Annotated in this window: 55 protein-coding genes, 1 tRNA gene, 1 other RNA gene and 1 pseudogene (1 of these 58 running past the window's edge); 28 read left to right on the top strand and 30 right to left on the bottom strand. The window is 67.2% G+C overall.

All coding sequences use genetic code 11. The features are described from left to right. Positions 1-82, top strand: the final stretch of a protein-coding gene (locus CKY51_RS07870; RefSeq protein ID WP_022971837.1) for a hypothetical protein. The gene continues 713 nt to the left of window position 1, outside the view; only the last 82 of its 795 coding nucleotides appear in the window; its start codon lies off the left edge, out of view; it ends in the stop codon at positions 80-82. A gap of 224 nt (positions 83-306) precedes the next feature. On the opposite strand, the gene CKY51_RS07865 is transcribed toward CKY51_RS07870, so the two are convergent. From CKY51_RS07865 to CKY51_RS22400, 3 genes are all read right to left on the bottom strand, one after another. After that, positions 307-1,176, bottom strand: a complete 870-nt coding sequence (locus tag CKY51_RS07865; protein WP_152249072.1) for an alpha/beta hydrolase family protein — start codon at positions 1,174-1,176, stop codon at positions 307-309. Then, positions 1,176-2,270, bottom strand: a complete 1,095-nt coding sequence (locus CKY51_RS07860) for a DUF3182 family protein (RefSeq protein WP_022971835.1) — start codon at positions 2,268-2,270, stop codon at positions 1,176-1,178. Before CKY51_RS07860 ends, CKY51_RS07865 begins: the two co-directional genes overlap by 1 nt. Positions 2,271-2,338: 68 nt before the next feature. Next, on the bottom strand, positions 2,339-2,503 hold the full coding sequence (locus CKY51_RS22400) for a hypothetical protein (RefSeq protein WP_170292302.1): 165 nt from the start codon (positions 2,501-2,503) through the stop codon (positions 2,339-2,341). A 296-nt stretch (positions 2,504-2,799) separates the two neighbouring features. Here CKY51_RS22400 and CKY51_RS07855 point away from each other — a divergent pair, with 296 nt between their 5' ends. The 4 genes from CKY51_RS07855 to CKY51_RS07840 all read left to right on the top strand — a co-directional run bounded on the left by CKY51_RS07855 (position 2,800) and on the right by CKY51_RS07840 (position 5,150). Beyond that, complete coding sequence (locus CKY51_RS07855) at positions 2,800-3,081, top strand: hypothetical protein (RefSeq protein WP_152249071.1); 282 nt, start codon at positions 2,800-2,802, stop codon at positions 3,079-3,081. A gap of 37 nt (positions 3,082-3,118) precedes the next feature. Continuing rightward, positions 3,119-3,400 carry a hypothetical protein gene (locus CKY51_RS07850; protein WP_022971833.1) on the top strand — a complete coding sequence of 94 codons (282 nt, stop codon included), beginning with the start codon at positions 3,119-3,121 and terminating at the stop codon, positions 3,398-3,400. Between the two features lie 87 nt (positions 3,401-3,487). Then, positions 3,488-4,081, top strand: a complete 594-nt coding sequence (locus CKY51_RS07845; RefSeq protein ID WP_022971832.1) for a DUF4142 domain-containing protein — start codon at positions 3,488-3,490, stop codon at positions 4,079-4,081. A 178-nt stretch (positions 4,082-4,259) separates the two neighbouring features. Then, positions 4,260-5,150, top strand: coding sequence for a TIGR01777 family oxidoreductase (locus CKY51_RS07840; protein ID WP_031339365.1), 891 nt, complete (start codon positions 4,260-4,262; stop codon positions 5,148-5,150). Between the two features lie 120 nt (positions 5,151-5,270). Here CKY51_RS07840 and CKY51_RS07835 read toward each other — a convergent pair whose 3' ends face one another. Next, entirely contained in the window at positions 5,271-6,017 is a 747-nt protein-coding gene (locus CKY51_RS07835) for a hypothetical protein (RefSeq protein WP_022971830.1), read from the bottom strand. A 248-nt stretch (positions 6,018-6,265) separates the two neighbouring features. On the opposite strand from CKY51_RS07835, the gene CKY51_RS07830 reads away from it, so the two are divergent. From CKY51_RS07830 to CKY51_RS07800, 7 genes and pseudogenes are all read left to right on the top strand, one after another. Further along, a complete protein-coding gene (locus tag CKY51_RS07830) occupies positions 6,266-7,711 on the top strand; it encodes a Do family serine endopeptidase (protein WP_022971829.1) in 1,446 nt (481 codons plus the stop codon). 115 nt (positions 7,712-7,826) lie between these two features. Further along, positions 7,827-8,189: a hypothetical protein gene (locus tag CKY51_RS07825; RefSeq protein WP_022971828.1), complete on the top strand. Its 363-nt coding sequence runs from the start codon at positions 7,827-7,829 to the stop codon at positions 8,187-8,189. 3 nt (positions 8,190-8,192) lie between these two features. Continuing rightward, a complete protein-coding gene (locus CKY51_RS07820; RefSeq protein WP_022971827.1) occupies positions 8,193-8,675 on the top strand; it encodes a phage holin family protein in 483 nt (160 codons plus the stop codon). Continuing rightward, a pseudogene (locus CKY51_RS07815) lies at positions 8,672-9,049 on the top strand (hypothetical protein); the annotation flags it as partial. The gene CKY51_RS07820 and the pseudogene CKY51_RS07815, both read left to right, overlap by 4 nt. A gap of 159 nt (positions 9,050-9,208) precedes the next feature. After that, positions 9,209-10,312, top strand: coding sequence for an AI-2E family transporter (locus CKY51_RS07810; protein ID WP_022971825.1), 1,104 nt, complete (start codon positions 9,209-9,211; stop codon positions 10,310-10,312). A gap of 125 nt (positions 10,313-10,437) precedes the next feature. Further along, a complete protein-coding gene (locus CKY51_RS07805) occupies positions 10,438-11,175 on the top strand; it encodes an HAD family hydrolase (RefSeq protein WP_022971824.1) in 738 nt (245 codons plus the stop codon). A gap of 46 nt (positions 11,176-11,221) precedes the next feature. After that, positions 11,222-12,592, top strand: a complete 1,371-nt coding sequence (locus tag CKY51_RS07800) for a leucyl aminopeptidase family protein (protein WP_152249070.1) — start codon at positions 11,222-11,224, stop codon at positions 12,590-12,592. Positions 12,593-12,648: 56 nt separating this feature from the next. On the opposite strand, the gene CKY51_RS07795 is transcribed toward CKY51_RS07800, so the two are convergent. Continuing rightward, a complete protein-coding gene (locus CKY51_RS07795) occupies positions 12,649-13,404 on the bottom strand; it encodes an anti-sigma factor family protein (protein ID WP_022971822.1) in 756 nt (251 codons plus the stop codon). After that, a complete protein-coding gene (locus CKY51_RS07790; protein WP_022971821.1) occupies positions 13,401-13,931 on the bottom strand; it encodes an RNA polymerase sigma factor in 531 nt (176 codons plus the stop codon). Before CKY51_RS07790 ends, CKY51_RS07795 begins: the two co-directional genes overlap by 4 nt. A 152-nt stretch (positions 13,932-14,083) precedes the next feature. Between CKY51_RS07790 and CKY51_RS07785 the strand changes: the two genes are divergently transcribed. Next, positions 14,084-15,175: a catalase family peroxidase gene (locus tag CKY51_RS07785; protein WP_031339359.1), complete on the top strand. Its 1,092-nt coding sequence runs from the start codon at positions 14,084-14,086 to the stop codon at positions 15,173-15,175. Further along, positions 15,172-15,717: a cytochrome b gene (locus CKY51_RS07780; RefSeq protein ID WP_022971819.1), complete on the top strand. Its 546-nt coding sequence runs from the start codon at positions 15,172-15,174 to the stop codon at positions 15,715-15,717. Before CKY51_RS07785 ends, CKY51_RS07780 begins: the two co-directional genes overlap by 4 nt. A gap of 150 nt (positions 15,718-15,867) precedes the next feature. On the opposite strand, the gene CKY51_RS07775 is transcribed toward CKY51_RS07780, so the two are convergent. Continuing rightward, the gene (locus tag CKY51_RS07775) at positions 15,868-16,647 is read right to left on the bottom strand and encodes a ThuA domain-containing protein (RefSeq protein ID WP_152249069.1); all 780 of its coding nucleotides are present in this window, start codon (positions 16,645-16,647) and stop codon (positions 15,868-15,870) included. A gap of 168 nt (positions 16,648-16,815) precedes the next feature. Here CKY51_RS07775 and CKY51_RS07770 point away from each other — a divergent pair. Then, positions 16,816-16,891, top strand: a non-coding RNA gene (locus CKY51_RS07770) — sX9 sRNA. A 57-nt stretch (positions 16,892-16,948) separates the two neighbouring features. Here CKY51_RS07770 and CKY51_RS07765 read toward each other — a convergent pair. The 4 genes from CKY51_RS07765 to CKY51_RS07750 all read right to left on the bottom strand — a co-directional run bounded on the left by CKY51_RS07765 (position 16,949) and on the right by CKY51_RS07750 (position 20,597). Further along, entirely contained in the window at positions 16,949-17,551 is a 603-nt protein-coding gene (locus CKY51_RS07765) for a response regulator transcription factor (protein WP_022971817.1), read from the bottom strand. Between the two features lie 43 nt (positions 17,552-17,594). After that, entirely contained in the window at positions 17,595-18,770 is a 1,176-nt protein-coding gene (locus tag CKY51_RS07760) for a sensor histidine kinase (RefSeq protein ID WP_022971816.1), read from the bottom strand. 97 nt (positions 18,771-18,867) lie between these two features. Further along, positions 18,868-19,650: an ABC transporter permease gene (locus tag CKY51_RS07755; protein ID WP_022971815.1), complete on the bottom strand. Its 783-nt coding sequence runs from the start codon at positions 19,648-19,650 to the stop codon at positions 18,868-18,870. A 44-nt stretch (positions 19,651-19,694) separates the two neighbouring features. Continuing rightward, positions 19,695-20,597: an ABC transporter ATP-binding protein gene (locus tag CKY51_RS07750; protein WP_022971814.1), complete on the bottom strand. Its 903-nt coding sequence runs from the start codon at positions 20,595-20,597 to the stop codon at positions 19,695-19,697. Between the two features lie 242 nt (positions 20,598-20,839). Between CKY51_RS07750 and CKY51_RS07745 the strand changes: the two genes are divergently transcribed. The 5 genes from CKY51_RS07745 (at position 20,840) to CKY51_RS07725 (ending at position 26,817) form a co-directional block, all read left to right on the top strand. Then, positions 20,840-22,081 (top strand): efflux RND transporter periplasmic adaptor subunit, encoded by a 1,242-nt coding sequence (locus CKY51_RS07745; protein WP_022971813.1) that lies wholly within the window; start codon positions 20,840-20,842, stop codon positions 22,079-22,081. A 243-nt stretch (positions 22,082-22,324) separates the two neighbouring features. Continuing rightward, entirely contained in the window at positions 22,325-23,014 is a 690-nt protein-coding gene (locus CKY51_RS07740; protein WP_022971812.1) for an ABC transporter ATP-binding protein, read from the top strand. Between the two features lie 13 nt (positions 23,015-23,027). Next, the gene (locus CKY51_RS07735; RefSeq protein ID WP_022971811.1) at positions 23,028-24,185 is read left to right on the top strand and encodes an ABC transporter permease; all 1,158 of its coding nucleotides are present in this window, start codon (positions 23,028-23,030) and stop codon (positions 24,183-24,185) included. Positions 24,186-24,246: 61 nt separating this feature from the next. Then, positions 24,247-25,557 (top strand): ABC transporter permease, encoded by a 1,311-nt coding sequence (locus tag CKY51_RS07730; protein WP_022971810.1) that lies wholly within the window; start codon positions 24,247-24,249, stop codon positions 25,555-25,557. A 144-nt stretch (positions 25,558-25,701) separates the two neighbouring features. Beyond that, positions 25,702-26,817, top strand: coding sequence for an alpha/beta hydrolase family protein (locus CKY51_RS07725; RefSeq protein ID WP_022971809.1), 1,116 nt, complete (start codon positions 25,702-25,704; stop codon positions 26,815-26,817). A 39-nt stretch (positions 26,818-26,856) separates the two neighbouring features. On the opposite strand, the gene rarD is transcribed toward CKY51_RS07725, so the two are convergent. Next, positions 26,857-27,768, bottom strand: coding sequence for an EamA family transporter RarD (gene rarD / locus CKY51_RS07720; RefSeq protein ID WP_022971808.1), 912 nt, complete (start codon positions 27,766-27,768; stop codon positions 26,857-26,859). Then, positions 27,765-28,661: a drug/metabolite exporter YedA gene (yedA, locus tag CKY51_RS07715; protein ID WP_031339353.1), complete on the bottom strand. Its 897-nt coding sequence runs from the start codon at positions 28,659-28,661 to the stop codon at positions 27,765-27,767. Before yedA ends, rarD begins: the two co-directional genes overlap by 4 nt. 122 nt (positions 28,662-28,783) lie before the next feature. On the opposite strand from yedA, the gene CKY51_RS07710 reads away from it, so the two are divergent. Then, positions 28,784-29,194, top strand: a complete 411-nt coding sequence (locus CKY51_RS07710) for a Rap1a/Tai family immunity protein (RefSeq protein ID WP_022971806.1) — start codon at positions 28,784-28,786, stop codon at positions 29,192-29,194. A 118-nt stretch (positions 29,195-29,312) separates the two neighbouring features. On the opposite strand, the gene CKY51_RS07705 is transcribed toward CKY51_RS07710, so the two are convergent. From CKY51_RS07705 to rocF, 7 genes are all read right to left on the bottom strand, one after another. Beyond that, a complete protein-coding gene (locus CKY51_RS07705; protein ID WP_022971805.1) occupies positions 29,313-30,965 on the bottom strand; it encodes a M28 family metallopeptidase in 1,653 nt (550 codons plus the stop codon). Positions 30,966-31,192: 227 nt separating this feature from the next. Further along, positions 31,193-32,146 (bottom strand): MBL fold metallo-hydrolase, encoded by a 954-nt coding sequence (locus tag CKY51_RS07700; protein ID WP_022971804.1) that lies wholly within the window; start codon positions 32,144-32,146, stop codon positions 31,193-31,195. A 105-nt stretch (positions 32,147-32,251) separates the two neighbouring features. Beyond that, positions 32,252-33,541, bottom strand: a complete 1,290-nt coding sequence (locus tag CKY51_RS07695) for a tryptophan--tRNA ligase (protein ID WP_022971803.1) — start codon at positions 33,539-33,541, stop codon at positions 32,252-32,254. Between the two features lie 133 nt (positions 33,542-33,674). After that, positions 33,675-33,884 carry a CsbD family protein gene (locus CKY51_RS07690; RefSeq protein ID WP_031339351.1) on the bottom strand — a complete coding sequence of 70 codons (210 nt, stop codon included), beginning with the start codon at positions 33,882-33,884 and terminating at the stop codon, positions 33,675-33,677. Between the two features lie 197 nt (positions 33,885-34,081). After that, entirely contained in the window at positions 34,082-34,216 is a 135-nt protein-coding gene (locus CKY51_RS07685) for an entericidin A/B family lipoprotein (RefSeq protein ID WP_022971801.1), read from the bottom strand. A gap of 81 nt (positions 34,217-34,297) precedes the next feature. Then, complete coding sequence (locus CKY51_RS07680; RefSeq protein ID WP_022971800.1) at positions 34,298-34,450, bottom strand: entericidin A/B family lipoprotein; 153 nt, start codon at positions 34,448-34,450, stop codon at positions 34,298-34,300. Between the two features lie 108 nt (positions 34,451-34,558). Then, on the bottom strand, positions 34,559-35,482 hold the full coding sequence (gene rocF / locus CKY51_RS07675; protein ID WP_031339348.1) for an arginase: 924 nt from the start codon (positions 35,480-35,482) through the stop codon (positions 34,559-34,561). A gap of 472 nt (positions 35,483-35,954) precedes the next feature. Here rocF and tmk point away from each other — a divergent pair, with 472 nt between their 5' ends. Next, the gene (tmk, locus tag CKY51_RS07670; protein WP_022971798.1) at positions 35,955-36,638 is read left to right on the top strand and encodes a dTMP kinase; all 684 of its coding nucleotides are present in this window, start codon (positions 35,955-35,957) and stop codon (positions 36,636-36,638) included. 239 nt (positions 36,639-36,877) lie between these two features. Here the strand turns inward: tmk and CKY51_RS07665 are convergent. The 4 genes from CKY51_RS07665 to birA all read right to left on the bottom strand — a co-directional run bounded on the left by CKY51_RS07665 (position 36,878) and on the right by birA (position 39,410). Beyond that, positions 36,878-36,953: transfer RNA gene (locus tag CKY51_RS07665), tRNA-Thr, on the bottom strand. Between the two features lie 31 nt (positions 36,954-36,984). After that, positions 36,985-37,710, bottom strand: coding sequence for an SPOR domain-containing protein (locus tag CKY51_RS07660; protein WP_152249067.1), 726 nt, complete (start codon positions 37,708-37,710; stop codon positions 36,985-36,987). 9 nt (positions 37,711-37,719) lie between these two features. Beyond that, positions 37,720-38,448 (bottom strand): type III pantothenate kinase, encoded by a 729-nt coding sequence (locus CKY51_RS07655; protein WP_022971124.1) that lies wholly within the window; start codon positions 38,446-38,448, stop codon positions 37,720-37,722. Further along, positions 38,445-39,410, bottom strand: a complete 966-nt coding sequence (gene birA / locus CKY51_RS07650) for a bifunctional biotin--[acetyl-CoA-carboxylase] ligase/biotin operon repressor BirA (RefSeq protein WP_022971123.1) — start codon at positions 39,408-39,410, stop codon at positions 38,445-38,447. Before birA ends, CKY51_RS07655 begins: the two co-directional genes overlap by 4 nt. Before the next feature lie 125 nt (positions 39,411-39,535). Here birA and CKY51_RS07645 point away from each other — a divergent pair, with 125 nt between their 5' ends. Together CKY51_RS07645 and CKY51_RS07640 are read left to right on the top strand one after the other, a co-directional pair. Continuing rightward, positions 39,536-39,817 (top strand): hypothetical protein, encoded by a 282-nt coding sequence (locus CKY51_RS07645; RefSeq protein WP_052172152.1) that lies wholly within the window; start codon positions 39,536-39,538, stop codon positions 39,815-39,817. Further along, positions 39,814-40,572 (top strand): M90 family metallopeptidase, encoded by a 759-nt coding sequence (locus CKY51_RS07640; RefSeq protein ID WP_031338696.1) that lies wholly within the window; start codon positions 39,814-39,816, stop codon positions 40,570-40,572. Before CKY51_RS07645 ends, CKY51_RS07640 begins: the two co-directional genes overlap by 4 nt. A gap of 153 nt (positions 40,573-40,725) precedes the next feature. On the opposite strand, the gene CKY51_RS07635 is transcribed toward CKY51_RS07640, so the two are convergent. From CKY51_RS07635 to dusA, 6 genes are all read right to left on the bottom strand, one after another. Further along, the gene (locus CKY51_RS07635; protein ID WP_022971120.1) at positions 40,726-41,913 is read right to left on the bottom strand and encodes a DUF1501 domain-containing protein; all 1,188 of its coding nucleotides are present in this window, start codon (positions 41,911-41,913) and stop codon (positions 40,726-40,728) included. Positions 41,914-41,937: 24 nt separating this feature from the next. Then, positions 41,938-43,503 carry a DUF1800 domain-containing protein gene (locus CKY51_RS07630; protein ID WP_022971119.1) on the bottom strand — a complete coding sequence of 522 codons (1,566 nt, stop codon included), beginning with the start codon at positions 43,501-43,503 and terminating at the stop codon, positions 41,938-41,940. 147 nt (positions 43,504-43,650) lie between these two features. After that, a complete protein-coding gene (locus CKY51_RS07625) occupies positions 43,651-45,021 on the bottom strand; it encodes an ATP-binding protein (RefSeq protein WP_031338692.1) in 1,371 nt (456 codons plus the stop codon). A 74-nt stretch (positions 45,022-45,095) separates the two neighbouring features. Beyond that, positions 45,096-45,779 carry a response regulator transcription factor gene (locus CKY51_RS07620; protein WP_002808458.1) on the bottom strand — a complete coding sequence of 228 codons (684 nt, stop codon included), beginning with the start codon at positions 45,777-45,779 and terminating at the stop codon, positions 45,096-45,098. 72 nt (positions 45,780-45,851) lie between these two features. Further along, a complete protein-coding gene (locus tag CKY51_RS22650) occupies positions 45,852-46,175 on the bottom strand; it encodes a hypothetical protein (protein WP_081641324.1) in 324 nt (107 codons plus the stop codon). Between the two features lie 265 nt (positions 46,176-46,440). Further along, entirely contained in the window at positions 46,441-47,427 is a 987-nt protein-coding gene (gene dusA / locus CKY51_RS07610) for a tRNA dihydrouridine(20/20a) synthase DusA (RefSeq protein ID WP_022971117.1), read from the bottom strand. A gap of 117 nt (positions 47,428-47,544) precedes the next feature. On the opposite strand from dusA, the gene CKY51_RS07605 reads away from it, so the two are divergent. The 4 genes from CKY51_RS07605 to CKY51_RS07585 form a co-directional block, all read left to right on the top strand. Continuing rightward, positions 47,545-48,567 (top strand): site-specific integrase, encoded by a 1,023-nt coding sequence (locus tag CKY51_RS07605; RefSeq protein WP_038219532.1) that lies wholly within the window; start codon positions 47,545-47,547, stop codon positions 48,565-48,567. 1,676 nt (positions 48,568-50,243) lie between these two features. Continuing rightward, positions 50,244-52,997, top strand: a complete 2,754-nt coding sequence (locus tag CKY51_RS07595) for a type VI secretion system Vgr family protein (protein ID WP_152249066.1) — start codon at positions 50,244-50,246, stop codon at positions 52,995-52,997. Positions 52,998-53,006: 9 nt separating this feature from the next. Further along, positions 53,007-53,969: a DUF4123 domain-containing protein gene (locus tag CKY51_RS07590; RefSeq protein WP_152249065.1), complete on the top strand. Its 963-nt coding sequence runs from the start codon at positions 53,007-53,009 to the stop codon at positions 53,967-53,969. Then, on the top strand, positions 53,966-55,301 hold a 1,336-nt coding region (locus tag CKY51_RS07585), incomplete at its 3' end, for a T6SS effector BTH_I2691 family protein (RefSeq protein WP_280524686.1). The genes CKY51_RS07590 and CKY51_RS07585, both read left to right, overlap by 4 nt.

Here is a 55,301-nt window from a genome sequence, read left to right as displayed (position 1 = left end):
CAAAGCCCGTCATGCGGTGCGCGAAGCCTTCGATTCGGACCGCTACGATCGCCACTCCATGGATCGCTCGGAACGTCGCTGAGCATTCCTTGTCTTATCTCACGCATCACACTGCATCAGCGGGTCTAAAAGGGCCCGCTGATGTGTCGTGGGCAGGACACCGAGCACCAATCGGTGTAGTGTTCCAATCGGTGTAGTGTTTGAGCGCCTGCTCTGGCAGAGGAGCGGATGGATCGCGTTCGACAGCAGTCCGCGGGCGATGCAAACCCACATGCCGATCGCGCGACACAGCCGGCAACCACCGATTCATCCGGTGGACTGCTCCACCGCACGGATATCGCCGCGGAATTCGCGTGAGCCCTGCCCTGGCGAAGACACCGCCTCGCCCTGGTGCTCGCGCAACAATTGCTTGCGGGCCGCCACCACTTCCTTGGCCAGCGCGACGCGTCGCCCGACGACCATCTCGGTCAGCCAATCGATCAGGACTCGGGTGTATTGCTGCTGATGCTCTTTCACGCTTAGGGCATGATCGGCACCGACAATGACACGCTCCGCCAGTGAACGCGCCTGCCCGAACGCGTTGGCGTAGTTACGCAGGACAGGATGCGGAACGATGACGTCCTGCTCGGCCTCGACCAGCAAGACATCGCCGCGGAATACGGCACAGGCCGCCAGGGCCAGATTCTCATCCGGTGTCAGCGCCTGCTGGCGATAGCGCATCAGATCAGGATCGGCATTGAGACTGACCTTGGGCCGGTCCCAGTGCGCGTCCTTGTAGAGCGCCGGCGAGCGCAGGGCCAGCCACTCGACTGGCCGTTCGCGCGTCAGCAAGGCCGAGAGATACCCGCCATAGCTCAGCCCCACCACGGCGATCGATTGCGGATCGACATACGGCAGGCCGGCCAGTTGATCGTAGGCGGCAATGATGTCGGCCAGATTCTGCGCACGTGTCACGCTCTGCCGCATCGACGCATAGCCCTCGTGCCCGCGCAGATCGAACGTCATGCAGATGCAGCCCAATCCGACCGCTTCGCGGGCACGCACCAGGCTGTGATGCTGGCTACCGCCCCAACCATGCACGAACAGCACACCTGGCATTCCGGTCGGGGTGAGCAAGGTCCCGCTGAGCTCATCCTGGTCGACCGGGATCTGGATACTGGAGAGTTTGGCTTCCATCAGTCCACTGACACCTTTCGATACTTGTAGCGCGGCCCGGCTGCGCCGGGTTCGGCGCGGTAATAGATCTGCGCATCGTCCGGCGGCTCACCGCGATAGAGCTCATGCGTGGACGCCGTTACCCACTGCGATGTCGGATCGGCCAGGAAGCACTCGATTGCAGCGAGCTCGGCCGGGGTTGCACCGCCCACGCGCCAAGACTGTTCCAATACCCCGCCAACCTCGGCATTGCGCAGATCGCGACCACTGATCACATCGTAATTGCGACGCGATATCTGCAGTGCAGGATAGGCCGCCGCGATGAACCGGTCGTAGATGCAGGCCTGCTCGACCACCTTGCGCTGCAACGGCGGCAGTGCAGACACGGCCAAGGCCTCCAGCGACCCGCGTTGGATGCGCAGAGAGGATCCGCCATAGACCTCCGCTCCCTCCGCGTCCTGCACGCTGCACTGCGTGCCGACATAGGCGATCTGCACGCCCGCCAACATCACCTCACCCACGCTATGGGTCACCGGATCCAGCACATTGTGCTCCAGCACCGCGCCATGGAGGGCCAAATAGTCCGATGGCAGTTGCGTCAGCAGCTGTCGCAACTGCGCTGTGTCCTCGATCTTCCATTGGCCGCCCCCTCCTACGCCGGTCGGCAGCTTCAGCCGGACCGGACCGGCTGGCTGCAGCCTCGTCAACGCCTGCTCCGCATCGGCGGCAGCGAACACCGTGTAGCCGGGCAGCGTTGCGACCTGCAGCGCCTTGGCCAAGGGCTGGCTCCAGCCGTCGACGCAGGTGGCGTCATCGCCGACCAAGGGATGCCCAATCACTTTGGTCGCGAGAAAGGCATGTGGCACGATGCCGCCCAAGACCTCGCCGACGTCGGCGATCCCCAGCGCCCGTGCCTGCGTCGCGGTCAAGGTCTCGTCGGGAATATGGTAGGTACCCGGCACGATCAAGCCATCGCCAGCAGGCAAGGTCGTCTCGATCTTCAGCAGCCGTGCGACTTCTGCGCAAACCCAGGCGTGGGTTTTGCGTTCATGGCCATGGTCGGCGACCTGGCGCGTGCAATGCCCCACCACGCGCGTGAACGGCATGGATTTCATGATGGTCCCCGCTGTGGCCGATCCGGCGGGCGTGTGCCCTTTGGCACATCACCTGTCGTGAGGCAGTGTCATTTCATTGCCATATAGAGGCCGAACACGATCGCTATCACGACGATCAAGCTGACGATCATGCGCCCGCCGCGCAGCTCCAACAGTGCTTGCCACCAGACACGCGCCTCGGATGTCCCAGTCGCCTGCTGTGACGCATGTCCATCGTCCTGCCGATCCTGCATCCTGTTTTCCTTCTCCGTGCGTTCATCTCTACCTTATCCATCGGACGTTACCCAGGTGTAGAGCGGTTCAGAATCTTCCGTGAAATGCGGCAATGCGCGATTGCTCTGCGCGGCATCAGGCAGCGCTGCTGTCTGCACGGAGCGCTAAACACGCATCGAGGTATCAGGACATCCCCCTGACTAATTCAGCCAAACGGCCGAAAACGCGTACGACACAGTTGGGTCCGATGATCCTGTGTTGACATGCACGCCATTACCCTGCGCGTCAAGTTTGTTATTTGCGGAACACCGAAGTTATGAGCAGAGATCCCTCCGTCATCGATGTACAAGCCGAAATCGCGCACTGGCAGGCGCGGCATGCCGAGGGCAACCTTGGCGCGGGCAAGTTCAGCGAACTGTCCCCGGTGGTGAAGATGGCTTGCGATATCTATCTGCAAGCACCGCGTTCGAGCGACCAGGAGCGCCTGCGTCTGTTCCGCGACCGCCTGGAGCATCACTTCATTTCCTCGACCACGCAATCCAACTACGAGCAACTGGCAACCGACTGCTGGCAGCGGTTGGGTGCGCGCAATCGTTGATGCAGCAAGCAACACCCGTTATTCATTGGAGATCGTCATGAAAACCCCGTATCAAGTGCAGCAGGAGCTGGAACGATTGGAGCGGCTGGTGCCGCACATCATCAGCGACCAGGGCGACCGCGCGGAGGAGATCCTTGGCTTCCATGTGGCCAGCCTGCTCGGCAGCGCGCCAGCCAGCGAGCACGGCACGATCCGCGAGCGCGCAGCGCAGATGGCACGCGCTTGCCGTCACGCACAGGAGCGCGCTGCACCCGTACTGGCACCGACTGCCGGCAGACCGACGCGCGGCGGCGCGCTCGGTCAGCCGCAGTGGGCCTGACCGCCCTTCCTGACGGAGCCGCTTAGCGGCTCCGTCCCGTTTCAGCACTGCGTATTCCTTACGCCCCATTCGTCTTCCAGGAACTCCATGAAATTCACGCTTGCCGCTGCTTTCGTCGTTGCCTCGTTGTCGCTTGCCGGTTGCGATCGTCCAGGTGGCCAGGCCTCCCGTACCGCACCGGCGGAATCGCCGACACCGACACCAGCGCCGATCAGTGGCGCCGGTGCGAGCGAACCGGCCAAGGGCGATGCGGGCGCGCTGGGCGTGCTGGCCGCCATCGATGAGAACGAGATCGCGCTGGCCAAGCAGGCGATCGCCCAGGATCTGGGCGGGGCCACCGACGAATTCGCCAAGCAACTGCTGCACGACCACCAGGCCAACCTGGAAAAAACCCAGGCCCTGGGAGCATCCGATAGCCCGCGTGCCGAGGCGATGCGGGCCAAGGGCAAGGCCGCTATCGAGGCACTGTCGCAGACCCTCACCCTGCCGGACGGCAAGGATGCCTACCGCAACGCCTTTCTGCGGACGATGGTGATCGACCACGGCGACACCATCAAGATCCTCGATGCCGAACTCTTGCCGGCTGCGCAGACCGAGCCGGTCAAGCAGCATCTGCAGGAAACCCGCCGGGTGGTCGCCGCGCACTTCGAACGCGCACACGCCGTCTCGTCCTCACGCTGAGACAGCGTCCCGACGCCGCACGCGCCGATGCGTGCGGCGTCGGCGGCCGACCGCCGGCCACCAAGACCTGCAACCGGAGATCTCCGCGCAGCAGGTGCAGCCAGTGGTTGAGCCGGTTTCACCTGGCCTGTGTGCCGGTCGGTTTATCGTGCGGCATCCTCTGGAATGGATGCGCGCCATGCATGTACTGATCACCGGCGGCACCGGCTTTATCGGCAGCGCGTTCTGTGCCGCTGCGCATGCCGCCGGCCACCAGCTCAGTGTGTTGACGCGCTCGCCGGCGCGCGCAGCGCGTGCGCTGCCGGCCGTCAACGCGCTGGCCAGCCTGCCCACCGACCTGCACGTGGATGCGGTGGTCAATCTGGCGGGAGAACCGCTGGCCTCCGGGCGTTGGACTGCCGCCCGCAAGCACCGCATGCGCGCTTCACGCCTGGAGACGACGCGGCAACTGGCGAGCTGGATCGCCGGCCAGCCCGCCGAGCAGCGTCCACGGGTAATGGTTTCCGGCTCGGCCGTGGGCTATTACGGCGAGTGTGGCGACACCGTCCTGAGCGAGGCGTCGCCGGCCGGCGACGATTTTTCGGCCATGCTGTGTCGTGACTGGGAGGCGGAGGCCGCCGCGATCGCTGCGCTGGGCCCGCGGGTGAGCTGGGTACGCACCGGGATCGTGCTCGAACGCGACGGTGGTGCACTGGCGCGGATGCTGCCGGCGTTTCGCCTTGGCGGCGGCGGTCCGTTCGGCGATGGACAGCATTGGATGAGCTGGATCCACCGTGACGACATGGTTGCCTTGCTGCTTTGGTTGCTCGCGCAGGGCGGTGCAGGCGCTTACAACGCCACCGCCCCCACGCCGGTCACCAACAACGACTTCGCACGCACGCTGGCCGCGGTACTGCATCGTCCCGCGCTGCTACGGCTACCGGCTGCGGCGTTGCGGCTGGGCTTCGGCGAAATGGCCGACCTGCTGCTGATCAGCCAGCGGGTCGTCCCGCAACGCGCGGTGGCCGAGGGCTTCACCTTCCGCTATCCGCAACTGCAGGACGCCTTGCGGGCCATCCTGCGCGATTGAGGGCGGCAGGCCGCGCGCCGCTCGGCGCCGACCCGCAAGCCACGCGCCTAGCCACCAGCGTCCCATGACGTGCACCGACGCCGGCGCCGATCGTCATGGCAATCGGCGCCTGATAGGCGCTCAGCGCTTGCTGACTTTCTTGCTGACCGCCTTGCGTGCCGCAGTGGTCTTGGCCACTGCCCGGGTCGCCGGGGTCTTGGTGACCTTGGCCGCCTTCTTCAGCGTGGTCTTGGCTGCGGTTTTCTTGACCACGGCCTTCTTGACCGCCACCTTGCTGGACGCCACCCGCTTGCTGGCAGGCGCCTTGGTGACCGCGGACTTGGCGACCGTCTTCTTGGCCGCAGCCTTCTTCGCCGCTGCCGAACGGACCTGGGTTTTCTTGCTCGCCGCGCGCGCGTCGGCCGCACTGACCGCGGTCTTGCGCGCGGTGCGCTTGGCCGCCGTCTTGGCGCTCAGTGCTGCCGCATCGGCCTTGGCGTTGGCCTTGGCGGTTTCCAGTTTCTGCCTGGCCGCGGCCTTGGTACTGGCCAGCTTTTGCTTGGCCGTCTCTTTGGTGCTGACCAGCTTCTGCTTGGCGCTCTCCTTGGTGGCCTGCAGCGTCTTGGTGGTCTTGGCGACCGTCCGTTTGACCGCCGCGGCGGCGTCGACGGCTTTCTCGACCACGCGCTTTTCCACCTCCACCGCCTGCTTGCGCACCTTGGCAACGCGCTGCTTGACCTGCGTGGTGGCCGCCTCGGCGACTTCCTGGACTCCGCTGACCGCATCGCTGGCGGTGGTGACGATGGCTTCGCCAAGTCCGGTGGCGGTGCTCTTTACGCTGTCGACGGCGTCGGACAACGTCGCCGTCACACCATTGCCATTGCTCATAAGCCCTCCTTCGGGCATCAGTAGGGAGACCGGGCGATGCCGGGGCATGCCGTGAGACTGAATGTGGCGCTGACGAGCGGACGCTACGCCGGGCCCAACCGGCTGTCAACGCAGGAAAGACAAGGGCTGCGCACTGCTTTCACCGAAAGTTAAATCAACCGCTGGCAGGCTCGTTCAGCTTGATTTACGCCGGTCGGATCCCTATCCGAGCTCCATCGCCCCTTACGCGTATTCCGGAATCCTGCTCCATGCGACCGCTCCCGACTTTGCTGACTCTTTCGCTGGCCGCTGCCTTCGGTGGATTCACCGCCACCGGCATCAACGCCTGGCTGGATAATCGCGCCCAGGCGGCGCCCGCTGGCAACGCTGACGGTCCTTCCTTCAGCCTGCCGATCGCCGCGGCACTGCCTGCCGCTGCCGCCGGCCAACCGGTCCCTTCGTTGGCGCCGATGTTGCAGCAGGCGATGCCCGCGGTGGTCAGCGTCAACACCAAGCAAGTGGTGCGTGTCCGCAATCCGTTCTTCAACGACCCGATCCTGCGCCGGCTATTTCCGGAAATTCCGCAGGACCGCATCAATGAGTCGCTGGGTTCGGGCGTGATCATCGATGCGCAGAAAGGCTATGTGCTGACCAACCACCACGTGATCGAGAACGCCGACGACGTGCAGGTGACGCTGGGCGACGGGCGTACGGTCAAGGCCGAGTTCATTGGCTCCGATGCCGACACCGACATCGCGCTGATCCGCATCAAGGCCGACAAGCTCACCGAGATCAAGCTGGCCGACAGCAACCAGCTACGCGTGGGCGACTTCGTCGTCGCCATCGGCAATCCGTTCGGTTTCACCCAGACCGTCACCTCCGGCATCGTCTCGGCGGTCGGGCGCAGCGGTATCCGCGGGTTGGGCTATCAGAACTTCATCCAGACCGATGCCTCGATCAATCCGGGCAACTCCGGCGGCGCACTGGTCAACCTGCAGGGCCAGCTGGTCGGCATCAATACCGCCAGCTTCAATCCGCAAGGCAGCATGGCCGGCAATATCGGCCTGGGCCTGGCGATTCCGTCGAACCTGGCGCGCAACGTGGTCGAGCAGTTGGTGACCAAGGGTGTGGTGGTGCGCGGCACGCTGGGCCTGGAAACCCAGAACCTCACCCCGCAGCTGCAACAGGGTCTCGGCCTGGACTCGGCGCGTGGGGCACTGGTCAGCCGCGTGTTGCCCGGGTCGGCCGCCGCTGCCGCCGGTGTGCAGCCGGGCGATGTGATCCTGGCTGCGAACGACCAGCGCGTCGATAGCGCCGAGGCATTGCACAACTACGAAGGACTGCAACCCGTCGGCAGCGCGGTCACCCTGGACGTGCGCCGCGACGGCAAGCCGCTCAAGCTCAAGGCCACGCTGAAAGAACAGGACCGCGCGGTGACCGGCGACATGCTCGATCCCCGCCTGGGCGGCGCCACCTTCGTCGATCTGCCCGAGTCGCTGCGCCAGTCCGGCGTCACCGGCGTCATGGTCGGCGAGGTGAAGCGTGGCTCGCGTGCAGCGGTCAATGGCCTGGTCTCTGGTGATGTGATCGTGGCAGGTAGCGTCGGCGACTTCGCCGACCTGGCCAGCTGGCGTGCCAACTTCCAGCGCAAGCCGCCACAACTGGTGCTGCGCATCCTGCGTGGCAATGCGCAATACGACGCGTTGATGCGGTGAAACGCCTGACGCGCCGACGATGTACCCGTAACACCCCCTACACCCTGCCGATGCTATTGCTAACCCACGCCCGCACGCTGTCGCGGCTGCCCTTCCCGACCCAAGGAGACACCGTATGAGCCCTACCAATACCGACCAACTGAAGGAAAACCTGAGCGAAGCCGGCGCCCACCTGAAGTCGGCCGCCAGCGCCGCCGGTGAAGCGTTCAAGGGCGCCAGCAGCGCAGCGGGCGATGAGCTCAAGCTGGGCCGCGCCAACGTCAAGGCCGAGCTGTCCGATACCGCATTGGCCGGCATGGCCGCTGCCGAATTCGGCGGTGCCGCTGCCAAGGAACAGATGGACGTGCTGGTGGAAAAAGGCCGCGATCTGATCGACAGCGCGTCTGAGCTGATTCGCGAGCGTCCGCTGACCGCATTCGGCATGGCCTTCGCCACCGGCTGGATCATCGCCAAATTGGCACGCAGCAACGACAACTGATCCGTGAGCGATCAGGCCCCTCCCGCAGCCAACGCCGACGCTCACGAGCCCGGCGCAACGCCCGGACTGGAAGAGAGCGTGCGCGCCTTTGGCAGTGCTGGTCGCGCCACGTTCGATTCCGCCAAGGACACCAGCCGCGCATTGCGTCGGCTGGTGTCGGCCGATCTGCAACTCGCGCGCAGCGCATTCGGCCGCGGGCTGGCCTGGGCGTGTGTTGCGGTGGTGTTCGGCGCCTCGTCCTGGTTGTTGCTGGCGGGCGCCATCATCGCGTTGCTGCAACGGGCGGGGTTGTCGTGGTTTCAATCGATGTTCTTCACCGCACTGGCCAGTTTGCTGGTGACTGCGCTCGCCGCCTGGCGGGTCGCGTTCTATTTCGACCATACCGGCATGAACGCCACGCGGCGCCAACTGGTGCGATTGGGTATCTTCGACGATAGCAACGATGAAGACGCCCGGCCGTCGTCGAACAACGGAGCAGGCACATGAGCTTTGGGGCATTGCGGCAGCGCGTGGAGCGAGCCGAGTTCCTCGTCCAGGGGCGCGCGGAGGAAACCCGCCTGCATTGGGCGCAGACCCGTACCGCTTGGCGTCTTGGCTGGTCTCCGCTGCGCATCGTGGTCGTTGGGCTGGGCTTGGGATTCATGACCGGCCGCAACGAACCGCAGGCCGCGCTGGGTAGCATCGCCACCAAGCTCGGTGGGCTGCCCAAGATGTTGCAGATGGTCAGTACGCTCTCGGCGCTGTTCACTGCGCACCGTGCGCAGGAAGCGTCCGAGCAAGCCGAACGTGCGGCCGACAATGCCGAGGACATCGCCGCGGATCAGACCGCTGCACCTGTCGCCGCGGCAGTGCGAGCCGCCCCGCGCACAGCCGCCGAGGAACGCATGACACCGCGAGCGGCTGAGGCCGCCACCGAACTGTCGGAACATTGATGACGTGCGGGCGGCGCACACGCCTGTGACGTCTTCCACGGATAATGGCGCACTGCCCGCCGCCGGCCGGGTGTCGTTAGAGCACACATGAGCCTATCCGCCGATACCCTGGAGTCTGTCGACGCGTCCGAGTTGCCACCGCCGCCTGCGCCGCGCCCGCGGGGCCCGGTGTCGCTGGTGGTGCTCGCCACGCTCGCGGTCGGCTACACCTTGTGGGCCGCCCAGACGATTTTGCTGCCGATCCTGTTGGCAGCGTTTTTCGCCCTGATCGGCAACCCCATCCTGCGCGGCCTGCAGCGGCTCTACGTGCCACGTTTCATCGGCGCGGTACTGGTGCTGTCGCTGGGCATGGCCAGCACGGTGGCGCTGGCAATGCAGTTGGCGGGACCGGCCAGCGAATGGGTACAGCAGGCGCCACGGCAGATGCGCCAGATCGCACGCCAGGTGCACGACTTCACCAAGCCTGTACAACAGGCCAACCAGGCCGCCGAAAACTTCGCGCGCGCAGCCGGTGGCGAGGGCGCACGCGGCGTCCAGATCGTGCGCACGCAGCTGGACGACCCGTACAAGGCGATCACACGCACACCCAAACTGGCCGCATCGGTGCTGGCGGTGGTGCTGCTGACCTTCTTCTTCATGGTGTATGGCGAGAGCCTGCAGCGGCATGCGATCGCGCTGCTGCCCAATCGCCAGCAACAACGCTTCACCACCGAGATCATGCGCGACATCGAACGCGAGGTGTCGCGATACGTGTTGACCATCAGCGTGATCAACACCCTGGTCGGCCTGGTGTTTGCCGGCATCCTGTATGTGCTGAAGATCCCGCTGCCGGAAGCGCTGCTATGGGGTACGGTAGTCGCGCTGCTGAACTTCGCCCCGTACGTGGGGCCGCTGATCGGCGTCATGCTGATGCTGCTGATGGGTCTTGTGGAATTCCACACCCCGCTTTCCGCGCTGTTGCCGGCGATCCTGTACCTGGCGCTGCATACCCTCGAAGGCCAGGTGGTCACGCCGATCGTGCTTGGCCGGCGCATGGCGATCTCGCCGTTGATGCTGATCCTGGCGCTGATGTTGTTCGGCTGGTTGTGGGGTATCGTCGGGCTGCTGTTGGCCGTGCCGTTGCTGGTGTGCATCAAGATGGTGTTGAGCCGTGTGGACGGCATGCAACGCTGGGCACGCCTGCTCGAGTAGTTGGCAGCGGGCACGGTGCGCGATCGCCGCTGCGTGGGCCACGCCGGGCCGCGCTGCCGACGAGTTGCGTCCTCCACGCCTGCTGCCCAATCCCCTTTTCGAGCCAACCGCCGTAAACTCCGGCGATGAGCTTTCTTGTCCGCGCCATCACCCTGGACCTCGACGACACGCTGTGGCCGTTTGCGCCGATCGGCGCACGCATCGACCAGGTGCTATACGACTGGATGTGTGTCCATAGCCCGGTCACCGCGCAGCGATTTCCGCTGGAGGCGATGCGCGAGCTACGCGAGCGCAGCTTTGCCGACAACCCGCATCTGCATCACGATCTGAGCGCACTGCGCCGGTTGACGCTGGAGATGGCACTGCGCGAGAGCGGCGGCGATCTGGCGCTTGTGGAGCCGGCCTATGAGGTGTTCTACGCCGCGCGCAACCAGGTCGAGTGCTATCCGGACGCGCTGGACGCGCTGGCACGTATCGCCGCCCATGTGCCGGTGGCCGCACTCAGCAACGGCAACGCCGATCTGCAGCGGATCGGCCTGATGCATCACTTCGTCTTTCAGCTGGGCTCGCGCGAGCACGGCAGCGCCAAGCCCGATCCCAGCATCTTCCTGGCCGCCTGCGAGCGGCTGCAGGTGCCGCCGGACGAGGTGCTGCACGTGGGCGACCACATCCGCATGGACGTGCTCGGCGCCTTGGATGCCGGCCTGCGCGCCTGCTGGATCAACCGCGACGGTGCCGATTGGACGCATCCGACCCAGCAACCGGACCTGCAATTCGACAGCCTGACCGGGCTGGCCGACTGGCTGGATGCCCAGCAGCCGCCGCAACGCTCCGCGCGCGAGGGCGTCTGCGTCCCGCACTGAGCGCTGTCATCTTTTCGCGGCGTTGCGCGCCGCAACCGAGGAATCCATGTCCCCAATCGCCGGCTTCACCGATCCCAACGCCGCGGCGCTGCCGCTGCATGTCCTCGACCGCGAAGGCTTCGCGCGCTGGTGCGGCGAGCAACCGGCACAGCTGGCGGCCTGGGCACAGGCGCAACGTTTCGACGCCGCGCCCGGCAGCGTGTTGCTGCTGCCCGGCAACGACGGTCTGGCCGGGGCCGTGCTGGGCATAGGCGATCGCGCCGACGCCTATGCCTATGCGCACGCGCCGATGGCGCTGCCGGCCGCCAGTCGCTGGCAGCTGGCCACGGCGCTCGCCGCGCCCGAGCAGGACCTGCTGCATCTGGGCTGGGCACTGGGCGCGTATCGTTTCGCGCGCTACCGCAAGATTCCGCGCGCGCCGGCCGAACTGGCCGCCAGCCCGTCGGCCGAGACCCAGGCGCTGATCACCGCCTGCCTGCAGGTGCGCGACTGGGTCAACACGCCGACCGAGGACATGGGGCCGCAGCAGCTGGAAGACGCCGCACGCGCGCTCGCACAGCAGCATGGCGCGCAGCTGGAGAGCATCGTCGGGGCCGACCTGCTGGCGCAGAACTTTCCCACCATCCATGCGGTCGGCCGCGCCTCGCATCGGCCGCCGCGCTTGATCGCGCTGCGCTGGGGCCAGGCCGACCATCCGCACCTGGTGCTGGTCGGCAAGGGCGTGTGCTTCGATACCGGCGGGCTGGACCTCAAGCCCGCCGACGGCATGCGCAACATGAAGAAGGACATGGGGGGCGCCGCGCATGCGCTGGCGCTGGCCGGGCTGCTGATGGCCCGGCAGTTGCCGGTGCGCCTGACCTTGCTGATCCCGGCAGTGGAAAACGCGGTCGGGCCGGATGCCTTCCGCCCCGGCGAAGTGATCACCACCCGTGCCGGCGTCAGCGTGGAGATCGACAACACCGATGCCGAAGGACGTTTGATCCTGTGCGATGCGCTCAGCTACGCCAGCGAACAACGGCCTGACCTGATCCTGGATTTCGCCACCCTCACCGGCGCCGCCCGCATCGCGCTGGGACCGGACCTGCCGGCCTTGTTCGCCAACGACGATGCGCTGGCGCAGGCGTGGCTGGACGCCGGCGAGCGCAGCCGCGATCCGGTGTGGCGGATGCCGCTGTGGCGTCCCTACCTGCGCTATCTCAACAGCCATGTGGCCGACCTCGCCAACGCCGGCTCGCGCATGGCGGGCGCGGTGACCGCCGCGCTGTACCTGGAGCGCTTCGTGGCGCCGGGCTTGCGCTGGGCGCACCTGGATGTCTACGCCTGGAACGACAGCGACCGCCCCGGACGTCCGGCCGGCGGCGAGGCATTGGCGCTGCGCTCGGCGTACGCGATGCTGGTGCAGCGCTACGGCGGTTGAGCGAGACATTGCCACCGCCCGAGCATCGATGCCCTTGCCCGCAGCGGCGGCAGCCGTTAGCCCTGGCCCCGCGACAGCAACGGCGCCAGGCTGCGCATCCGCGCCTGTGTCGCCGGGCCGACCAGCGCATAGGCGGTGTCGCCCTTGGTCCAATAGTGCGCCAGCAGGCCGCCATCGCGGCGCTCGCCGGTCGGCATCGGGCCATTGCGCGGACGTAGATACAAGCCGATGCGGGCGCCGTCGGTGCCGGTGTAGACCAGCATGACGGCGGCACCTTCCGCGGTGGAGAGCAATTGCCCACCTTGTAGTACATAGCCTTGCGTGCGCAGATCCGGCAGCACGCCGGCAGCACCGAAATGCCTGCGTAGCCACGGCTGCAGATCGTCCGGCCGGCGCACGTCCCAGGCCACCGGACGGTCTGCGCCGGTATCGACGAACAGGCGATAGGCGGCCACCGCATCGGCCATCGGCACGCGCTGGTCGAGCAGTTGGCGTTCTCGCAGTTGCCAACCCAACCCGGTGCCCACGCCCAGCGCCAGCACGCAGCTGGCCACGGCACCGAACATCGCGCGGCGGCGGCGCTGCAGGCGGCGACGGGCGGTGGCCAGCGAGAGAGCGGGAACCGGCGTCGCCAGTTGCTGGCCGGCATGGGCCGCACGCAATGCCTCGGCATCGCGCTTCCAGCCGACAATGCGGGCGGCCATGTCTGGGCGCGTCTGCAGCCAGTCCGCCACCCAGGCGCGTTGCGCGGCATCCAGGCGACCATCGACATAGGCATGCAGATCCTGTTCGTCGGGCGTAGGGGCGGTCATTTCAGGATCCTCAACGCCGGTTCCGGCACGACGGCGGTCGATGCCGTAGTGCCTTCATTGAGCGCGCGCAGCCGCTCGCGGGCGCGCGACAGACGCGACATCACCGTGCCGATCGGAACGCCCAAGGTCTCGGCCACCTCGCGATAACTGAAGCCTTCCACACTGACCAGCAGCAGCAGCGCGCGTTGCTCGGCAGGCAACAGCGCGAGACTGGCGAGCAGCGTCCTGCCGGCGTGCACCCGCTCGGCAGAGGCCGACTGGCTGGGTTGCTGCGCCGCGAACAGACCACGTACGCGCTGCCAGCGCGCAGCACGCCGCTGTGCATCCAAGAACTGCCGATACAGGATGGCGAACAGCCACGGCTGCAGCGCATCGTCACTGTGCCGGCTGCTCCAGCGGCGCAGCGCGCGTTCCAGCGTGGCCTGGACCAGATCGTCGGCGGCGGCCGCATCGCCGCTGAGCGAGCGCGCGAAACGCTGCAACGGCGGCAGCAAGGCCTGCAGCTGGTGGTCATCGAGCTCGTGCATGGGCGGAGGGGGCAGTGGTGGCATCACGCGTTGGACGCGCCAGACGCTGGATTATTCCCTGCCTGCGACGACGGCGTGGCCTTCCCGGCGCGGTCGTGGAATAGACCCGCCTGTGCGGCGTCCCACTGTATCCATCCACTGCGGAGCCAGCCATGCCCTTGCCACCTCCTTCGTCTCAGCGCGGCCAGGTGCCGTGGGTCCCCTTGCTCGGTATCGGCGCCATCGTCGGCGGAGTGGCGCTGGCATTCGCCTGGACGGCCGGTTGGATCGGCGCCGACCGGCTGACCGCCGCGCGCATGACCGACACCATCGAGGCCAGCGGGCCGCCGCATCCGGGCTTCCGCCGCGCGCATTCCAAAGGCGTCTGTGTCAGCGGCCAGTTCGCCGCCAACGGCAAGGCCAGCTGGCTGTCGTCGGCGCGGGTGTTCAGCCAGCCCAATACGCCGGTGCTGGGGCGCATGTCCATCGGCGGTGGCGATCCGCACGGTGCCGATGGCCAGGCGCGCGTGCGCAGCATGGCGTTGTTGTTGCGCAGCGACGATGGACAGGAATGGCGCACGGCGATGAACAGCTTTCCGTTCTTCGTGGTGGCGACGCCGGCAGGCTTCCAGGCGCTCACCCTCGCCTCGCACCCGGACCCGGCCACCGGCAAGCCGGATCCGGCCAAGCTGGCGGCCTTCGGCAAGCAGTATCCCGAAGCGGCAAAATTCCAGCAGTGGGCCAAGACCGCGCCGTGGTCCGATAGCTGGGCCAATACCCAGTACAACGGCGTCAACGCCTTCCGTGCCATTGCCGCCGATGGGCGCGAGCGCTACATCCGCTGGTCGATGCGCCCGCACACACCGTTCAAGGCGCTCAGCGCCGAGCAACGTGGGCAGGCCGACGATGATTTTCTCGCCACCGACCTGAGCGCACGTCTGGCGCAGGGACCCTTGCGCTGGGACTTGGTGGTGACCATCGCCGAGCCGGGCGATCCGGTGGACGATCCCTCGCAGCCCTGGCCGGACAGCCGCAAACAGATCGTCGCTGGGACCTTGACCCTGGACCATGCCGAACCGCAGGCCACCGGCCCGTGCCGCGACCTGAACTACGATCCGCTGATCCTGCCCAAGGGCCTGGCCGGCTCGAACGATCCGATCCTGGCCGCACGCTCGTCGGTGTATTCGCAATCGTTCAACCGTCGCGAACGCGAGATCGCCAATGGCCAGGGCAGTGCTGCCACCGGCCAAGGAGCACATCAATGAACCAGCCCACGCATTTCAATCTGCCCGCCCGCGTGCTGCATTGGCTGATGGCGGCGATGATCCTGACCATGCTGTTCGTCGGCGTCGGCATGGTGGCCTCGGTCACCCAGCGCCCGTGGCTGATCGACCTGCATCGCCCGTTGGGCATCGCGATCCTGCTGCTGGCGGTGCTGCGCCTGATCAACCGGCTGCGTCATCGTCCGCCGCCGTTGCCGGCTGATCTGCCGGCCTGGCAGAAGGCTGCAGCGATCGCATCGCACTGGCTGCTGTATGCCTTGATGCTCGCAATGCCGCTGATCGGTTGGGCGATGCTCTCGGCCGGCGGCTATCCGATCGTGCTGTGGTCGGGGGCCGAGCTGCCGGCGATCGCGCCGCACGCGCCTGCACTCTATGCCTGGCTGCGTAGCGCGCATGGCTGGCTCGCCTATCTGCTGTTTGCCACCGTGCTGGCACATCTGAGCGCGGCGCTGTTCCATGCCTGGGTGCGCCGCGACGGGGTGTTTTCCAGCATGGCGCGAGGCGGGGAGCGCACGCCGCAGTGACGGCGTTCGCAGATCCGACGCTCGCGCCCGGTGGCTATGCGCGCGGCGCTGATGACGCTGCGGGAAGAGAGCCGCAAGAACGGCTGAGTGACGGTACGGCGAGGACCGCTCGCCTCGCCGTATCCGCACTGCCGTCGAAGAACGGCGACCTCAAGGGGCGAGCGCTGCGCTGGCGGGCACCGTAATTCCCTTGCCCGTCGCCGCCCAATAGATACCGCCGTACAGATGCTCCAGATAGCGCGGGTCGTTGTAGGCCTCGGCCAGATGGCCGAGCGCGGTGGCGAACACCCGGCCGCCTTCGAAAGAGTGGTACCACGCCACTGGATGCGGCTTGCCCATGCCCTTGGCAACCTGGCCCGGCCAGATCCGTGTGGGGTCGTAGCTGGTTTCGTCCACCGTCATCAGCGTCACCAGGTCGTCGCGATCAGGCGGATCGTATTCGTACCATTCGTCGGTCCACACCCACCGCCGCGGCAGGCCGGCGGTGGCCGGAAAATCGGCATCGACCACATCGACCATGGCCGTCTGGATATAGGGGTGGGTGCGGAACGAGCGGCCAATCAAGTGGTCGTACCATTCCCACTCGCCGCGCTTGATCGCGAACGCCTTGTGCACGGCGACCACGCCACCGCCGTTGCGCACGTATTTTTGAAAGTTGGCGCGTTGCGCCGGATCCAGGTCGGTAGCCGGTGTATTGAGCAGCACGATGGCGGCGTATTGCGAGAGCTCTGCATCGAAGGCCTTGGCATTCCACGCCCACACCATCTCGACATCATGCTTGCGCGCCATCGCTTCGAACTGCGGTTTGGCGATGGGGATATAGTCGTGGTGGTACTGGTTGGGGATGGCCGCCACCAGGATCTTGAATTGCTCGGCAGATGCGTTGAATGCGCAGACCAACAGCAGGCTCGACAGCCATACGGATTTCATGCGGTTGCTCGCCCTGGTTTCGATCGCCCAGCAGTGTACGCGCACGCATGCGGCATGCTTTCGCACGTCGTTGGAATCGTTGTGGATCGCCGGCCTGGCGCGATTAAGAGCAGCTAACAAAACGACTGCGCAGCCGCCAGGCGGGCGCGGCCGGTGCTCGGAATCCTCATGTACCACGCGTACACTGCGGTTCCTGTGCGCCGTCCACGCCCACCTGACGGCTGCTCGCTACGTTTTGTTAGCCACTCCAAGGCCGAAACGTGCCTGCGACGCGCGCAGGCAATCACGCGACTGAGAGGCGCTACAACCAGCCCTTTTGCCGCGCCAACCGATACGCTTCGATGCGATTGCCCACCCCCAGCTTGCCGATGCACTCGGACAGATAGTTGCGCACAGTGCCATGCGAGAGCTGCAGCTGGGTGGCGATTTCGCTGGCAGAGCGGCCTTCGCCGGCCAGGCGCAACACCGTGCGCTCGCGGTCGTTGAGCGGATCGGCTTCGGACCAGGCTTCCAACGCCAGTTCCGGATCGATCGCGCGACCACCCCGGTGCACCTGACGGATCGCATCGACCAGACGTTCGGGTGGTGCGTCCTTCAGCAGGTAGCCACCGACGCCGGCATCCAGCGCGCGGCGCAGGAAGCCGGGCCGAGCGAAGGTGGTGACGATGACGATGCGGATCGGCAACTGCTGGCGCTGCACGCGCTGCGCCAACTCCAGCCCGGTCAGCCCGGGCATTTCGATGTCGGTGACCAACACATCCGGTTGATGCGTCTGCAGCGCGCGCCAGGCGGACTCGCCGTCGGCGGCGCTGGCGACCACGGTGAGGTCGGCCTCCAGTCCCAGCAGCGCACCCAGGGCACCACGCACCATCGCCTGATCTTCGGCCAGCACTAATCGAATCACGGCACCCCCGCGGCTGATGGCACAGTGTAGGGCCGCGACATGCTCAGCCCAACGCGGCGTCGGGATCGGCAACCGGCACCGCGACCACGGCAGGCCCGGCCGGCAACGGTGCCGCGGCGACCAGACAGGTGCCCAGGCCACGCTCGGAGGCCACGCGCAGACTGCCGCCGACCGCTTCCAACCGCTCGCGCATGCTGGTCAGGCCGGTGCCCGGTTGCATTGCGCCGCCGCGGCCGTCGTCGCGCAGTTCCAGCAGCGCCTGACCGCGCTCGCACCACAAGCGCAGTTGTGCGCTGCGCGCGTGGGCATGGCGCTGCACATTGGTTGCCGCCTCGCGCAACACCAGCGCGAACGCGGTCTCCAGCTGCGCACACGGCGGCAACGCATCGACCTGATAGCGGAAGGCCACGCCGGACGATTCCAGCAGCAGCTTGGCCGCGGCGATCTCGGCAGCCAGTTGCACGGCGCGGATGCCGCTGACCGCGCGTCGCACCTGCGCCAGCGCCTCGCGCGCGACCCGCCCGACATCGTCCATTTCCTGGCGGGCCGCGGCCGGGTCGTGCGCCAGCAAGCGGCCGGCCAGATCCGACTTCAACGCCACCAGCGACAAGGTATGGCCGAGCAGATCGTGCAGGTCGCGGCCGATGCGCTCGCGTTCGGCGACCGCGGCCAGGCGTCTTACCTCCTCGTGGCTCAGGCGCAACTGCGCCTCGCCACGCGCGCGGCGCTCGAAGCTGATGTTCATCAGCCCCACCGCCAGGCCGACCAAGACCGCGCTGACCAAGTACAGCGGCGACCAGCCGCAGCGCCACCAGGCCAGCGCAAACACCCCCAGCAGCAGCAACATCGCCAGCACCGCGCGTACCGGTGGGAAACAGAACGCCAGGAATGCACAGGCGTAGATGATGTAGCACTGCGCCCCAGGGTTGTACGGCAGCAGCAGGAAGCCCAGCGCAGCGATGCCGGCCACGCACCAACGCAAATACCGCCGATCACGGTAGTAGGCGCAGTAATACAGGACCAGGAACAGCGCGTAGCTGGTCACGGTGGGCCACAGCCAGCGGCTGAAGTAGCCTGCTTCGTACAGCGGCGTCACGAACAACCAGATCGACCACACCAACGACAGCCACACGAACCAATGGGTGCCGGGCTTGGCCGTCGCCCACCCCAGACGGCGGGCGATCAGCGACTCGGGCGAGGTACGCAGCAAGGCGTTCACGACGGACTCCGGGCACGGTGAGGGTGAGGTGCGGCATAGCATAGCGAGGGCGCCGACGGCAGGCGCGCGTCGCCACGGCAGCACCGGGCGTCGGCCCTCATCCGCGGCGCAACCGGCGCTGCGCCAAGGCGTAGAACACCACGCTCACCACCAGCAGCGCAGCGACGTGACCGGCAATGCCGTGGCCATCGTCCTGGCCGACCACGCGCAATGCCAGCTGGCCCAGATGATAGGACGGCCACAGCGGCGCCACGGTGGTCAGCGCCGCAGGCAGCAGTTGCAGCGGAATCCACAGGCCGGACAGGAACGCCATCGGCAGATAGATCAGATTGACCACCGCCGGCGCGCCGTTGCCACCCACCCGGCTGCCGATATACAGCCCGATCGCGCAGAACGGCAGCGCGCCCACTGCCTCGATCAGCAGCAGCCAGCCGCGTTGCAGCGGCGCCAAGACCACCCCACCGAACGTGGCGCCGAGCGCCTGCAGCAGCACGCCGATCGCCAGCGCAAACAGCATCGCCAGCACCGTGCGTGCCAGCAGCAGCGCCATCGGCGGAACCGGCAAGGCACGCTTGAGGGTGAGCAGCCCGCGGTCACGGTCCAGCGCCAGGCCGACGCCGAAGCCGAACAGCGCTGGCGCCATCACCCCGAAGACGCCGTAGCTGGCCATCAAATAGCGCGCGGCCTCCGGCTTGCCATGGTTGAGCAGCAGGCCGAACAACACGTAGAACATCGGTGGAAACAGCAACGTCGGGATCGCAAACGCGGGCGCGCGCAGCCAGCGCAGCACCTCGTAGCGGATCTCGCGCAGGTACAGGCCGGCGTATTCGCGCAGCGACAGCGCGGCATGGTCGCCCGGCGACGCCCCGGTGGTCGCCATGTGCGCCGGCACGCTGGGCGGGAGGGCCGGGGAATCGGGTGTGTTCATGCCGCCTGCTCCTGGGTGATGGCGAGAAAGGCGTCGGCCAGGCCGGCACGTCGCACCTCCAGCTCGCCCAGCGCCGGGTCGGCAGCGAGCAGCTGCAGCACCACCGGCTCGGCCGGTTCGGCCACGATCTCCAGTACGCCGTCGTGCTGCACGGCCTGGCGCACATGCGGCCAACGGCCTACCTGAGCAACAGACAGGGTGCTGCGGCAACGGATGGTGCGCTGCTCGAAGCGGGCGCGCAGCTGCGCCAGGCTGCCGTGCGCCATCAGCCTGCCGCGCTGCAGCACGGCCACCTGATCCGCCAAGGCCTCGGCTTCCTCCAGGTAATGGGTGGTCAGCAGCACCGCGCAGCCGTCGCCGACCAGTTCGCGGATCGCCTGCCACAGCCCTTGCCTGGCCTCGATATCCAACCCGGTACTAGGCTCATCCAGAAACAGCACCTGCGGGCGTCCACAGATCGCCATGGCGAACTGCACGCGTCGTTGCTGTCCGCCGGACAGGCCGCCATACCGGCGTGCCAGCAGGCCGTCCAACCCCGCGAGCGCCACGCAGTCGGCGATACTGCGCGGCCGCGGATAGTAGCCGCGCGCCTGCAGCAGCAGCTCACCGACCCGCAGCGTTTCCGGCAGACCAGCGGATTGCAGCATCACTCCGGCCTGGCGGCGGGCGCTCAACGCTTGCGGATCCTGCCCGCACAGGCGAGCGCTGCCGGCATCGGGCCTCTGCAAGCCCAGCATCAGCGCCACTGCGGTGCTCTTGCCGGCACCGTTGGCGCCGAGCAGCGCCAATACCTGTCCGCGTTGCAGCTGCAAATCCAGGCCGTCCAGCGCGACGACCGCACCGTAGCGTTTGTGTACGGCGCGCAATTGCGCCAGCGGCAGCGTGTCAGTGGCATCCATCTCGCAGCTCCAATGGTGGCAGAGCGCTCATGCTGCGCCGCAGGACGGTGGCCGCTCAGTGCGCGCCGTCAGCCATCGTCAATGACAGCTGTCACTGGCGGGGCGGACGCGATTGCCGCATGCTGCGCTCCACGCCATGGGGCATGGCGTCACGCTGCCGCACGCAGGGAAGTGACTTCCGGCAACTGGGAGCGCACCCGTTCGTTCGGCCACACTGCGCTGCCGTTTCATCCAGGGACACGATGAGTACTTCCGCCGATCTGCTCAAAGAACTCCGTATTGATCGCAAGGCTCCGCCAAGCGAGCCGCCGACGCGACGTGGCCTGTGGATCGTGGTGGCACTGCTGGTGCTGCTCGCGCTCGGGGTCGGCGCCTGGCTGCTATGGGGCCGCAGCGCACCGGTGCAGGTCCGCACCGCGCCGGTGGTGGCGATCGCGGCGGGCAGCAGCAGTGCCTCGGTGCTGGATGCCTCCGGCTACGTGGTCGCGCGCCGCATGGCCACCGTGTCGGCCCAGGTCACCGGCAAAGTCCGCGAGGTCTTGATCGAAGAAGGCATGCGCGTCAGCGAAGGCCAGGTCATGGCCACGCTGGATCCGCTCGATGCCGATGCCCAGCGCACGCTCGCGGCCTCGCAACTGGCCGCCGCGCGCAGCCTGGTCGACAATATGCAGGCGCAGCTGAAAGTGGCCAACGCCGATGCCGCACGTCTGCAGTCGCTGGTGGATGCACAACTGGTCTCGCGCTCGCAGTACGAGCAGGCGGTCTCCCAGCGCGATGCCCTGCGGGCGCAGTTGCAGAACGCGCAGCGCAATGTGCAGGTGGGCGCCGATCAATTGGCGATCGCCGGTATTCGCTCGGATTTCAACGTGGTGCACGCGCCATTCGCAGGCGTGGTGACCGCCAAGGCGGCGCAGCCCGGCGAAATCGTGTCGCCGCTGTCGGCCGGCGGTGGCTTCACGCGCACCGGCATCGGCACCATCGTGGATATGGACTCGCTGGAGATCGAAGTGGAGGTCGGCGAAGCCTACATCGGGCGCGTACAGCCGAAGATGGCGGTGGAAGCGGTGCTCAATGCCTATCCGGACTGGAAGATTCCCGGCGAGGTGATCGCCATCATCCCGACCGCCGATCGCGGCAAGGCGACGGTAAAGGTACGGGTGGCATTCAAGGTCAAGGACCCACGCATCGTGCCGGAAATGGGCGTGCGGGTCAGCTTCCTCGAACAGCCCAAGCCCGAGGCCGCCAACAAGCCACAGGGCGTCCGCGTCCCGGCAGCGGCACTGGTGCAGCGCCAGTCGCGCACGGTCGCGTTCGTGGTCGATGACCAGAATCGCGTGCACCCGCAGACCGTCGGGGTCGGCATGGCGCTGGGCGAGGACCGCCAGGTGCTCACCGGCCTGAGCGCTGGCGACACCGTGGTGCTGGACCCGCCGCCCAAACTGCAGGACGGCGACAAGGTCGCCGAGGCCGACGCCAGCCCGTAGTGCACTCCGGTGCGCGACACCGTCGTTGCTTGCGCCGCGCCGGTGCGCAACAGGCCACCGTTGTCGAAATGCACGACGCCGTATCGTCGGTTGCCAGAGGTGCAGCTGCGCGATCCAGATGCCATGCCACTGCGTTAGTCCTGCCGTTGGATCGCCCCACGCTGTCGTGATGCCGTTGCCGTCGATTTCCGCTCCGCCCTGCCCGTCCGCCCTTCTTCGTCCTTCGCCTTGTCAGGAACCGCCATGACTGCTCTTGTCACCCTGCGCAACATCACCAAGACCTACCAACGCGGCCCGGAAAAGGTCCAGGTCCTGCACGGCATCGACCTGGAAATCGCCAGCGGCGATTTCGTCGCGCTGATGGGTCCGTCTGGCTCGGGCAAGACCACCTTGCTCAATCTGATCGGTGGACTGGATAGCCCCAGCGGCGGCGAGATCGAGATCGAAGGTCAACGCATCGATCGGATGAGCGGCGGCCAGCTCGCCACCTGGCGCAGCCACCATGTCGGTTTCGTGTTCCAGTTCTATAACCTGATGCCGATGCTGACGGCGCAGAAGAACGTCGAGCTGCCGTTGCTGTTGACCTCGCTCAGCGCTGCCCAACGCAAGCGCAATGCCGAGATCGCGCTGACGCTGGTTGGGCTGGCCGAACGCCGCAGCCACAAGCCCAACGAGCTGTCCGGCGGCCAGCAGCAGCGCGTGGCGATCGCCCGCGCCATCGTGTCCGATCCAACGTTCCTGATCTGCGACGAGCCCACCGGCGACCTGGACCGGCGCTCGGCCGAGGAAGTCCTGGGGCTGCTGCAGGAACTCAATCGCAGCCATGGCAAGACCATCATCATGGTCACCCACGATCCCAAGGCCGCCGAGTACGCCACCCACACCGTGCATCTGGACAAGGGCGAACTGGCCGACGCGCCGGTCGCGCACTGAGCGAGGCACCGCCATGAAGTATTTCTCGTTGATCTGGGCGCAGCTGTTCCGCAGCAAGACGCGGACGCTGCTGACCCTGTTCTCGGTGATCGTTGCCTTCCTGCTGTTCGGCCTGCTCGATTCGGTCCGCGTGGCCTTCACCTCCGGCGGCTCGGTGGAAGGCGCCAACAGGCTGGTGGTGGCCTCGCGGCTGTCGATCACCCAATCGCTGCCGGTACGGTTGGAGTCGCAGATCCGCAGCGTGCCGGGCGTGCGCGACGTCACCTACGCCATGTGGTTCGGCGGCATCTACAAGGATCCGAAGAACTTCTTCCCCAATTTCTCGGTGGCGCCCAATTTCTTCGACGTCTACAGCGAATACGAGGTCGCACCGCAGCAGCTGAAGGCGTTCCGCGAGACCCGCACCGGCGCGGCAGTCGGCGAGGCGTTGGCGCAAAAGCACGGCTGGAAGATCGGCGACATCATTCCATTGCAGGCCACCATCTTCCCGCGTGGCGGCAGCAACGATTGGCCGCTGGAACTGAAAGCGATCTTCCGCGCCAAGGACCGCGCCAACGTGCAGGCGGAAAACCAGTTGATGATGAACTGGAAGTACTTCGACGAGAGCAACGACTACATCAAGAGCAAGGTCAGCTGGTACACGGTGCGGCTGGACAACCCCGAACAGGCGTCGCGGGTGGCGCAGGCGATCGATGCGCTGTCGGCCAATTCCGATCACGAGACCAAATCGCAGACCGAATCGGCGTTCCAGCAAGCGTTTTTGAAGCAGTTCGCCGACATCGGCCTGATCGTCACCTCGATCATGGGCGCGGTGTTCTTCACCCTGGTGCTGTTGACCGGCAACACCATGGCGCAGGCGGTGCGAGAACGCATTCCGGAACTGGCCACGCTCAAGACGCTGGGCTTTCAGGACCGCACGGTGCTGTCGTTGGTGATCGTCGAATCGGTCTTGCTGATCGGCCTGGGCGGCCTGCTCGGGATGGTGTTGGCAGCGGTGGCGATTCCAGTGCTGGGAAGCGTCAGCGGCGGCGCGCTGCCGGTGCATGCGGTACCCACGCAGACCTGGCTGATCGCGGCGGTGCTGATTGTCGTGATCGGCCTGGTGGTCGGCCTGCTGCCGGCGCTGCGTGCGCAGCGGCTGAAGATCGTCGACGCCCTGGCCGGGCGCTGAGCCCGCAGCTTCCCAGAACATCGCTGCCACCGATGGCGACGCAGACCCGAGGAATACTGCAATGAAGACGCAATGGTTATGGAATCTGCTGGCGATCGTGGCACTGACGATCTGCCTGGGAATCTGGATCGCCCTGCCCTGGTTCCTGGTGCTGGCACTGGTGGCCGTGGCCGCGGTGCTACTGCTGATCACCCGCACCGGTCGGCTGTCGCTGGCCGCCGCGCGCATCGGCATCGCCAGCCTGCCGCAACGCTGGGGCGCCAGTTCGGTGATCGTGGTCGGCATTGCCGGCGTGGTCGGCGTGCTGGTGGCGATGCTGGCGATGGGCCAGGGGTTCCAGGCCACGTTGGAGAGCACCGGCGACGACACCACCGCCATCGTGTTGCGTGGCGGCTCGCAGGCCGAGACCAACTCGGTGATCACCCGCGAGCAGCTTCCGCTGATCGAAGGCCTGCCCGGAGTGGCGCGCGCGGCCGACAACCGGCCGCTGGCATCGCCGGAACTGGCGCAGGTGGTCAACCTGCTGTCCAAATCCGACGGCACCGATGTCAATGCGCAGTTCCGCGGCGTCGGCGAGCAGGCGTGGGCGGTGCACGACAAGGTGAAGATCGTGCAGGGTCGGCGCTTCACGCCTGGCCTGCGCGAGATGGTCGTCGGCAAGGGGGCGCAGTCGCAGTTTCGCGGCCTGGACGTCGGCCGCAGCCTCACCCTCGGCAACCAGGTGTGGACCGTGGTGGGCGTGTTCGCCAGCGGCGATGCGCACGACTCGGAACTGTGGACCGACACCCAGACCCTGGCCACCACCTATAACCGCAGCGCCTATCAGTCGATCAGCGTACGCACCCAGGGCCAGGATGGCTTCCGCCAGTTCAAGGCGGCGATGCAGGCCGATCAGCGGCTCAAGTTGGACGTGTTCACCACCCGAGAGTACTACCGCAAGCAGGGCGGCAGCCTGAGCAAGGTATTGGAGATCCTGGGCACCTTCATCGGCACCATCATGGCGATCGGCGCGGTGTTCGGCGCGCTCAACACCATGTATGCCGCAGTCGCCACCCGCGCCCGGGAGATCGCGACGATGCGCGCGATCGGCTTCCGCGGCCTGCCGGTGGTGGTGGCGGTGATGCTGGAAACCATGCTGCTGGCGCTGCTGGGCGGGTTGCTCGGCGGACTGATCGCCTGGGCGGTCTTCAATGGCTACAGCGTCTCCACCCTGGGGAGCAGCTTCAGCCAGGTGGTGTTCCAGTTCAAGGTCTCGCCGCCGCTGCTATGGAGCGGCCTGAAGTGGGCGTTGGGTATTGGCTTGGTTGGCGGACTGTTCCCGGCGCTGCGAGCGGCGCGCCTGCCGATCACCACCGCGTTGCGGGAGATCTAGCGCTCTGCCTGGCCGCAGCAGCCCGCCGCGGCCGGTGGCTGAACGCACGGGCAGCTGTCATCGTTTTGTCACCGCACTGCGGTAGATGCGACCGGCGCTGCGGGCGTAGCCTGCGCGGCCGCGTTGTCGACCGATCGTCCGCCTATGAAGCGCCTGCTGTTGCTGGCCTGCAGCTGCCTTTGGCTGGCGGCCTGCTCGTCCTCCTCCACCTCACTCAGCGAGCGCCTGGTCGCTCCGGGCGGGGTATCGCCATTGCTGGACGAGGACCGCATCGCCGCCAGCATCGCGATGGTGCCGTCGCGCAGCGGTCATGTGCTCGGCCGCGATCAGGTGCCGATCTTCTGGCGTGCGATCGACCCGGGCGACTACGGCTTGCGCTACCGCTATCTCGGCAAGCGACAGGATCCGGCGCACGCGCTAGACGTAGACGTCACCTTCCATCCGCCCAGCGCACCGGCGCCGACGCCGCGCGGCACCGTCGTGCTGCTGCACGGATGGATGATGGACGGCGATTCGCTGCTGCCATGGTCGCTGCACCTGGCCCAGGCCGGCTACCGCGTCATCACCATCGATTTGCGCAACCACGGCCATTCCGGCGGTGGCCCGGCCGGCTACGGCACCCGCGAATCGGACGACGTGATCGCCGTGCTCGATGCCCTGCAGCCGCGCGGCGAGGTCCGGGGGCCGTTGTACCTGTTCGGCATTTCCTACGGCGCCGCCACGGCGGTGTTCAGCGCCGACAAGCTGGGCGACCGCGTCGCCGGGGTGGTGGCGATGGAATCCTTCGCCAATGCCGGCCGCGGCATCCGCGACATGGTGCCGCACATGCTGGCCAGCCAGCCGCATGGCTGGCGCGCGCAGGCAGTGGCCAGCTATGCGCGCTGGCGCTACGGCGGCCAGGACATCGACGCGGTGATCGCTGCTGCCGACCGCCAATTGCAGCTCGACCTGGACCGCGTGGATGTCGCTGCAGCGCTGGCCCGCACCCGCGCCTGCGTGTTGGTGCTGCACGGCGCGGCCGACCACCATATCCCGGTGGCGCATGGGCGCAGGCTGGCGGCCGCCAGCACGCGGGCGCACTACATCGAGATGGCCGGCGAAGACCACCTGAGCCTGCCGATGCGCCTGGATGTGCTGGGTGCACCGATCGAGCAGTGGATGGCGCAGACCCCAGCCGCGTCGGGGCACTGCCCGGCGCCGCAAACCCTGCCGGCCGGCACCCTGGCACAGACCGACCCAACGCCGGCCAGCCGCAGCTGAGCCTGCGAGGACGCCACGGTCGTCAATCGCGCCGCAGCCTCAGCGCGGCGGAGTGGGCTGACGACGGGCGCGCAACACGCTGTCGCCGACGAACAGCAACAAGCCGATCCAGATGCAGACGAAGCCGATCGCCCGGCCGGTGTCGAATGGCTCGTGGAAGAACCACACGCCCAGCAGCAACTGCAGCGTCGGCGCGATGTACTGCAGGATGCCGACCAACGACAACGGGATGCGCCGCACACCGTAGGCGAAGCCGATCAACGGCAAGGCCGTGACCACGCCGCCGAAGATCAGCATCAGATCGGTTCGCAGGCTCCAACCGCTGAAGAACGCCCCGCCATGGCCTTGCTCGCCCCAGCCGGCCAGCAGCAGCGCCGGCACGAACAGGTACAGGCTTTCCACGCCGAGCCCGGCGACCGGATCGACCGCCACCAGCTTGCGCAATAACCCATACAGACCGAACGAGGTGGCCAACCCCAGGGCGATCCAAGGCGGCGTGCCGGCGTCCACGGTCAGCCAGAGCACGCCCACCGTCGCACAGGCCACCGCCAGCCACTGGATGCCGCGCAGCCGCTCCTTGAGCACCAGCACGCCCAGCAACACGCTCAACAGCGGATTGATGAAATAGCCCAGGCTCGCCTCGATCACATGGCCGGCATTGATCGCCCAGATGTACAGCCCCCAATTGAAGGCGATGGCCATGCTGCTGGCCAGCAGGATCGACAAGGCCCGCGGCTGCGCGGCGATGGTGCGCCACCAGCCCACGCCGGAGCTGAGCAGCAGCCACGCCACCACCAGCACGGTGCTCCAGACGATGCGGTGGGCGATGATCTGCAACGACGGCACCGCCTTGAGCAGGTGCCAGTACAACGGCACCACGCCCCACAGCACGAACGCCGACGCGGTGATCAGCAGGCCGCGCCGCGCCTCGGCCGCAGCAGCGTTACTCATCGCCGCGCCCTGGCCAGGGTCAGCACCACCACGCCGCTCAGGATCACCACCATCGCCCCGAGATCCTGCATGCCGAATTGTTCACTGCCCAACCATGCGCCCAAGGCCACCGCGATCACCGGATTGATGTAGGCGTAGCTACCGGCCAACGCCGGCCGCACATGGTGCAGCAACCACACGTAGGCGGTAAACGCGACGATCGAACCGAACACGCACAGGTAGGCCACCGCCAGCAATCCGGAGCTGCTCGGCCAGGCAGTGGGGCGCTCGCCCAGCAGCAGGCCGGTCGTCACCAACAACACGCCGCCGCACAGCATTTGCCCGGCGGCGGTCATGAAGGGCGTCGGCAGGTCGCGCCCGCGCGACCACACCGAGCCGAACGCCCAGCCGATCGGTGCGATCAGCAACAACACCAGTCCGCCCGGCGTGGCGGTCAGGCTGCTGCCGGCGTTGAGCCAGACCACGCCGGCAAAGCCGATCGCGATGCCGGCCCACTCCCCCACGCTGGCATGCTGCCCGCGCAGCGCACCGAACAAGGCCATCCACAAGGGCACCGATGCCACCGCCGTGGCCGCCAATCCCGAGGAGACGCTGCGCTCGGCCAGGACCACCATGCCGTTGCCCAGCAACAGCAATGCCACCCCCATCAGCGCCACGTTCTTCCACTGCGCGCGCGTCGGCGCCGCCACGCCGCGCCAGCGCAGCACCGCATACAACAGCGTGCCGGCGACGATGAAGCGGCTGCCCGACACCATCGTCAGCGGTTGCGCACCGCCTTGCAGCGCGAAACGGATCGCCAGATACGTCGAGCCCCACACGACATAGACCAACAACAACGCGAAAACGACAACACCGCCGCGCGCAGGCGCGACGGCGACAGGAGAGGAAGACATCGGACGGTGCCAGACACAGCGGAGATGGTTATTCTAAATCACCTGGTATCGTGCAAGCCGCGCACCCGTGCACGCCTTGGCCGCCACGACGGACAGGTGACTCATCGAGAAGGGAGTCGTTGATGGCATCCAACCGGAGCTGGCTCGCGTTGCCCTTGCTGGCCGCGCTTTGCAACACCACGCTGGCGAGCACGTCTGCAGCTCCCTGGGAGATGAGCGGGCATCAGCTGCTGGAAGCCCCACTGGATGGATCGCTGGCGGCCGATCTGGACCCGCAGCAGACCGAACTGCGGGTCATGGTGTCCGCGCGCACCGCCGCGGCCTATCTGCTCGGCATCGCTGCTGGCAGCGAAGGACAGCGGTGGTGCCGCCCGGCCGGCCAGGCCGGTCCACCGGACGTGCAGGCCTTGCTGGCCGACCTCAACGCGCTGCCGGATGCGCGTCTGGACGAGCCCGCCACTACCCTGATCGTCCAGGCCTTGGCAAAGCGCTATCCCTGCAGACCTGCCGCCTCGCGCCGCCCAGCACGCTGACTGCGTCGGCACGATTCGCCTTCGCATCGACAGCTGCCGGCGCTGTGCGGCCTGCCCTCAGCTGCGGCGATCAGCGCGGTGAACGGAGGCGTCCGTCGCCGTTCTTGCCGCCAGCGCCTCAGCGGCGCGCGGCATCGCTGCGTGCGCGGATCGCCTTGAACTCCGAGCCCTCCTGCCAGGCCGGCCATTGCCGACCATTGGCCAGTGCGGCGCCGACATCGTAGACCAGCGTGGTGTCGGCGGCGTGTCCGCTGGCATCCCATTGCGGCGTCCAGCGATCGCAGGGCTGATGGTAGCAGTCGGCGAAGTACTTCTCGCGCAGCGCCTTGCCGGCGGCAAGGCCACCGTCGAGCTTGTCCAGCCCGGGCCCCACGGTGATCGCCGGCACGCCGACCCGCGCGAAGGCGAAGTGGTCGGCACGATAGAAGAAACCGGCTTCCAGGTTGGGATCGGGCGAGTAGCGCCGTCCGCGCGCCTGCGCCGCCTGCTCCAATGCGCCCTCCAGCGAGACGCGTCCACGCCCCCACGAGGCGATGTCATGGGTAGCACCATCGGGGCTGAACATCTCCATGTTGAGCACGGCCACGGTCTTGTCCAACGGCGCCAGCGGATGCGCCGCGTAGTAATTGGCGCCGAGCAGGCCCTTCTCTTCGGCCGTCAGGGCGATGAAGTACAGCGTGCGCTGCGGCTTGGGCCCTGCGGCGAATACCCGCGCCAGTTCCAGCACGCTGGCCACGCCGGTGGCGTTGTCCACCGCACCGCGCCGCACGCGATCGCCACTGGCATCGGCCTGGCCCAGACCGAAGGCGTCCCAATGCGCAGAGAAGATCACCGTTTCGTCGGGATGCGTGCTGCCCGTGAGCTTGGCGACCACGTTATGGGTCACCACGCGCTCGCGCTTGAGCTTGAAGGCGACCGACAACCGCGCATCGCCCAGCACCATCGGGGTGAAGTCACGCTGCTGGGCACGCCGCTTGGCCTGCTCGAAATCCAGCCCGGCGCGCTGGAACAGCGACACCGCCAGCGTCCGCTGCATCCAGCCGCGCACCGCCACATGCTGCGCCTTGGCCTCGGCATCGCTGCGCTCGATATCGAACAACGGCGACATTCCCGAGCTCTGCACCGTCGCCCAACCGTAGGCAGCCGGCGCGGTCTCGTGCACGATCAACACGCCGGCCGCGCCGCGTCGCGCTGCCTCCTCGTACTTGTAGGTCCAACGCCCGTAATACGTGACCGACTTGCCATCGAAAGCACCCGGCGCGGCCGTCTCGAAATCGGCATCGTTGATCAGCATCACCGCGATCTTGCCGCGCAGGTCCACCCCCTTGTAGTCGTCCCAGTCGCGCTCCGGCGCGCTAATGCCATAGCCGACGAAGACCAGCGGTGCATCCTTCAGTGCCACCTTGGCCTGCGGCCGCAGACTCTGCAGCGTCACGTCGGTGCCATTGACCAGCGGCTGCCGCTGCCCACCGATCTGCAGGCTGGCCTGCACCGGCCCGTCGACCTGCGCACGCACCAACGGCACCGCCTGGGTCCAGCTGCCGTTGTTGCCGCCAGGCTGCAATCCCGATGCCTTGAACTGCTCGACCAGGTAGTCGACCGTGCGCTGTTCGCCGGCACTGGCCGGCGCGCGGCCTTCGAACGCATCGGACGCCAGCAGCTGCACGTGACGCGATAAGGCCTCTGCATCGATGCCGCCGCCAGGCAGGTCGTTGGCCGCGTGCGCCACGCCTCCGACGAACAGACAGGCGGACAGCAACAGGATGCGCATCGGATTCACGGCGAGGCCTTGCAGGAACGAGATGACCGCAAGTTTACAAAGCCTGCAGCACAAAAGTCGCTGTCGACTGCGACTTGCGCGCCTCCGGGCCGCACGCGCAACGTGATCGCACGCAGCCGCCCCGATCTCACAGCGATCGCCGATCCAGCTGCCTACCCAACCGCATCACGTTGCCGATCATGGACAGCGGCAACGGCAATGCGCGCCGGTCGCAGTGTTCACTGCGCGCGCGGCGCGCGGTCCAACCAGCACGCCAGGCCTTGTGCGTTGAGTTCGATATCGGTGGCCAACAGGTGCGCGATGGTCGCCGCGTCCTGTGCGCAGCCATGGTCACGCGCACGCTGCAGGTAGAGCGCGGTCAGCGCCGCCACCAGGCAACGATGTCGTTGCGCCGGGTCGGCGTGGGCATTGCATTCGCGCGCGAGTGCGGTCATCGCATGGATCTGCTCGGCCAAGGCCTGCGCCAACGGTGCCGGTGGCGCCACCCGCCCGTAATGGGTCAGGTACATCGCTTCCGGCGCGGTCTCCAGCAGGCGCGCAATCGAGGCCAGCATTGCCTCCGGCTCGAACTGCACCGGCGAGGACGTCGGCAGGATGAGCGGACCTTGCGCACTGTCCAGCGCGCGGTAGGACAAACCGAAGGTGTCGCCGGTGAACCAGCTGCGGCTGCGCGCATCCCACAGGCACACATGGTGCCGCGCATGCCCGGGCGTCTCGATGCTGCGCAGCTCCCGTGCGCCCAATCGCACGCGATGCCCATCGCTGGCGGCAACGATGCGTTCTTCCGCTATCGGCAGGACCCGTCCGTAGCTGCGTGCCAGCTCGGCCTCACCGTACACCGCGCTGGCACCGGCGATCAGTCGGCTGGGATCGATCAGATGGGGCGCACCGCGTGGATGCACCAGCACGCGCGCGCTCGGCAGCTGCTGCAGCAGCGCACCGGCCCCGCCCGCGTGGTCCAGATGCACATGCGTCAGCACCAGCCACGCGACCTGCGCCGGTGCGATGCCGGCCTGGTCCAACGCCGCGAGCATGCGGGGCACCGAGTGCGTGGTACCGCAGTCGACGAATGCCGCCTGGCCGTCTTCGACGATCAGGTAGGCGGCATCGAATTGGGCGCCACCAAAGCCGGTATCGATGGTCCAGATGCCGTGATCGGGCGTACGGCTCATCTCGCCTCCGCAAGGGGAAACAGGAAACTGCATTGCGCGGTGATGCGATCTGCACAAGCGGCGCGCATGCTGCAGTGCGCATGCGCCATGCGCACCGCGCTGCGCTCAGTCCGCGCGCAGCGCCTGTAGCGCCGCCAGCACCGTCTCTGCTGGACACTGCGCATGCACGCCCGGCAACTGCAGCTGGGCCGGCTGCTCGGCTTGCTTCAAACGCGCGATCAACTGCCCGGCGTCGCGCGGCGATGCGAAGCCATCGCTTTGCAGCAGCACCGTACCGGCCGCATCGGCGAGCTTGAAGTAGAACTGCCCATCCTGCTCACGGTATTGCTTGAAAACCGGCAGTGCGGCCTTGCTGGTCGCCGTGCCCTCGGCACTGCCCGATTGGCTGGACAGATCCCGCAACCCCACCGCATCGCGCAGTTCGGCCAGCAAGGGCGTGGCATAGCGGGCGCGCAGGCGCGCGCCGCCGTCGCGCAGGATCGCCTCGATCTTGGTCGGTTCGGCCATCAGCGCGTCGTAGCGCGCACGCAGCGGCGCGATCTCCTGGTCCACCCGTTCGAACAGCCGTTGCTTGACATCGCCCCAACCGATGCCCTCGGCAAACGCCTGCGCGAACGCCGCCGTCTCGGCCGGTGCGGCAAACGCCTGATACAGCTGGAACAGCGCCGAGCCCTGGGTGTCCTTCGGCTCGCCCGGTGCACGCGAATCGGTGAGGATGGAGAACACCAGCTTGCGCAACTCCTCGCGCGGGGCGAACAGCGGGATGGTGTTGTGGTAACTCTTGCTCATCTTGCGGCCATCCAGGCCTGGCAAGGTGGCGACCTGCTCGTCGATCGCCGCCTCCGGCAGCACGAAGTGCTCCCGGCCGTAGACATGATTGAAGCGCTGGGCGAAATCGCGTGCCATTTCGATGTGCTGCACCTGGTCGCGGCCCACCGGCACCTTGTGCGCATTGAAGATCAGAATGTCGGCGGCCATCAGTACCGGGTACATGAACAATCCGGCGGTCACGCCGGCGTCCTCGTCTTCGCCCTGCTCGCGGTTCTTGTCCACGGCCGCCTTGTAGGCATGGGCGCGATTGAGGATGCCCTTGCCGGCCACGCAGGTGAGCAGCCACATCAACTCGGTGGTTTCCGGCACGTCGGACTGGCGATAGAACCAGACCTTCGCCGGATCCAGCCCGCAGGCCAGCCAGCTGGCGGCGATTTCCAGCGTCGAGCGCTGCGTGCGTGCTGGGTCCTGCGCCTTGATCAGGCTGTGCAGGTCGGCCAGGAAGTAGAAGCTCTCGGTGTCGGCAACAGCGCTTGCCTGGATGGCCGGGCGGATCGCGCCGACATAGTTGCCCAGATGGGGGGTGCCGGAGGTGGTGATGCCGGTAAGAACGCGGGTGGTCATGAACAGGAGGGCCGGAGAAACCAGCGCTCAAGTCTAGCCGACCAGTCGACCGGGCGTGGCCCACATCGCGAACGGGCCGCCCTGCAGGGCGGCCCGTTCGTCGATCCATTGGCCGCGCCTGCGCGGCGCGGGCTCAGCGCTCGTCTTTCAGCGACTTCTCGAATGCCCGTACTTCGCTCTGGGCGCGGTCGCGATCCCAGCCATAGCGCTCCTGCAGTTTGCCCTGCAGGTATTCGGCATTGCCCTCGGCGACCTTGAAGTCGTCGTCGGTCAGATCGCCCCACTTGGCCTGCATCTTGCCCTTCAGTTGAGTCCACTTGCCGGAAATGATGTCCGTGTTCATTGCGTTCTCCGCTTGGCTGCGGCCGCGATTGACCGTGCCTGCAGGTTGGCGATCGCGGTGTTCGCCAGGCATCAAGATCCGTCAAGCCGACACTCACCGCGATGAATGGGTGCCAAGACATGCGGCCGTGCGCAGGTCCGCGACGCGGGCAAAAAAAACGGGCCTGTCGGCCCGTTTTTTCTCGGCTCTGAAACGGATCAACGACGCGCGGCGTCTTCGACCTTCTCGCCAGCACCCTGCACGTCCTTGCCGGCGCCTGCCACGGTATTGCAACCGGCCAGCATTCCTACCGACAGCATCGACAGCACCAGCAACGCGATAGCACGCTTCATAAGATGGACTCCTTCATAGCTCGCGGCGGACTGCCGCAAATCGATTGGATACATCGGCCAAGGACTCGGCCGATGCGGTGATCAGCACTTGCCGTCGTTACAGTCTTCGGCCTTCTTTTCAACCTTCTGACCCGCTCCCTGCATATCCTTGCCGGCGCCGGCGACGGTGTTGCAGCCCGTCATCACGCCAGCCGAAAACAGGCCCAGCACCATCAGTGTCAGCAGTCGCTTCATAGGTCTTCCTCGGTTCTTCGTGCGGTGCCGATGCACTCGCTTGGCGCCAAATCTGACTGCGCGGCCGTGGATTTGATGTGAACGCGAGCGGCGATGTTCAGTCAGTGACTAATCCCGCATCAGGGTCGACTTTCCGAACAGGCTCTCGACCAGATCCACCGCCAACTCGGCGGTCGCGTTGCGGGTGTCGAGCACGGGATTGAGTTCGACGATATCCAACGATCCCATGCGCCCACTGTCGGCGATCATCTCCATCACCAACTGCGCTTCGCGATAATTCGGCCCGCCCGGAACCGTGGTGCCGACGCCAGGCGCGATGCTGGGGTCGAGGAAATCCACGTCGAAACTGACGTGCAGATGGGTGTCGGCAGACAGTCCCTCCAGCGCCGCTTCCATGGTGCGCTTCATGCCGACCTCGTCGATGTAGCGCATGTCGTATACATCGATGCGATGCTGCTTGATCAACCGCTTTTCCTCCGGATCGACCGAGCGGATGCCGATCTGGCGCACCTGCTCCGGGTGCAGCGCGGGCGCACTGCCACCGAGATGGGTCAGCGCCTGCGGTCCCAGGCCGCACAGGCAGGCCACCGGCATGCCGTGCACATTGCCCGACGGCGTCACCTCGCTGGTGTTGAAGTCCGAATGCGCGTCCAGCCACAGCACCCGCAGCGGCCGCTCCTGTTCACGGCAATGGCGCGCTACCGCGGTGATCGAACCGATGCCCAGGCAATGATCGCCGCCGAGCATGATCGGCATGCGGCAGGCGCGCAGTTCGGCGTAGCTGGCTTCCATCAGCGCACGGTTCCAGGCCACCACTTCCTGCAGATGCCGGTACCCGGCCTGTGGTGCCTGCCACGGATTGCGTGGCCCATCCAGGTTGCCGAGGTCGCGCACATCCACGCCGCGCGCCTGCAAGGCCTCGCCCAGGCCAGCGATGCGCAAGGCCTCCGGTCCCATGCGCGCGCCGCGGTGGCCGGCACCGATATCGGTGGGAACGCCAATCAGGGAAACCGGCTGGTAGTGCGTCGCCATGTAGTGCTCCAACATCGGGAAAGCCGCGCAGTCTAGTCGGCGCGTGCGGCGCTGACGCGCGGCAACGCAACACGAGCGCGCGCGCAGGCCTTGCGGTGGAGCGCGCAGTGCGGCGCTGCCTTGCTGGCGACATCAGGGAGTAAAGGTATCGATCAGCACGCCACAGAGCGGTCGATGCGGTAACGCCCGCGCAACGGTGCGGCGAAGACAAGGAGTATGGTCACGACGGTGCCAGCGAAGGGCGTCACGCGGAGGATGCCGTCTCTAGGGTGACGGCGAACGCGTCCATCTTCCTTGATGTCAACAAGGACGCTGCTCGAGCGCCGCACGGTTGAGCGCCATGCCTGACTTGTTCAGTATGCGCCTATCCCCCCTATTGGGGAGTATCAGGATATTCCCGACAGCTGCCCTCGCTGCAGTGATCCCTCCGGGAAGGATCGGCCGCAGTCGACCGATCGGCTAAAGTAGCGCGATGACAATCGCACTTGCCCCTGGCGGCCTGCTCGTCGTGATCGAAGGGATCGACGGAGCCGGCAAGACCACGCTCGCCAGACGTCTGGCCGAGACCTTGAGCGCCGCCGAGATTCCGGTGGTCTGCAGCAAGGAGCCGACCAATGGCCCCTGGGGCACCCAGTTGCGTCAGTCGGCAGCCACCGGCCGCCTGAGTGCGGACGAGGAAGCCACGCTGCTGATCCGCGACCGCCGCGACCATGTCGAGCAACTGATCGCACCAGCGCTGGCGCGCGGCGAGGTGGTGATTCTGGATCGCTACTTTCCGTCGATGATTGCCTACCAGGGCGCGGCGGGCCTGCCGCTGGACAACCTGATGGCGCTCAACGCCTTTGCACCGCGGCCGGACGTCTTGCTGCTGCTCGACCTTCCGCCCGCCACCGGCCTGGCACGCATCCGCGCGCGCGGCGATGCTCCCAACCACTTCGAAACGGCCGAGAACCTGGAGCGCTGCCGGGCGATCTTCAACACCCTCGAGCTACCAGGCAAACACGTGCTGGATGCACGCACCGATGCCGACAGCGTGTTGCGGCAAGCGTTGGCCATCGTTGCCGCAGCCATGGCCCAACGCCTGCAGACCACCGCGACACCGGCGGCCTCGGCGGACGATGTCCTGCAATTGCTCTCGGCCGGCCGCCCGGCCTGAGCCGAGCAAGCCCGTCGCCGGACAGTGCCGGCGCGCCCCCACGTCGAGCGCAAAGAATCAACGCTGTCGTCCGACATCGTCGACGCGGCTGGCAGCGTCTGGGAAAAACGTGGAGAGCGCATGGCGGGAATCGTGTCGACTCCGGGCAATGTCGGCCAGATTGCCGCGCCCGCATCCCAGGCATGGCGCGCGCTTGGAGCCGAATCGCAACGCGGTCACGCGCTTGCGCGTGACTTGAATGGTGCCGACACCCGGATTCGAACTGGGGACCTACCGCTTACAAGGCGGTTGCTCTACCAACTGAGCTATGCCGGCAAAAACCTGCGCAGCGCGCAGGGTGCGCATTCTAGCGCAGCGCGGCGCAGTCGAGCGATCGTTGTCGCGTGGCGCCCGCGGCCGCTTGCAGGCCGGCGATCGGCACGCTGGTCTGCAGGTCGATCCACCAGCGCGACTGGCCACTGCCACTGGGCACCAGCTTGGCCGGAAAACCGGCCGCCACCAGGGTGGCCTGGCGCCGCTCGGCACGCTCGCGGCTCTGGTACTGGCCCAGCGCGATACTGGTGTCATCGCCCTGGGCGATGACGTAGTAATCGCCGATGCCGGCCGCAGCGATGCGCTTGACCAGCGCCTGCGCAGCGGCGCGGTCGCCCACCGCCGGCAGCATGACGCGAAAGGTGCTGACGCCGGCATCCTGGTCCTCGCGCACACGTGCGTGGCGCGCCTGGCCGGCCACCTGTGCCAGCGCGGCGTCGGCCACGCTGCGCGCCGTATACGGTCCGAGGCTGGCACAGCGCGGCGGCGGCGCGGCGCTGGGCGCGACGCTGGGCATGGCGGCGGGCGTGGCGGCGACCGGAGGGTCCGATTCGGCCGGCGACGGCGGCGTGGGGGCCGGTGCGGTCCGGGGGGCCATCGTGGCTGGCGCGCTCGGCAGTGCCGGCAGCAGTTCCAGCGGCGCCACCCCGCTCGGCTGGGCCGGCGCCGGGGGCGCGGCCGGTGCCGGCTGCGCGGCCCACCACAACGCCACTCCGGCATTGAGGACGATCAGGACGACGATGAGCGCGCGCACGTACATGGGTCGATTCTACGGCGACGCCGAATACGTCGCCCAGGTCGCCAACCCGTCCAGCACCAGTGCCGCGCGGAACTGCGCCTGCGGCAGCAGTGGCAGCAGCGGTGGGGCGCCACCGCCGTGCAGCAGCAGGCGGACGGGGATGCCCAGGGTGTGCTGCGCATGCCACAGGCTGCGCTCGATCAGCGCCACCGCCGCACCATCGCAGCCGGACGCCAGCGCATCGGCGGTATCGTTGGCCAGCTCGACATAGTCACCGCCGGCCGGCGGCAACTGCACCGCACGCGCATGCAGGGCTTCGCGCATGGTGGTCGGCGAGGCGGCGATGCGACCGCCGTGATGGCGGCCGTCGGCATCGAGCAGGTCGATGGTCAGCGCAGTGCCAACGCCGGCCACCAGCACCGGGACCTCGGCACGCGCGCCCAGCAGTGCCAGGAAGCGGTCCACGCCGAACCGGCGCGGATCGGCGTAGGCGATGCGGATGCCGGCGCAGGCCGCCGCGGTGTGCACCGCTTGCACCTGCGCAAAGCGCGTCTGCAGACCAGCCAGCACCCGCTCGGTCAGGCTCGCCGCCGCGACACTGGCGACGTAGGCAATGCGCCCGCTCGGCAAGGCCGCCAGCGCCGCCGCATCCATCGCCTCGGCGCCATGCGCCCAGGCCTGCACGTCGCCGGCGCGCTGTCCCTGCAAGGGGGCGTACTTGAAACGCGAATTGCCCAGATCGAACAACCAATCGCTCATGCAGGTCTCACGCTGACATCGCCGCTATGGAACAGGCGCTCGTGCTCGCCCAGTTGCACGCGCAAGGCGCCGTCGGCCGCCAACCCGAGCGCGATCCCCTGGTGGCGGGACCCGGCTTCCTCGACCTGCACCGGGCGGCCGCGCAGCACGTCCAGCGCGGCATAGCGCGACAGGAACGGCGTCAGTCCCTGCGCTTCGAACAAGTCCAGCGCCGGCAGCAGGGCGTCGAGGATCGCGGCCGCCACCGCATTGCGCGTGACCGCCTGGCCGGCCAGGGTGTCCAGGTCGATCCAGGGCTGGTCGATCGCCGCAGCCGCTTCGGTCGGCATATGGACGTTGAGCCCCAGACCGATCACCGCACGGGCGTTGCCCGCGATTTCGCCGCCGCCTTCGATCAGCAGCCCGCCCAGCTTGCGGTCGCGGGCCAGCAGGTCGTTGGGCCACTTCAGCCCGACCTCGGCGAAACCGCAGCCACGCAGGGCCTCGGCCACTGCCACCCCGACCGCCAGGCTCAGGCCGGCCAGTTGCCCCAGACCGCCGCCAAAGCGTCGCGACGCCGATAGATAGAGATGCGCGGCCAGCGGCGAAATCCATTGCCGGCCACGACGGCCACGGCCCCCGGTCTGGCGCTCGGCCAGCAGCACCGCCACGCCCTGCGCGGGCGCCGGCTGCGCCAGCAGTTGGCTGTTGGTGGAATCCAGCGTCCAGGCGACCTGCAGCGCTGTCAGGCCAGCCTGGGCCTCGGCCCCGAGCGCCTGGCGGATCGACTGTGGGTCCAGCAGGTCCAGCGGTGCGGACAGCCGATAGCCGTCGCCAGCCCGCCCCTCGATCGCCACCCCGGCCGCCCGCAGGTTCTGGATGCGCTTCCAGACCGCGGCGCGGGTCAAGCCGGCATCGGCCGCCAGGGCATCGCCGGACAGCCGGCCGCTTGCAAGTTTGGCCAGCAACGCGCGGTCGTCCACGGCAGGGTCCCAAGATCGATGGGTAAATTATGCGGCAAGGGCGGGAATGCGCCCAGCACGGCTTGCCTGGGCGGGTGAAAAGCGCGTTATGATCGGGATCTCACGCGCCTGCCTGGATGTGGACGATGCGCCGAATGACGGTTTGCCTGCTCCTGAGCCTGGCTCCGCTTGCCGCCCTGGCAGCGGACCGCGTGGTCGACGGCGATCGCGAAGGCTGCATCAGCACCAACTCCGCCGCACACGGCCGCACGCCCGGCGAAGACAGCGCTGCACCGCCGCGTGCGGCTGCCCATAAGCCGACCCCGACCACGGCGACCGGAGGCGGTGGTGGCGACAGCGACGCCCTGATGCCGCGCATGCGCATGATGCCGCGCTGGCACAGCCTGCTGCCCGGGATGTTCCGCTGATCCAGTGGCTGCGGCGGCTGGTCCGACCTGAACCCATTGCCGATGACGTCTGGCAGCCGGTCGTGGCGACCTGCGCCTGGGTCGCCGCCCTGGATCCCGACCGCCAGCACCGCCTGCGCGCACTGGCAACGCGTTTCCTGCACGAAAAGACCCTCTCGCCGCTGGCTGGCTTGCACCTGCAGCCGCAGGATCGCGTGCTGCTGGCCGCCACCTGTTGTCTGCCGCTGCTGGAAATCGGCGCGGCCGGCTGGCGTGGCTGGTCGCAGCTGATCCTCTATCCGGACGCCTTCCGCGTGCAGCGCACCCATCTGGACGCCGCTGGCGTCTTGCATCAATGGGAAGACACACTGATCGGCGAGGCGTGGCAGCAGGGGCCGCTGATCCTCAGCTGGGCGGACCTGCAGGCCGATCTGGCCGACCCGCACGCCGGTTTCAATGTGGTCGTGCATGAAATGGCGCACAAACTCGACGCACTGGACGGAGCGCTCGATGGCACGCCACCGCTGCCAGCGTCCATGCGCCGCGCGTGGGCGCACGATTTCCAGCAGGCATACGACGCGTTCTGCCAGCAGGTCGATGCCGACGCGCAGACCGTCATCGATCCCTATGCGGCCGAGGCACCGGAGGAGTTCTTCGCCGTGCTCAGCGAATACCACTTCTCCGCACCGCAGGTCCTCGCGGCCCACATGCCGCAGGTAGCGGCACACCTGACCACGCTCTACGGCCCGTCGCCGTTCGCCGACCACCACCGATGACCCGCGCCGGTGCGGTCGCGATGCGCCGCTAGACGGGGGCGCGATGGGGATTGCCCGCGCACGCCGCGAAGGCAGCACGCATCGTGCAGTCGGTGATCGCGCGATCGCACGCCAGCGCGTCCGCCCCGGCGGCGACACGCGCGAGGTGCGCCCTCAGACCAGCCGCAGGTCGCGCGGCTTGGCGCCGGGGAAGACCCGCTCCAGTTGGGTCGGCGACAGGCCCCACAGCCGGCTCAGCAGGCCGCCGAACAGGCTGCGGTAGTTGTTGAGCACCGGATAGTCGCGATTCTGCAGCAACTGCTCCTGCGCGACGGCCACCTGCTCGCCGGCAATGCGACCACCATGCACGCTGCCGCCCAGCACCCAATACGCCGTGCCGTGGCCGTGATCGGTGCCCTTGCTGCCATTCTCGCGGAAGGTCCGGCCGAACTCGGAGATCACCACCACCACCGTGTCCTGCCACGCCGGTCCCAATGCATCGGCATAGGCCGCCAGGCCTTCGCTGAGATTGCGCAGGTTGTTGGCCAGCCCGCCCTCGATGCTGCCCTGATTGGCATGGGTATCCCAGCCGCCCACGTCGACGAATCCCAGCCGATAGCGTTCGCGCATCAGGCTGGCCATGCGCCGGGTCTCGTCGGCGAAGGTGCGCGCGCTGGCAGCGCCGCGCCCGGCCTGCTCCATTTCCTCGCGCAACTGCGTGGTGACCTGCTGACGCAACGCCAAGCCGTCGCGCGCGGCCGCGGCCAGCGGCGTCTGCGCGTACATGCCTGCCAGCACCTGCGCCTGGCGTTCGTCCAGCCCGCGATTGCCGATGCCTTTGAGCGAGACATTGGGCAAGTCGCCGCCGCCCTGGAAGGCCAGCGGCAGCGAATCGGTAAAGGCGATGGTCGGCACCCCGCTCAGCACGCCCGACAGCCGTGCCATGAAGCCAGAGCGGTAGTCGCGATGCTGGCTGGCGGCCTGGCCCGACTCGATGTCGTCCTGGGTCTCGAAATGACTGCGCGACAGATCGTCGGTGCCGGCGAACGGGACGAAGGCCACCTGCTTGCGTTTCCACAGCGGCAACAGCGCATCGGCGACGACCGGCGTCAGTCCCCACTGCGCATCGAGCGCGATTGCGCCACGCGGATCGTCGGCATTCGGACGCGCGATCGCCAGGGTCGGGCGCGCCTGGTAGTAGAAATCGCTGGCGTAGGGCACCAGCAGGTTGTTGCTGTCGTAGCCGCCGCGCAGGAACACGACCAACAGGCGCGCGCTATCGCGCGGGGCGGCGAACAGGCGACCGGACCAGGGCAAACTGGCGGCGGCCGCACCGGCAAGCAGAAATTGGCGTCGTTGCATGAGCAAACTCCCGCGGCGAACCGCTCAGCGATAGTTGAAATCCGGCGAGGACAGCAGGAAACCGTTCCAGTCCTGCGGCGTGCGCGCCTGCTCCAGCGCCTGCCGCGTCTGCGGCGACAACCATGGCTGCCACCAGCGATAGGGCGCGCGCGCGTCGATCCGCTGCAGCGGCGGTACCGGCGTCGTGCTGTCGCCATCGGCGCGAAACAGCTGCGACGGGTTGCTGCCCAGCGAACGCGCTACCTCGAAGCGACGCGCCAGTTGTCCGGAGCTGGTCCAGGCCGGCGATTGCAGTGGCCAGCCGTCGGGGGTGATGCGCCCGAACACCGGCTCGCCCAACTGCTGCACCCAGCTCGCCAGCGGCCCGGCATTGAGAATGGGCTGGTCCGCATACGCCAGCCGCACGCCCGACACGACGAAGCGGTTGGGGTCTTCGAACCGGCGCGGCGCCTGGACGAATTCGGGCGACGCCAGCAAGGTCTGCATCACCTGGGCGATATCGCCATCGGTACGCTGGAAGGTCTGCGCCATCCGCTCGACCAGCGCCGCAGGCGGCTGATCGCTGACGAAGTATTCGGCCAGCCGACGCGAGACGAAACGTGCGCAGGCCGGTTGATGCACCAGGACCTGCACGGCGTGCGCGATCTCGTCCATGCCGCCACCGGCGATGCGCTGTCCCAGCAGTTGCTTGTCACCAGGCTGGTGGCGGGCAGGATTGAATTCGAACAAGCCCGCGCGCACCACCGGCGGCCGCCCGGGTGCCGGGGCCGGCGGCGGCACCAGGCCCTCGGCCTTGACCTGCGCCAGGCCGGCGCCGGTGAGGATCAACGCCAGTTGCTGCACGTCCTGCTGGGTGTAGCCGCCATCGACCCCCAGCGTGTGCAACTCCATCAACTCGCGCGCATAGTTTTCGTTGACCTTGCCCTTGGCGTTCTTGGCGTTGTCCAGGTACTCCAGCATCGCAGGGCTTTGCAGCGTGGCCATCACCAGGTCGGCGAACTTGCCGGTGGCGTGCGGGCGGATCGCATTTTCCATGTAGTCGGCGACCATCCACTTCACCCGCGCCTTGTCGGCATACACGCTGAAGTGGTTGAGCCAGAACCAGACCAGCTGCTCGCGCAACTGATCCGGGGCATAGACCGCGCGCAGCAGCTGGGCCTGGCGCGCCTGCGTCAGCATCTGCCCGCCACGCGCGCGCCATTCCTTGCTGGCGGCGGTCTTTTCTTCGCCATCGGGCATCGCCTGCAGACGCAGCTTGTCGGCTTCGTACTGGGTCAACAAGGTGACCAGCGGCGTATGCAGGGCATCGAAACGCTGCAGCTGCGCGCGCACTGGCGCGGGCAACGCCGCATCGTCGCTGGGGGCCAGCAGCAAGGCGGCGTAGCGGTGCTGGCCCAGCTGCTGCAGCTGGGTGACGCCTTCGTCGTCAACGCCATAGGTGGCCCGCTGCAGCCACTGGCGCTGCGCCGAGGTCAGCGTCCGCTCCGAGGCTGGGCTGGCCGGTGCGATCAGACAGGCCGCCAGGCCCAGGGCCAGACGCGGGACGTTCTGGCGTAATGCGCGACCACGCAGGGGCATGTGATTCTCCATGGGCGACTTCCCGGGCAGTATGGTCAGAGCAACGCGCAAGGCGTTAATCGGTTGTCGGACCGCGGCGCTTCATTGGCGAAGGATTCATGCGCGGGCATCCGCCACGCCGGTTGGCGGCGCGCGACCGGTGACCCGACCCGCGGGAACTCACAGGCCCGGCGGCAGGGTCACGTCGAAACGTGCCCCGCCCAGCTCCTGCGAGCGCCGCACCTGCAGTTCGCCGCGGTAGTCCTTGATCAGGTCCTGCACGATCGACATGCCGATGCCGTGGCCCTGCACACGTTCGTCGCCGCGCACGCCACGCTGCAGGATCTTGCCGACGTCTTCGGGGGCGATGCCGGGGCCGTCGTCCTCGACCGACAGGATCAGCCCCGCGCGTCGGCTACCGGTGGTGGGGCCAGGCTGGGCGGTCAGCAGCACCCGGCTGCGCGCCCACTTGAAGGCATTCTCCAGCAGGTTGCCGAGCAACTCCTGCAGATCGCCCGGCTCGCCATAGAAACGCGCCTCCGGCGAGATGTCGAATTCGCACAGCACGCCCTTGGTCGAATAGACCTTCTCCAGGCCGCGCACGATTTCTTCGGCGGTCGGCTCGATCGCCAACGGCGCAGCGAACAGCTTGTGGCCACTGGAGGCCGCGCGCGCCAGTTGGTAAGACACCAGGTCGTTCATGCGCCGCAGCTGCACATCCAGTTCTTCGTGCAGATCGTGCTCGGACGCGCCGCTGTCCAATTGGGTCCGCAACACAGCCAACGGGGTCTTCAGGCTGTGCGCCAGATCGGCCAGGGTATTGCGCTGACGATCGAGGTTGTCGCGCTCACTTTCGATGAAGGCATTGATGCTTTCGGTCAGCGGCTCCAGTTCGCGCGGATGCTGCTCGCTCATGCGCTGGATTTCGCCGCGCTGCACCTTGCTCAATTCGTTGATCACCCGTCGCAACGGGCGCAGGCTCCATTGCAGGATGAACGCCTGCAACACCAGCAACACCACACCGGCACTGCCCAGGTAGAACCACACCGCACTGCGGAACACCCGCAGCTGCGCCCCCATCGAGCGCGCGTCTTCCATGACATAGATCGTGTAAGGGATTTCGCCACCGTGTTCGCGCTCGACATAGCTCACGCCCAACCCGTAGCGATACACCTGACCGAGCGTGCCGTCGATCTGGGTCATTTCCAATGGACCGATGAATTCCTCCTGGCGGGGCGACAGCATGCGCCCGTGCGGAATATTCGGCCCCTCGGCCGACATCGAGGTCCAGCTCTCGTCCGGCCGAACGACTTCCACGTAGAGGCCGCCGCCGGGTACGTCAAAGCGCGGGTCCGGCGGTTGCCCGCCGATATACAGCGAGCCATCGCGCACGAAGTCGATATTGGCCGCATACGCCGAAGCGTAGTTCTTCAGGCGTTCGCGCAGGTTCTTTTCGGCGGTGTCGGCGAAGGCCACGTCCAACGCGTAGCCTGCCAGGGCCAGAAACGCCACCAGGCTGAGGCTGGCCGCCAATAACTGGCGCGCCTGCAGCGAGCGGGGTCGCCAGCGTCTGTACCACTTCGAGCGCACCGACACCCCGTCTGCCTGTCTAGCGAAGCGTCAGCTCAGCCTTCCGTCCGCGGGATGGCGAAGCGATAACCACGACCGCGCACGGTCTCGATCGGCTTGAGTTCGCCGTCGGGATCGAGCTTCTTGCGCAAGCGGCCGATGAAGACTTCCAACACGTTGGAATCGCGGTCGAAATCCTGCTGATAGATATGCTCGGTGAGGTCGGCCTTGGAGACCAGTTCACCGGCATGCATCATCAAGTACTCCAGCACCTTGTACTCATAGCTGGTCAAGTCGACGTTGGCACCGTTGACGCTCACCGTCTGCGCCGCCAGGTCGAGTGCGACCGGCCCGCATTCCAGGGTTGGCTTGCTCCAGCCGGCGGCACGCCGCAGCAGCGCATTGACGCGCGCCAGCAGCTCCTCGACGTGGAAGGGCTTGACCAGGTAGTCGTCGGCACCTTGCTTGAGGCCTTCGACCTTGTCCTGCCAGCTCGAACGCGCAGTGAGAATGAGCACCGGAAACTTCTTGCCCTCGTCGCGCAGCGCCTTGATCAGTTCCATGCCCGACATCTTGGGCAGGCCGAGGTCGATGATGCCGACATCGAACGGAACCTCACGGCCCATGTACAGACCTTCTTCGCCATCCTGCGCGGCGTCGACGGCGAAACCCTCGCGCTTCAGGCGCGCGGCCAGGGTCTCGCGCAGCGGAGCTTCGTCTTCGACCAAAAGGATACGCATGCACTCTCCCTAGTTACGTTGTTGGCCAAGGGGCCAGGGAATTGATGTCAGTTTGCCTTGCACTATCCACGCTTAACGGTTATCGCCGCGTGGTGGCATATCTGCAGGCGGCGGTCCGGGCGGCGGTGCAGCTGCTGGACCACGTGTGCCGGGAGGCACGCCTTCCGGCTCGTAGACCGTCCGCACGCGCCCTTGGCCATCCATATACTTGACGCGCGTCAGGCGCCGGTCGCCAAACGGTACGCTCTCGGCGCCAAGGATCTGCCCGCCAGTGGAACGCTGCACACGGCGAATCGTGTCCGAGAAGGATCGACTGTCGCCGCGCGGGCCGCCGGCCGCCTCACGCCCGCCCTGCTGCCCCGGATATCCCTGTGCCCACGCCACTGGCGCGGCCATGGCGGCACACAGGGCCACCAGGGCAAAACGCTGAGACGGGCGGACAAGCTGGGGCACGGTCTGATCCTAGCGGGTTGTTCAGGAACATACAAAATTCGTGAAAACAGCCACAGCACACGCCGTGGTCGGCCGTCGAATTGAGCCAAATTCTTGATTTTTCGGGGTGAATCCGATCTGAACTTTTTAGCTGCCCGTTAACACGGTTCAGCAAAATGAACTTCTGGATGCCCCGATCAGCGCGATGCTCAGCCGCTGACGCATTGACTCAGGCAGCCAACGAGGCCTGCGCCTGGGTCTTAAGCAAGGCCTGTTCCACAAGGTCCCAGCCCGCGCCCGGGCGATGTGCGCCTTCGCTCAAGACCTGCCGGAAGATGCGCCCGCCCGGCTGGCCGTGAAACAGGCCCAACAGATGCCGGGTGATGTGCTTGAGCGCCAGACCGCGCTCCAGTTGAGCGACGACATAGGGCTGCAGCAAGCCCAATAGTTCGGCGCGCGGCTGCAACGGCCGCTGCTGCAGCGCAGCGTCCAGGCAATGCAGCACATAGGGATCGTGATAGGCAGCCCGCCCGAGCATCACCCCGTCCACCTGGCGCAGGTGATCGATCGCCGCAGCGACCGAGGCAATTCCGCCATTGAGGACCACCGGCAAGGCGGGACGCTCACGCTTGAGCCGATACGCCCAGTCGTACCGCAGCGGGGGCACCTCGCGGTTCTCCTTCGGCGACAATCCCTGCAACCAGGCATTGCGCGCATGCACGATCACCAAGGCCGCGCCAGCGGCCACCACATGGTCGACGAAACTGGCGAACAGCCCGTAATCGTCGTCCTGGTCCACGCCCAGCCGGCACTTGACCGTCACCGGCAGCGTGGTGGCGGCCGCCATCGCCGCGACGCAGTCGGCCACCAGAGCGGGCTCGCGCATCAGGCAGGCGCCGAAACGCCCGGCCTGCACACGGTCCGATGGGCAACCACAGTTCAGATTGATCTCGTCATAGCCCCAGTCCTGGGCGATACGCGCCGCCTGCGCCAACACGACCGGATCGCTGCCGCCCAATTGCAGCGCCAGCGGATGCTCGACCGGGTCGAAGCCCAGCAGCCGCTCCCGATCTCCGAGCACGACCGCGTTGGCGTGCACCATCTCGGTGTACAGGCGCGCGGACGGTGCCAGCAAACGGTGAAAGACCCGGCAATGGCGGTCGGTCCAATCCATCATGGGCGCAACGGAAAGGCGGATTCCTTTTTCATTCAACATTTTACGCAATCCTTGGTGCACTAGCGGTGCAGTTTCACTCCCGCTAATTCCCTGTTTTTCACGCCCGATCCCGGTGTAATGTACCCGCACTGCACCAAGCAGAGGGGGTTGCACCAGGTGGCACTGATTGAGAGACGCGGGAAGAAGTGGCGCGCGCTCGTGCGCATCAAGGGGCATCCTACCGCCTCGAAGACTTTCAATGGTAGAAAGGCCGCAGAGGACTGGGCCCGGCTGACAGAGGACGCGATCAGGGGCGGAACCATGCCGCCACAGGAAAGCATGACGCTCTCGGCGCTGATCGACCGATATGTGAAAGAGATGGGCAAGTTCCGGCCGATCTCCGCGACAAAGCGCGGCAACCTCAAACGCTGGGAGGAATCGCTCGGCGACCGCGAGGTGACCACCCTCACCGGCCAGGACATCCTCACCCACATCGGTCAGCGCAAGGCGGGCCCGGCTACCATGACCATGGAGCTCGGATTCCTGGGCGAGGTGCTGGCGGCGGGTCGATCCCTCTGGAACATGACGATTCCCGACGTGGTGGCTGCCGCGCGGCCAGTGCTGCGCCGGGCCGGCGCCATCGCCAAGCCAGTGGAGCGCAACCGGCGGCCGACGGGAAAGGAGCTGGATGAACTGGCCGCATTCTTCCTGTTCAACCTGGGCACCATCCCGATGCGCGACTTGATCCCCTTCGCGATCGACTCTGCGATGCGCATGGGCGAAATCGTCGCATTGCGCTGGGAAGACTACCGGCCTGGCGATAAGCCAACGATCCTGATCCGCGACCGCAAGGACCCGCAAGAGAAGCGTGGAAACAACCAGCGGGTGCCGCTGCTGGGGCGCACGGTGGACATCATCGAGCGCCAGGAGCGCAATAGGCCGCTGATCTTCCCGTACAAGCCGGACAGCATCGGCGCCGCGTTCCGCCGTGCTTGCGTGCGCCTGCAGATAGAGGATCTGCACTTCCATGACCTGCGCCACGAGGGCGCATCACGGCTGTTCGAGAGCGGCTACAGCATCCCAGAGGTTTCCATTGTCACCGGGCACCGCGACTGGAAGTCGCTCAAGCGGTACACAAATCTGCTGCCAGAGTCGCTGCACCGGCTTAAGCCGTCAGGTGAAAGCCAGCAAAGTGGCTAAATCGGTCGTAGCGATGCGCCCGAGCGTAACTCGCGAACAGAGGGAGAGGACTACCTTGAAGACCTGCGCGCAAACTCTACCGCCACTTCGAAAGCCTGAGCGATCGGCAGGGTTACGGCCGGCGGTACGACGAAGCTTCCCACCATTTTGACCGACACATCGGCCTCGCCGCCTTGGCGCCGCCGAACCGTTGCAAGCACGTCCGTACCACCGGGCCCCACGTGCAGCAACTCCCACCTGTCCCGATCAATGCGCTCGCCGTCTACGGGGTTGTACCAATACATAGCGTCCGGCAAGCCCGGCAACGCTAGTCCCTTGGGCGCGATGACGGAAGGCTCTTTAGATCGTTGCAGAGCGGCGCGGTGAGCGGTTCGAGAAGGCATGATCCGCAGTCCTGACGTTGCCAGGACCCGAGTGAGAGGTTGCAGGCAATCCTACCGCCAGCGGTCTAATGGGCTGAGACGATCAGCGCTGCCGGCCGAGTGGTATTTACCCATTCCCCAACAGGCGGCAGGGGTTCTCCCGACTTGACCAGCGCAGTAAGAATCGCCCTCCCCCGACGCGCCACGACCGGTCGTCTGAGCAGCCCCTAGTGCCGCAAGGCTTGTGACGATTCCAGCACATTTGGTGTTGACCCCCTGGGGGTGCCCCACTATCTTGGGGGCGTTGGGATCACTTTCCGACCAGATAAATATCCGGCCGTCAATCTATCGAAAATCGTGATTCCCAAAACAGACTCGACTAGCGATGGCGCCTCGTAAGCGCCACCGCCAGTCGTGAAGCGGGGCAAGGTAAGCCGGAGCTTGCCTTTCCGGTGCTTCAGGTGAGCCTGGTCGTTACCTTCGCGGGGAAATCGACCTAGCTATCCTCAACGCGGCTGCATGGTCCTGTCAACAGAGTTGACGCGATTTTGCGGGGTGCGGCGAGCATCTGTGGCACGACCATTCCTCCTCCGGCGCACTAAACCGGAGGCCACATGGCTATCTCGAAGACTGTGCGCGTTCGTTGCTACACCCGCTGGCGGTTTCAGCGGCTGGAGAACGTGACGCGTCACCTTCGCCGCCGTCCGCGGCGACGAACGTGATGTAACCGTATGGGGCTGAAGGATCAGCCCCATACGCACGTCTTTCTCATCACAATTTGTTGCGAAGCTGCCGGCCTGGCGCTGCTCAGGCGCCACGCGGGGGAGCGGCCATCTTGGCTCCGCGTCCGGCAGCTATAGATTGCCGCTAGCATCTGGAGGCCGGTATCGGCCTTAGCCTTGCCGTGGCGTCAGAAGCCCCCTACACCCTACAGGTCGAAGAAGTAACCGAGACCTCCACCACCCTATTGCCGGCGGCCAGGGAGACCACATTGCCCAGCAACCCGGTGGTAGAGGCCAGCATGGTCATCGCCTGGTCGCTGTCGAGCCGGAGGCGGAGCGTCAGGTTACTGTTGGGGGCCACGTCGATCGCTCGGTTTGTCGCTGTCCAGAGCGGCTTTGCGCCCGTGGATATTCAGATGGCTGGAGGCCCCGGTAATGTGGGTGCGTGATCCATCTCCCGCTGCACACCACCCGCGGTATCAGTGGCGCTGACGCCGTGTAGACTGCGGACTCGCCTGGTCGCGTCTGCCGGGCACGCACGCCGCCCTGCTCGGCATGGCGGCCACACTCTCGTCGCAGCCAAGGAGCTTCCATGGATCTGGTCGCCACCGTGTTGTCCGCCCTGGCCGCACCGGGCCAGCAGGAGCGCTTGCTGCGCTTGCACACGCCCTTCGGGGGCGAGCGTCTGGTGGCCGAGCGTTTCGCCGGCACCGAGCGCATCGACGGCGGCGGGTTCCGCTTGGAGATCACCGCGCTGTCTACCGACGCCGGTCTGCCATTGGCGCAGGCGCTGGGCAAGCCGGTGCTGCTGGAGTTGCTCACCGCCGACTCGCGCACCGAGTTGCGGCCGTTCCATGGCCACGTCACCGCCATCGCGCAGGTCGGCAGCAATGGCGGCCTGGCGCGCTACCGCTTGACGGTGGAGCCGTGGCTGGCGCTGCTGGGCCAGCGCGTGGACAGCTACGTCTTCCACGACATGAGCGTGGTGGAAATCGTCGAGAGCGTGTTCTCCGACTACGCCGACCAGGGCGCGGTGACCGCCGCCTGGCGCTGGTCGCTGGTCGATGCCAGCGTCTATCCCAAGCGCAGCCTGACCACGCAATACCAGGAGAGCGACCTGGCCTTCGTGCAGCGCTTGCTGGCCGAGGAAGGCATCTACTTCTGGTTCGAACACAGCGGCGATGCGGCGTCCGAGCGGCTGGGCAGCCACACCCTGGTGCTGGCCGACCAGGTGGACGCCGCCCCGGCGATCGGCAGCGTGCGCTATCACCGCGCCGATGCCAGCGAGCGCGAGGACAGCCTGCAGCAATGGGCGATCATGCGCCGCGCCTGCACGGCCAAGCTGGCGCGCGCCAGCTGGGACTACCGCAGCCTGGACCTGCGCCCGGCCAGTGCCGAGGCCAATGCGACTGACGGCATCGCCGCCGAGGATGCCGACACCAGCGGCCCGTACGGCTGGGTCGATCGCGCCCAGGGCCAGCGCCGCGCGCAACAACATCTGGATGCGCAGCGCGTGCGTAGCCAGTTGATCCACGCCGCCGGCCACTGGCGCCGCGCCGCCCCCGGCACCCGCTTTGCGCTCAGCCAGCATCCGGGCGTGGACGCCGATGCGCAGTTCCTGTGCCTGCAGGTCGAACATGCCGCGCGCAACAACCTCGGCGCCGAGGTGTTCGATGCGCTGGAGCAATTGCTCGGCCCGCATGCCGCGCCCGGTGTCGCCCTGCCGCCAGCGCTGCGCGGACTGGCCGACACCGACACCCCGCTGCCGGCCGAGAGCGACTTCTACGACAACCGGCTGCTGGCGCTGCCGCAGACGCTGACCTACCGCCCGCAGACCGAAGACGGCCACGGCGCCCGCCTGCATCCCAAGCCGACCGTGACCGGCACGCTGAGCGCGATCGTGGTCAGCGACGGCGCGCCGCTGCAGTCCGACCGCGACCACCGCATCAAGGTGCAATTCCCCTGGCAGCGCGGCGGCAACGCCAGCGGCGGGCAGGCCCACCCCAGCGGCGAGGACAACGCCCCCGGCAGCGGTCAAGCCTGGACCTGGGTGCGGGTGATGACGCCCTGGGCCGGCGACAACTGGGGCGGGGTGGTGCTGCCGCGCCAGGGCCAGGAAGTGCTGGTGGGATTTTTGGAAGGCGACATCGACCGCCCGGTGGTGGTCGGTGCGCTGTACAACGGCCGCGGCCAGGACAACGCCGCGCACAACCAGCTCGGCGGCGGCGGTGCCGGCGCCACCGGCAATGCGCCGGCCTGGTTCGACGGCAACGACCACGGCGCGGTGTTCACCGGCTTCAAGAGCCAGGCGCTGGCGCAGAGCCAGTCCGGCACCGGCGGCTACCAACAACTGCGGCTGGACGACACCCCCGGCCAGGGCCGCGCCCAGCTGTCCACCACCCAACATGCCAGCACGCTGACGCTGGGCCATCTGAAGGGCGGCAGTGACAACGTCCGCCAGGACGAGCGCGGCTTCGGCGCGGAGCTGTCCAGCCAGGCCGCCGGCGCCCTGCGCGCCGGCCAAGGCCTGCTGCTGACCAGCGAACCGGGCAACACGCAGCTGGCCGCCACCGGCGCGCTGAGCCAACTGCAGCAGGGCAGCGACCTGCTCAAGAGCCTCAACGACGCCGCCCGTACCCAGCAGGCGGGCCTGCCGAACGAGGCGGAGGCGCTGCCGACCCAGGACGGCCTGAAGACCTTGCAGGAGCACCTGCAGGCCACCCACAGCGGCAGCGCGGCCGGCGAGATCGGCGGCGGCAGCGGCGAGGTGCCCGGCTGGAGCGCCCCGGTGCTGCTGGGCAGCGGCCAGGCCGGCGTGATGAGCCTGACCCCCGCCGACCAGGTATGGGTGTCGGGCACGCAGACCACGCTGCTGGCCGGCAGCGCACTGAACTGGCTGAGCCAGGGCCACCTGGTGCTGGCGGTGGCCGGCGGGCTGGTGCTGTACACCCAGGGCAGCAAGGCCGCCGCCGGCAGCCCCAACCAGGAAACCGGCATCGCCCTGCACGCCGCCCAAGGCACGGTCAGCGCACGCGCGCACAAGAACACCGCCACCCTGGCGGCCAAGACCCAGGTGCGCCTCGTCAGCACCACCGCCGACATCGCCTTGTCGGCCCCGACCAAGCACCTGCTGGCCACCGCCGCCGGCGCCTACCTGCGGCTGGAAGGCGACAACATCGAACTCGGCGCACCGGGCAAGGTGGAGTTCAAGGGCGGCAAGCGGGAGTGGTTGGGGCCGCAGGGAAGCAGCGCGACGGCGTCGATTCCGCAGGCGCAGTTCAAGGGCTGCGATCCGAGTCTGGTCAGCGCGCAGCTGCGTTCCGAAGCCGCCGTGGATCTTGGATAAGCCGCCGCAATGATCCAGTCTCCTTCCCAAGGTCTTGGTGCCGAGGATGCCAACGAACGCCTGCACGCACTCGCCGCGCAAGCGGGCAGTGCGCACTGCTACCTGTTGATGCAGCCCAGCGGCGGCAACGACGCGCACGACACCCGCTTCCGTCAACACATCGAGGATGCGGCGGTGACGCCGGTGGCGGTCAGGATCGACAAGCTGCCGGAGCGCTTCTGGCCGGTCGTGTTCGCACTGGATCTGGAGCGCGGCGCGCATGCAACCTTGTCCGCCCTGGCAGTCGACATGGCGCTGGCCGACACCACGCCGCAGGCGATGGAGCGCGGGCAGATCCAGCGCACCTGCGAGTGGATCTTCTCCGACCTGTCGATCGGCCAGTTGACGCGCCAGTTGGCGACCACCGCCGTGACTCGCCACCCCGTGACCCACATGGCGCGCTGGTTGCGCTATTACGACCCGCTGGTTGCGGATATGTTCTGGTCGACCTGCGCGCCGGCGCAGTTGGCCTACTTTCTCAACGGAATTGCGTCCCTCGCCTATATCGACCGTTGGCAGAGCCTGCAGGTCGTCAGTGGAGAATCCGACACCACGCCCAGCGCGGTCTTGCCGCCGTCGGCCTGGGAACGTCTGGACGGCATCGGCGCACTGAACCAGGCATGGGTCCGCACCCACAGCGAAGGCGCGCAGATCGTGCGCGAGCAGTTCTCCGCGGCGGTGCTTGCCGTCCAGCATGGCGTTCGCCGAGGTCTGCGTCCCGGTGCCGGCCTGGATCTGTTCGCATGGCAGGCCTTGCATCTGGGCCCCGGTTTTTATAGACACCGGCAGGTGCAGGCCCTGCTGGAACAGGTCAGCGCAGGCGAGGATTACACCGAGCTGGCCAATCAACTGGACGATGCCCATTGGCAGGGCATCGGAATGGAAGCGGGCAACTTTCAGGCCCCCTCGACGCAGGAGCGCATCACGCCATGACACAGAACGACACTTCCACGCCGTGCGATGTCTGCAATAGCTCCGGCCTGGTCATCCTGCCGGTGCGCTATACGGTAGTGCCGACCTCCTGCCCGGGTGCGGGCCTGGGGCCGTTCGCCAAAGGCCGCGGTACCCAGGAGGACGTCTCGTCCGCCGGCTACACCTACGCGGTGCGCACCTTGCGGCAGGGCATGCTGTATCTGTTCTACGAACAGTCCGGCCCGTACGGCGCCAAGCAATGGGAAGCCTATGCGGTGGCCGAGAACGGCACGCTGTGGCGGCAGCCGTCGGCGACGGCGGCGCAGCGCATTATTGGCGGCGGTGTGCCGTCGTGCTCGCGGCCGGTGCACAACGCCGAGCGCATGGAGTTCATCACCCTGCGTTACCCGCAGCTGTGCGGTACGGTGTGGGTCATGTTCTCCGAGCATGTGCTGACGCCAGCCACGCTCAAGCGCTATGCCAACGATGCCACCTTGCGCGCCGAGCGCATGCAGCCGATCACGCCCAAGCAGTGGATCGGTGCGCCGCAGGCCAAGGGCGACACGGTGCCGCTGTCCAGTGCGGACACCTTGAAATCGGTGCTGGAGTATCGCGGCTTCGATGGCGAGGTCGGCGAGCCAGCGCAACTTCCGCACGACCGCAAGCCGGCGGTGGTCAGCACGTCGAGTGGCGGCTACAAGGCCGAGGTACTGCGCGCCAATAGCACGCGCTACCCCTGGGCGCTGCGCACCCATGGCACCAGTGGCGCGTCGGCCGACAAGGCGTTGCAAGAGCGCTATGCGCGCATGTGCGCCAGCAGCCACAACGGCAAGCCGGGCGCGCAACGGCAGTCGTATACGCCGATGCTGCTGGGCCTGTGGGATGCGGTGGGCGTGGTCCACGAGCTCAATGGCTACCGGCACGATGTGGTCGCGGCGATGGCGCGTTACAAGGACGAGCGCGCGATGGAATTCAACGCGATGGAGCATATCGAGCAGATCGATACGCTGCTGCAGCGTAATGCGGCGGTGCTGTCGGACCAATATGCCAAGGCCAGTCGCGCACGCATGGAAGAGCTGGAGCAGGAGCAAGCCGGCGGCAACGCGCTGACCCAGTCGGGGATGGAGGCCTTGCGCGCACACGGCATCGCCTCGTCCAACGAGGGAACCTGGGACGGGCTGTCCAAGGCCTTGCTGCCGGTCTATCAGCGGCAGGCACGCGAGAAGTGGCAAAACACCTACTGGCCGCGCATCGATGCAGCGGCGTATCAAGGGTTCAAGCGGCAGGCGGATCGCTTCAGCCAGGCCGCAATGGAGCTGCTGGCCCAGCGCACACAGGTGCTGGGCCCGTGGC

The sequence above is a fragment of the Xanthomonas maliensis genome (assembly GCF_009192945.1).
Lineage (GTDB): Bacteria > Pseudomonadota > Gammaproteobacteria > Xanthomonadales > Xanthomonadaceae > Xanthomonas > Xanthomonas maliensis.
The sequence above is the reverse complement of the archived record's forward strand: the minus strand, read 5'-3'. Positions and strand labels throughout refer to the sequence as shown.

What these genes read in the sequence shown, in the direction of transcription:
- CKY51_RS07865 (WP_152249072.1), bottom strand. Translation starts at nt 1,176, where the DNA reads ATGGAAGCCAAACTCTCCAGTATCCAGATCCCGGTCGACCAGGATGAG.
- CKY51_RS07860 (WP_022971835.1), bottom strand. Translation starts at nt 2,270, where the DNA reads ATGAAATCCATGCCGTTCACGCGCGTGGTGGGGCATTGCACGCGCCAG.
- CKY51_RS22400 (WP_170292302.1), bottom strand. Translation starts at nt 2,503, where the DNA reads ATGCAGGATCGGCAGGACGATGGACATGCGTCACAGCAGGCGACTGGG.
- CKY51_RS07855 (WP_152249071.1), top strand. Translation starts at nt 2,800, where the DNA reads ATGAGCAGAGATCCCTCCGTCATCGATGTACAAGCCGAAATCGCGCAC.
- CKY51_RS07850 (WP_022971833.1), top strand. Translation starts at nt 3,119, where the DNA reads ATGAAAACCCCGTATCAAGTGCAGCAGGAGCTGGAACGATTGGAGCGG.
- CKY51_RS07845 (WP_022971832.1), top strand. Translation starts at nt 3,488, where the DNA reads ATGAAATTCACGCTTGCCGCTGCTTTCGTCGTTGCCTCGTTGTCGCTT.
- CKY51_RS07840 (WP_031339365.1), top strand. Translation starts at nt 4,260, where the DNA reads ATGCATGTACTGATCACCGGCGGCACCGGCTTTATCGGCAGCGCGTTC.
- CKY51_RS07835 (WP_022971830.1), bottom strand. Translation starts at nt 6,017, where the DNA reads ATGAGCAATGGCAATGGTGTGACGGCGACGTTGTCCGACGCCGTCGAC.
- CKY51_RS07830 (WP_022971829.1), top strand. Translation starts at nt 6,266, where the DNA reads ATGCGACCGCTCCCGACTTTGCTGACTCTTTCGCTGGCCGCTGCCTTC.
- CKY51_RS07825 (WP_022971828.1), top strand. Translation starts at nt 7,827, where the DNA reads ATGAGCCCTACCAATACCGACCAACTGAAGGAAAACCTGAGCGAAGCC.
- CKY51_RS07810 (WP_022971825.1), top strand. Translation starts at nt 9,209, where the DNA reads ATGAGCCTATCCGCCGATACCCTGGAGTCTGTCGACGCGTCCGAGTTG.
- CKY51_RS07805 (WP_022971824.1), top strand. Translation starts at nt 10,438, where the DNA reads ATGAGCTTTCTTGTCCGCGCCATCACCCTGGACCTCGACGACACGCTG.
- CKY51_RS07800 (WP_152249070.1), top strand. Translation starts at nt 11,222, where the DNA reads ATGTCCCCAATCGCCGGCTTCACCGATCCCAACGCCGCGGCGCTGCCG.
- CKY51_RS07795 (WP_022971822.1), bottom strand. Translation starts at nt 13,404, where the DNA reads ATGACCGCCCCTACGCCCGACGAACAGGATCTGCATGCCTATGTCGAT.
- CKY51_RS07790 (WP_022971821.1), bottom strand. Translation starts at nt 13,931, where the DNA reads ATGCACGAGCTCGATGACCACCAGCTGCAGGCCTTGCTGCCGCCGTTG.
- CKY51_RS07785 (WP_031339359.1), top strand. Translation starts at nt 14,084, where the DNA reads ATGCCCTTGCCACCTCCTTCGTCTCAGCGCGGCCAGGTGCCGTGGGTC.
- CKY51_RS07780 (WP_022971819.1), top strand. Translation starts at nt 15,172, where the DNA reads ATGAACCAGCCCACGCATTTCAATCTGCCCGCCCGCGTGCTGCATTGG.
- CKY51_RS07775 (WP_152249069.1), bottom strand. Translation starts at nt 16,647, where the DNA reads ATGAAATCCGTATGGCTGTCGAGCCTGCTGTTGGTCTGCGCATTCAAC.
- CKY51_RS07755 (WP_022971815.1), bottom strand. Translation starts at nt 19,650, where the DNA reads ATGGCGACCACCGGGGCGTCGCCGGGCGACCATGCCGCGCTGTCGCTG.
- CKY51_RS07750 (WP_022971814.1), bottom strand. Translation starts at nt 20,597, where the DNA reads ATGGATGCCACTGACACGCTGCCGCTGGCGCAATTGCGCGCCGTACAC.
- CKY51_RS07745 (WP_022971813.1), top strand. Translation starts at nt 20,840, where the DNA reads ATGAGTACTTCCGCCGATCTGCTCAAAGAACTCCGTATTGATCGCAAG.
- CKY51_RS07740 (WP_022971812.1), top strand. Translation starts at nt 22,325, where the DNA reads ATGACTGCTCTTGTCACCCTGCGCAACATCACCAAGACCTACCAACGC.
- CKY51_RS07735 (WP_022971811.1), top strand. Translation starts at nt 23,028, where the DNA reads ATGAAGTATTTCTCGTTGATCTGGGCGCAGCTGTTCCGCAGCAAGACG.
- CKY51_RS07730 (WP_022971810.1), top strand. Translation starts at nt 24,247, where the DNA reads ATGAAGACGCAATGGTTATGGAATCTGCTGGCGATCGTGGCACTGACG.
- CKY51_RS07725 (WP_022971809.1), top strand. Translation starts at nt 25,702, where the DNA reads ATGAAGCGCCTGCTGTTGCTGGCCTGCAGCTGCCTTTGGCTGGCGGCC.
- rarD (WP_022971808.1), bottom strand. Translation starts at nt 27,768, where the DNA reads ATGAGTAACGCTGCTGCGGCCGAGGCGCGGCGCGGCCTGCTGATCACC.
- yedA (WP_031339353.1), bottom strand. Translation starts at nt 28,661, where the DNA reads ATGTCTTCCTCTCCTGTCGCCGTCGCGCCTGCGCGCGGCGGTGTTGTC.
- CKY51_RS07710 (WP_022971806.1), top strand. Translation starts at nt 28,784, where the DNA reads ATGGCATCCAACCGGAGCTGGCTCGCGTTGCCCTTGCTGGCCGCGCTT.
- CKY51_RS07705 (WP_022971805.1), bottom strand. Translation starts at nt 30,965, where the DNA reads ATGCGCATCCTGTTGCTGTCCGCCTGTCTGTTCGTCGGAGGCGTGGCG.
- CKY51_RS07700 (WP_022971804.1), bottom strand. Translation starts at nt 32,146, where the DNA reads ATGAGCCGTACGCCCGATCACGGCATCTGGACCATCGATACCGGCTTT.
- CKY51_RS07695 (WP_022971803.1), bottom strand. Translation starts at nt 33,541, where the DNA reads ATGACCACCCGCGTTCTTACCGGCATCACCACCTCCGGCACCCCCCAT.
- CKY51_RS07690 (WP_031339351.1), bottom strand. Translation starts at nt 33,884, where the DNA reads ATGAACACGGACATCATTTCCGGCAAGTGGACTCAACTGAAGGGCAAG.
- CKY51_RS07685 (WP_022971801.1), bottom strand. Translation starts at nt 34,216, where the DNA reads ATGAAGCGTGCTATCGCGTTGCTGGTGCTGTCGATGCTGTCGGTAGGA.
- CKY51_RS07680 (WP_022971800.1), bottom strand. Translation starts at nt 34,450, where the DNA reads ATGAAGCGACTGCTGACACTGATGGTGCTGGGCCTGTTTTCGGCTGGC.
- rocF (WP_031339348.1), bottom strand. Translation starts at nt 35,482, where the DNA reads ATGGCGACGCACTACCAGCCGGTTTCCCTGATTGGCGTTCCCACCGAT.
- tmk (WP_022971798.1), top strand. Translation starts at nt 35,955, where the DNA reads ATGACAATCGCACTTGCCCCTGGCGGCCTGCTCGTCGTGATCGAAGGG.
- CKY51_RS07660 (WP_152249067.1), bottom strand. Translation starts at nt 37,710, where the DNA reads ATGTACGTGCGCGCGCTCATCGTCGTCCTGATCGTCCTCAATGCCGGA.
- CKY51_RS07655 (WP_022971124.1), bottom strand. Translation starts at nt 38,448, where the DNA reads ATGAGCGATTGGTTGTTCGATCTGGGCAATTCGCGTTTCAAGTACGCC.
- CKY51_RS07645 (WP_052172152.1), top strand. Translation starts at nt 39,536, where the DNA reads ATGCGCCGAATGACGGTTTGCCTGCTCCTGAGCCTGGCTCCGCTTGCC.
- CKY51_RS07635 (WP_022971120.1), bottom strand. Translation starts at nt 41,913, where the DNA reads ATGCAACGACGCCAATTTCTGCTTGCCGGTGCGGCCGCCGCCAGTTTG.
- CKY51_RS07630 (WP_022971119.1), bottom strand. Translation starts at nt 43,503, where the DNA reads ATGGAGAATCACATGCCCCTGCGTGGTCGCGCATTACGCCAGAACGTC.
- CKY51_RS07620 (WP_002808458.1), bottom strand. Translation starts at nt 45,779, where the DNA reads ATGCGTATCCTTTTGGTCGAAGACGAAGCTCCGCTGCGCGAGACCCTG.
- CKY51_RS22650 (WP_081641324.1), bottom strand. Translation starts at nt 46,175, where the DNA reads ATGGCCGCGCCAGTGGCGTGGGCACAGGGATATCCGGGGCAGCAGGGC.
- dusA (WP_022971117.1), bottom strand. Translation starts at nt 47,427, where the DNA reads ATGTTGAATGAAAAAGGAATCCGCCTTTCCGTTGCGCCCATGATGGAT.
- CKY51_RS07595 (WP_152249066.1), top strand. Translation starts at nt 50,244, where the DNA reads ATGGATCTGGTCGCCACCGTGTTGTCCGCCCTGGCCGCACCGGGCCAG.
- CKY51_RS07590 (WP_152249065.1), top strand. Translation starts at nt 53,007, where the DNA reads ATGATCCAGTCTCCTTCCCAAGGTCTTGGTGCCGAGGATGCCAACGAA.